This is a genomic window from Prosthecobacter vanneervenii (assembly GCF_014203095.1).
Classification (GTDB): Bacteria; Verrucomicrobiota; Verrucomicrobiia; order Verrucomicrobiales; family Verrucomicrobiaceae; genus Prosthecobacter; species Prosthecobacter vanneervenii.
Window position 1 is genome coordinate 398,079 of the sequence record NZ_JACHIG010000002.1, and the last position, 57,671, is coordinate 455,749.

35 protein-coding genes (2 of these 35 cut by a window edge) are annotated in these 57,671 nt (G+C 61.2%); 14 read left to right on the forward strand and 21 right to left on the reverse strand.

The window, feature by feature from the left end; genetic code table 11:
- On the forward strand, positions 1-2,011 hold the 3' end of the coding sequence (locus tag HNQ65_RS06890) for a beta strand repeat-containing protein (protein WP_184338768.1). 3,131 nt of this gene lie to the left of the window's left edge; only the last 2,011 of its 5,142 coding nucleotides appear in the window; its start codon lies off the left edge, out of view; the stop codon is at positions 2,009-2,011.
- Positions 2,012-2,025: 14 nt separating this feature from the next.
- Here the strand turns inward: HNQ65_RS06890 and HNQ65_RS06895 are convergent, their stop codons facing one another.
- From HNQ65_RS06895 to HNQ65_RS06910, 4 genes are all read right to left on the reverse strand, one after another.
- Complete coding sequence (locus HNQ65_RS06895) at positions 2,026-4,929, reverse strand: transglutaminaseTgpA domain-containing protein (RefSeq protein ID WP_184338769.1); 2,904 nt, start codon at positions 4,927-4,929, stop codon at positions 2,026-2,028.
- A gap of 4 nt (positions 4,930-4,933) precedes the next feature.
- Positions 4,934-5,863 carry an AAA family ATPase gene (locus tag HNQ65_RS06900; RefSeq protein WP_184338991.1) on the reverse strand — a complete coding sequence of 310 codons (930 nt, stop codon included), beginning with the start codon at positions 5,861-5,863 and terminating at the stop codon, positions 4,934-4,936.
- A gap of 219 nt (positions 5,864-6,082) precedes the next feature.
- Positions 6,083-7,864, reverse strand: coding sequence for a glycine--tRNA ligase (locus tag HNQ65_RS06905; RefSeq protein WP_184338770.1), 1,782 nt, complete (start codon positions 7,862-7,864; stop codon positions 6,083-6,085).
- A gap of 132 nt (positions 7,865-7,996) precedes the next feature.
- The gene (locus tag HNQ65_RS06910; RefSeq protein WP_184338771.1) at positions 7,997-8,890 is read right to left on the reverse strand and encodes a LysR family transcriptional regulator; all 894 of its coding nucleotides are present in this window, start codon (positions 8,888-8,890) and stop codon (positions 7,997-7,999) included.
- A 92-nt stretch (positions 8,891-8,982) separates the two neighbouring features.
- Here HNQ65_RS06910 and HNQ65_RS06915 point away from each other — a divergent pair, with 92 nt between their 5' ends.
- Complete coding sequence (locus HNQ65_RS06915) at positions 8,983-10,278, forward strand: cation:proton antiporter (protein WP_184338772.1); 1,296 nt, start codon at positions 8,983-8,985, stop codon at positions 10,276-10,278.
- 12 nt (positions 10,279-10,290) lie between these two features.
- On the opposite strand, the gene HNQ65_RS06920 is transcribed toward HNQ65_RS06915, so the two are convergent.
- From HNQ65_RS06920 to HNQ65_RS06930, 3 genes are all read right to left on the reverse strand, one after another.
- Complete coding sequence (locus tag HNQ65_RS06920; protein WP_184338773.1) at positions 10,291-10,758, reverse strand: hypothetical protein; 468 nt, start codon at positions 10,756-10,758, stop codon at positions 10,291-10,293.
- A 138-nt stretch (positions 10,759-10,896) separates the two neighbouring features.
- Positions 10,897-12,348 carry a cation:proton antiporter domain-containing protein gene (locus tag HNQ65_RS06925; RefSeq protein ID WP_184338774.1) on the reverse strand — a complete coding sequence of 484 codons (1,452 nt, stop codon included), beginning with the start codon at positions 12,346-12,348 and terminating at the stop codon, positions 10,897-10,899.
- 38 nt (positions 12,349-12,386) lie between these two features.
- On the reverse strand, positions 12,387-13,637 hold the full coding sequence (locus HNQ65_RS06930) for an NAD(P)/FAD-dependent oxidoreductase (protein WP_184338775.1): 1,251 nt from the start codon (positions 13,635-13,637) through the stop codon (positions 12,387-12,389).
- Positions 13,638-13,818: 181 nt separating this feature from the next.
- Between HNQ65_RS06930 and HNQ65_RS06935 the strand changes: the two genes are divergently transcribed.
- From HNQ65_RS06935 to HNQ65_RS06945, 3 genes are all read left to right on the forward strand, one after another.
- Entirely contained in the window at positions 13,819-15,114 is a 1,296-nt protein-coding gene (locus tag HNQ65_RS06935; RefSeq protein ID WP_184338776.1) for an alginate export family protein, read from the forward strand.
- A 62-nt stretch (positions 15,115-15,176) separates the two neighbouring features.
- On the forward strand, positions 15,177-17,720 hold the full coding sequence (gene hrpB, locus HNQ65_RS06940; protein WP_184338777.1) for an ATP-dependent helicase HrpB: 2,544 nt from the start codon (positions 15,177-15,179) through the stop codon (positions 17,718-17,720).
- Between the two features lie 304 nt (positions 17,721-18,024).
- Positions 18,025-22,938: a hypothetical protein gene (locus HNQ65_RS06945; protein WP_184338778.1), complete on the forward strand. Its 4,914-nt coding sequence runs from the start codon at positions 18,025-18,027 to the stop codon at positions 22,936-22,938.
- A 12-nt stretch (positions 22,939-22,950) separates the two neighbouring features.
- On the opposite strand, the gene HNQ65_RS06950 is transcribed toward HNQ65_RS06945, so the two are convergent.
- From HNQ65_RS06950 to HNQ65_RS06960, 3 genes are read right to left on the reverse strand one after another with little or no spacing between them, the layout of a single operon-like run.
- Positions 22,951-24,276 carry an outer membrane protein assembly factor BamB family protein gene (locus HNQ65_RS06950; protein WP_184338779.1) on the reverse strand — a complete coding sequence of 442 codons (1,326 nt, stop codon included), beginning with the start codon at positions 24,274-24,276 and terminating at the stop codon, positions 22,951-22,953.
- A gap of 59 nt (positions 24,277-24,335) precedes the next feature.
- Complete coding sequence (locus HNQ65_RS06955; protein ID WP_184338780.1) at positions 24,336-25,298, reverse strand: hypothetical protein; 963 nt, start codon at positions 25,296-25,298, stop codon at positions 24,336-24,338.
- A gap of 9 nt (positions 25,299-25,307) precedes the next feature.
- Complete coding sequence (locus HNQ65_RS06960; protein WP_184338781.1) at positions 25,308-26,582, reverse strand: OmpA family protein; 1,275 nt, start codon at positions 26,580-26,582, stop codon at positions 25,308-25,310.
- A gap of 144 nt (positions 26,583-26,726) precedes the next feature.
- On the opposite strand from HNQ65_RS06960, the gene HNQ65_RS06965 reads away from it, so the two are divergent.
- The 4 genes from HNQ65_RS06965 to accC all read left to right on the forward strand — a co-directional run bounded on the left by HNQ65_RS06965 (position 26,727) and on the right by accC (position 30,726).
- The gene (locus HNQ65_RS06965) at positions 26,727-27,638 is read left to right on the forward strand and encodes a PfkB family carbohydrate kinase (protein ID WP_184338782.1); all 912 of its coding nucleotides are present in this window, start codon (positions 26,727-26,729) and stop codon (positions 27,636-27,638) included.
- A gap of 130 nt (positions 27,639-27,768) precedes the next feature.
- A complete protein-coding gene (gene menB, locus HNQ65_RS06970) occupies positions 27,769-28,581 on the forward strand; it encodes a 1,4-dihydroxy-2-naphthoyl-CoA synthase (RefSeq protein ID WP_184338783.1) in 813 nt (270 codons plus the stop codon).
- A gap of 106 nt (positions 28,582-28,687) precedes the next feature.
- Positions 28,688-29,263 (forward strand): acetyl-CoA carboxylase biotin carboxyl carrier protein, encoded by a 576-nt coding sequence (accB, locus tag HNQ65_RS06975; RefSeq protein ID WP_184338784.1) that lies wholly within the window; start codon positions 28,688-28,690, stop codon positions 29,261-29,263.
- Between the two features lie 107 nt (positions 29,264-29,370).
- On the forward strand, positions 29,371-30,726 hold the full coding sequence (gene accC, locus HNQ65_RS06980; RefSeq protein ID WP_184338785.1) for an acetyl-CoA carboxylase biotin carboxylase subunit: 1,356 nt from the start codon (positions 29,371-29,373) through the stop codon (positions 30,724-30,726).
- A gap of 85 nt (positions 30,727-30,811) precedes the next feature.
- Here the strand turns inward: accC and lepB are convergent, their stop codons facing one another.
- From lepB to lepA, 7 genes are all read right to left on the reverse strand, one after another.
- The gene (gene lepB / locus HNQ65_RS06985) at positions 30,812-32,029 is read right to left on the reverse strand and encodes a signal peptidase I (RefSeq protein WP_184338786.1); all 1,218 of its coding nucleotides are present in this window, start codon (positions 32,027-32,029) and stop codon (positions 30,812-30,814) included.
- Positions 32,030-32,094: 65 nt separating this feature from the next.
- Positions 32,095-32,931, reverse strand: coding sequence for a hypothetical protein (locus HNQ65_RS06990; protein ID WP_184338787.1), 837 nt, complete (start codon positions 32,929-32,931; stop codon positions 32,095-32,097).
- A gap of 12 nt (positions 32,932-32,943) precedes the next feature.
- Positions 32,944-33,357 (reverse strand): ACT domain-containing protein, encoded by a 414-nt coding sequence (locus HNQ65_RS06995; RefSeq protein ID WP_184338788.1) that lies wholly within the window; start codon positions 33,355-33,357, stop codon positions 32,944-32,946.
- A 15-nt stretch (positions 33,358-33,372) separates the two neighbouring features.
- On the reverse strand, positions 33,373-34,086 hold the full coding sequence (locus tag HNQ65_RS26520; protein WP_221306067.1) for a pyridoxal-dependent decarboxylase: 714 nt from the start codon (positions 34,084-34,086) through the stop codon (positions 33,373-33,375).
- A complete protein-coding gene (locus tag HNQ65_RS26525) occupies positions 34,083-34,499 on the reverse strand; it encodes a PLP-dependent aminotransferase family protein (RefSeq protein ID WP_221306068.1) in 417 nt (138 codons plus the stop codon). Before HNQ65_RS26525 ends, HNQ65_RS26520 begins: the two co-directional genes overlap by 4 nt.
- Before the next feature lie 49 nt (positions 34,500-34,548).
- The gene (locus HNQ65_RS07005; protein WP_184338789.1) at positions 34,549-39,705 is read right to left on the reverse strand and encodes a beta strand repeat-containing protein; all 5,157 of its coding nucleotides are present in this window, start codon (positions 39,703-39,705) and stop codon (positions 34,549-34,551) included.
- A gap of 237 nt (positions 39,706-39,942) precedes the next feature.
- Entirely contained in the window at positions 39,943-41,739 is a 1,797-nt protein-coding gene (lepA, locus tag HNQ65_RS07010) for a translation elongation factor 4 (protein ID WP_184338790.1), read from the reverse strand.
- 98 nt (positions 41,740-41,837) lie between these two features.
- Here lepA and HNQ65_RS07015 point away from each other — a divergent pair, with 98 nt between their 5' ends.
- Entirely contained in the window at positions 41,838-42,143 is a 306-nt protein-coding gene (locus HNQ65_RS07015; RefSeq protein ID WP_184338791.1) for a 4a-hydroxytetrahydrobiopterin dehydratase, read from the forward strand.
- A 5-nt stretch (positions 42,144-42,148) separates the two neighbouring features.
- Here the strand turns inward: HNQ65_RS07015 and HNQ65_RS07020 are convergent, their stop codons facing one another.
- Positions 42,149-44,725, reverse strand: coding sequence for an Amuc_1098 family type IV pilus outer membrane protein (locus HNQ65_RS07020; RefSeq protein WP_184338792.1), 2,577 nt, complete (start codon positions 44,723-44,725; stop codon positions 42,149-42,151).
- 130 nt (positions 44,726-44,855) lie between these two features.
- On the opposite strand from HNQ65_RS07020, the gene HNQ65_RS07025 reads away from it, so the two are divergent.
- The 4 genes from HNQ65_RS07025 (at position 44,856) to HNQ65_RS07040 (ending at position 51,903) form a co-directional block, all read left to right on the forward strand.
- On the forward strand, positions 44,856-45,839 hold the full coding sequence (locus HNQ65_RS07025) for a malate dehydrogenase (protein ID WP_184338793.1): 984 nt from the start codon (positions 44,856-44,858) through the stop codon (positions 45,837-45,839).
- Positions 45,840-45,937: 98 nt separating this feature from the next.
- Entirely contained in the window at positions 45,938-47,350 is a 1,413-nt protein-coding gene (locus HNQ65_RS07030) for a DUF1501 domain-containing protein (RefSeq protein ID WP_184338794.1), read from the forward strand.
- Positions 47,351-47,410: 60 nt separating this feature from the next.
- Complete coding sequence (locus HNQ65_RS07035) at positions 47,411-50,497, forward strand: DUF1553 domain-containing protein (RefSeq protein ID WP_184338795.1); 3,087 nt, start codon at positions 47,411-47,413, stop codon at positions 50,495-50,497.
- Complete coding sequence (locus HNQ65_RS07040) at positions 50,494-51,903, forward strand: DUF1501 domain-containing protein (RefSeq protein ID WP_221306069.1); 1,410 nt, start codon at positions 50,494-50,496, stop codon at positions 51,901-51,903. Before HNQ65_RS07035 ends, HNQ65_RS07040 begins: the two co-directional genes overlap by 4 nt.
- Before the next feature lie 147 nt (positions 51,904-52,050).
- Here the strand turns inward: HNQ65_RS07040 and HNQ65_RS26640 are convergent, their stop codons facing one another.
- The 3 genes from HNQ65_RS26640 to HNQ65_RS07060 all read right to left on the reverse strand — a co-directional run.
- Positions 52,051-56,586, reverse strand: a complete 4,536-nt coding sequence (locus HNQ65_RS26640) for a DUF7133 domain-containing protein (RefSeq protein ID WP_246437739.1) — start codon at positions 56,584-56,586, stop codon at positions 52,051-52,053.
- Between the two features lie 100 nt (positions 56,587-56,686).
- Positions 56,687-57,535 carry a phytoene/squalene synthase family protein gene (locus tag HNQ65_RS07055; protein WP_184338796.1) on the reverse strand — a complete coding sequence of 283 codons (849 nt, stop codon included), beginning with the start codon at positions 57,533-57,535 and terminating at the stop codon, positions 56,687-56,689.
- On the reverse strand, positions 57,532-57,671 hold the final stretch of the coding sequence (locus HNQ65_RS07060) for a hypothetical protein (RefSeq protein WP_184338797.1). The gene runs 931 nt beyond the window's last position; the window shows 140 of its 1,071 coding nt (coding positions 932-1,071); its start codon lies beyond the right edge, outside the window — the gene reads right to left on this strand; it ends in the stop codon at positions 57,532-57,534. The genes HNQ65_RS07055 and HNQ65_RS07060 overlap by 4 nt, the downstream gene beginning before the upstream one ends.

Genomic DNA, 57,671 nt, shown 5'->3' on the forward strand with positions numbered 1-57,671 from the left:
GGTGAATGCAGCAGCAGCAAACTTCGAGGCCGGTCTGCAGACCGTGACCTCCCAGGCTGCGGCCAATCTCCTGCCCGGAGCCCCCACCCCCTTTGACAGTGGCATCTATGCCAACACCACGACCACCGACTTCTCCGGCCTGGGCTCCTTCAGCGCCACCGTCAGCGAATTCCGCGTGGGCTACGGCATCAACAACAACAGCACGCTCAATCTCTCGGACACCAGCAACAGCATCACCGCAGGCACCGTGCAGATCGCCAACAGCAATGGATTCAATTCCGGCACCGCCACCCTCGTGCTGGGCGCGGGTACGAACAGCATCGCCACAGACACCATCAACATCGGCGTGTCCAAAGGCGTGGGCACGATCAAGTTTGCCTCACAAACCGCAGGCAGTGCAGGCACCGTGGTCATCGGCGGCAAGACGGGTGGCACCACCAACATCGTCGTGGGCAGCTCACTCACCACCTCCACGGGCGCCAGCCCCACCGGCACGCTGGATCTACGCGGCCACACCGCCACCATCACCGCAGGCACGCTCACCATTGGCAAACGCAGCAGCGACGGTGCAGGCGGCGCGACTGGAATCGTGTACTTTGACGGCGGCACCTTCACGGCCAACAAAGTCGAGATCGGCACCATGAGCGGCAATGCGGGCACCACTTCCCCCGGCCCTACAGCCAGCGGCCAGCTCACCATCAGCGGCGGCACCTTCACGGTGAACAGCGGCGGCAGCTTTGTGCTGGCCACGTATGCCAACACCAACACCTTCGGCATTGCCTCGGCCACGCTCACCATCAGCGGTGGCACGCTTGTCTCCAATGTGGACATCACCGAAGGCGGCGGCACCGGAGCCACCACCAGCAACACGCAAAGCACCATCGCCCTCACCGGCGGCACGCTGGACTTGACCGGCCACAGCATCGGAGACGCCACCAACACCATCAACACCCTCACCCTGGCCTCCGGCACGCTCAGAGACGTGCGTGAGATCAATGGCGGCGGCGCAGTCACCAAGACCACCACCGGCACTCTCGTGCTTCTCGGCACCAATGCCTACTCCGGCACCACCACCATCAGCGCAGGCACGCTGCAGGCGGGCAATGGCGGCACCTCCGGCACACTCGGCACCGGCAGCATCGTGAACAACGCCACGCTGGCCTTCAACCGCAGCGATGTCCTCACCGTGACCAACAGCATCAGCGGCACCGGTGTGGTGAACCAGACCGGCACCGGCACCACCGTGATGAGCGGCCCCAGCACCTACAACGGCCAGACCACCGTCAGCGCAGGCACCCTCATGGTGAACAACGCGTATGCAGGCCCGGACTCCGCCACCGGCAGCGGCGCGGTGCAGGTCAGCGCAGGAGCCACCCTCGGCGGAAACGGAAACATCGGCGGCTCAGTCACCCTCGCCGCCAATGCCACGCTGGCCCCTGGTGGCAATGCCGCCACCATCGCCGCAGGCACCGCCGGAGTGAGCACGCAGATCGGCACCGTGCAGATCGGCGGCAGCCTCACCGCATCGGCATCCTCCGTCATTTCGCTGCAGCTCAACAGCGGAGACACCAGCCTCGTCCCCACCTTTGACACCAACACCAACCGCCTTACCGGCATCAGCGGCACCGCTGCGCCAGGTGGCAATGACCGCCTCATCGTCGGCGGCACCCTCACCCTGGACGCAGCCTCAACGATCAACGTCGCCCTCGGCTCGTCCTTCACCCCAGCCTATCATGCTGTTTTTGATCTCGTGGACTGGAGCGGCTCCACCATCGCCCTCTCCTACTACGACTCCGGCACCGGCATCCGCCTCGGCGGCAGTGCCGACAACGCCTCCTACGCCCTCGATCTGCCCGACCTCACCGCTTTCAACAGCACTTGGTTCTGGGACGTCAGCCAGTTCGGCACCACCGGCGTCATCGCCATCGTGCCCGAGCCCTCCCGCGCCCTGCTGCTGCTCGGCGGTTTGCTCTGCCTGGGCCTGCGGCGGCGGAAGTCACGGCAGTCGTAATCAGCAGCCAGCACTCATTTCGCACTCTTGCCCGGCCTGAAGCGCTTCACCGCTGCTTTGAAGGACTGCAGTCCATCGCGTGAGGCACCGTAGCGGCCGGAGATGTACTGGGTGGCCAGGGGCTCAAACTGCGGGGCCAGATCGGGGCGTGTTTCGGTGACTCTGCGGGCAAAGGTCTGCGGGCCCTCGTGCGGCATCCAGGCGGGCACTCCGGCACGGCTCGCGCGGCGGCAGGCGCGCTGCCAGAGGCGCATCCAGGGGTCGGCATGCCGCGCCGGGCGGCGCAGCCACAGCGTCACCAGTGCGCCCGCCAGCAGCACAAAGGCCGCGCTCGGGATCAGCAGCACCAGCTTGCTCTGCCGCAGGCCCAGCCGCTCCAGCAGGCTGCGCTGGGTTTCCTGGTTGTAGTCGATCACCTGGTTCTGCCAGTCGTAGTTCACGCTGTCCCACCACAGGCGGAGGCGCTGCCAGATGGAGCCCCGCTGCCGCTCCGCCTCCTCCACACCGCCGGCCATCAGGGCGCTGATGTCAATGTTCACACGGTCGGGTGCCAGTGCGGCGGTGGGATCAATGCGAAACCAGCCGTACTTCTCCAGCCACACCTCCACCCATGCATGCACGTCGCTCTGCTTCACGATGAGGTAGCCGCCGTTGTGGTCCGAGTATTCCCCGCCGAGAAAACCCACCACCACACGCGAGGGAACGCCCGCCATGCGCATCAGCGTGGCAAAGCTGGCGCTGAAGTGCTCGCAGAAGCCCACGCGGCGGCGCAGAAAGAAATCTTCCATGGCCTGTGGTCCGGTGTACTCGCCGGGCTCCAGCGTGTAGTTAAAGCCCATGGTTTTGATGTAGCTCAGCGCGATCTGCACGATCTGCTCGTCGTTCTGCGTCACGGACTCCCAGTAGTCCGTGAGCCGCTTGAGCTCGGGTGAAATCTGGCGCGGCAGCTGCAGTGCAGCCTCCCGGTGGACTTCCAGCAAGTCACGCACAGGCTGCTGCTCAAAGCTCGAGAGCACCGAGAAACGCTCCGTGTTCATCACGGCAAAGGGAGAGACGATTGACTGGTCAAACTCCGGCGACAGATCCTCGCCACGCAGCCTGGCTGAGACGGGCAGGTCCAGTGAGGGCAGCCAGCGCTTGCCGTGCGCCTCCAGATCGATGACCTGACGCACGTCGCTGCTGTTCTTCATACGCGGCAGCCGTGGCGCATAGGGCAGGCGGTCGCCACGCAGCCAGTGCAGCCCCTCGCAGTGCCAGAGCGTGAGGCAGCGCCAGTAGCGCAACTCATTGGAGGGCACGTTTCCATCTGGAAACCGTACGCGGAAGGCCACCTTGGAGCTCAGGGCCACCTTGGCGATGTTGCCTGGGCTCAGCTCGTTGTCGATGCCCGTTTCCCCAAAGCGGCTGCGGCCCAGCGCCGAGCCCAGATCCAGCAGACCACGTGGAAAGACAAAGAACAGCAGCACAGCCAGCGGCAGCGCCTGCGCAAAGAGCACACCCGTGAGGCGCAGCGGCTCGCGCGCCCCCGGTGCGCTGCGGCGAAAGCGCACCATGCATGCCGTGATGATGAGCAGCACCATCACCACCCAGATGGAGCGGGAGAGCTGATTCTCCAGCAGCACGGTGCAGAAGGCCATGAACCAGCCGATGAGCGCCAGCACCTGAAACTCCCGCGGAGAGCGGCTTTCCAGCATCTTGGCACCAGCCAGCACCAGCAGCAGCGCGATGCCTGGCTCCATCCCGCCGATCTCTCCATAATCTGCAAACACCGCCAGCACTCCGGCCACGATCACGCCCACGCGCATGATCACATGCGGCACGCCCATGCGCAGCACGCCGCGCCAGATCATGCACAGCGCACACACCAGCAGGCCGCCATTGCCGATGTAACCGCGCAGCGGCAGGATGGCCAGCAGCAGCGCCAGACTCATCAAGAGCAGCGGCCCCTTGGGCAGAAAGGTGGACTGCTCCATGCCCGCCATGCTCACCGTCTTGTCAGCCGCCTGCATTTCATCCACCACAGCAGCGCCACCGTCTGCACCCGGCTGAGTTGCCAGGGCGTCCAGACAGCGCCGCAGGTGTGCAGGCCCATGCCCGGCACGGATCACACGCCCCGGCAGGCGCAGCTCATAGGGGCTGCCTTCCGCTTCACAAATTTCCATCCAGCGCGCCAGCTGGGCGGCACGTGCGGCATCTTCCAGCGTCAGGGCATCCCAGTCCATCACCACCACGCCCTGCACTCCGCTGCTCCAGGCCTTCACCATCAGCGGCCCGCCGCGCGCTGCGGCACGCCAGTCAATGTGGCGCGGAGAGTCCCCGGCACGCCACTCGCGCAGCCCCGCAAAATCATCTCCGCCTGCAGACTGTCCGCGCGCAGACGAGACCGCCACGGCCTCCCCACGCTGAGTGGTATCAGGAGCAGGCACCGGCAGATCTCCCGCCGGCCGCGGATGCACACGCCGCACCCAGGCCGTCTCCACCACCAGCTCCGCCGAAAAAAGCCCCAGCGGATACAGGCTGCGCACCAAAATCCGCAGTCCGCCACCAGACTCGTTCACAGGCGGCGGCAGCTCCACGACCACCACGCCACCCGCAGGCACACGCTCCACAAAAACGGACGTCGCAGCCCCTGCCGCGTGGATCTCCAGTCCGCACGGAGATACGGCCCCCGTGGCACGCAGCTCCACCGGAATGCGCTTCCCCACCTCCTGCACACCGGGCCTGGCACCGGCCAGCCGCAGGCTCAGCCCGCGCAGATTGGCCCGCGCATGCAGCCAGGAGAGCAGGCTGATCGCCCCCGTCAGCAGCGCGATGAGGTGCGCCGCCCCATTGGACTGCGCCTCCGCCGCATACCACATGCCCGCCACGATGGCCAGCAGCGCCAGCGTGTGTCGGTTCCAGCGCACGCGCACTTTCATGACTTCAGGGCACCGGAGTTTCTGCGATGAGCTGACGTGCCAGCGCCGTACCGCTCATGCCTTCTGCTGCGTGTTCAAGTCGATGCCCCATGACATAAACCGCCACCGCCTGGATGTCCTCCGGCAGCACCATGGCCCGGCCGCTGAGCAGCGCCCATGCACGCGCCGCAGCCAGCAGGGAGAGCCCGCCGCGCGGAGAAAGCCCATGCCCCTGCACGCGGCTGGCAGCCAGCAGATCCTGCAGATAGTCCAGCAGCGCCGGAGAGGCATACACCGCACGCGCCCAGGTCTGCAGCTGCTGCAGCTCCGGCACGGACATGGCAGGCTGCAGCGCACGCAGCAGCTCGCGCCGCTCCTGCCCTTCCAGCAGCGCACGCTCGGCGCTGCGGTCCGGCACCCCAAGCTCCAGACGCATCAAAAAGCGGTCCATCTGTGACTCCGGCAGCAAAAAGGTGCCGATCTGCGAAGACGGATTCTGCGTGGCAATGACGAAAAACGGCTCCGGCAGCGGATGCGTGCTGCCATCTGCCGTCACCTTCCCCTCCTCCATCGCCTCCAGCAGCGCGGACTGGGTCTTGGGTGTGGCGCGGTTGATCTCATCCGCCAGCAGCACCTGCGTGAAAACCGGCCCGCGATGAAAGTGAAACGACGCCGTGTCACGGTCATAGATGGACGCACCGAGAATGTCTGCGGGCAACAGATCGCTGGTGAACTGCACACGGCGGAATCCCAGCCCGAGCGCCTGCGCCAGTGCCTGGGAGAGCATCGTCTTGCCCACACCCGGCTGGTCCTCAAACAGCAGATGCCCGCGCGCCAGCAGGCAGGTCACCGCCAGCCGCACCACATGCTCCTTTCCTAGAATGATCTGGGAGACCTGGGTGATGATGCTTTCGATTTGCAGAGCAGCCTGAACGGCGGTGGCGGCGGGCAGCATGGCGTCTGCGGAGGAGTGGGTTGCGCGTGAAGACACAAAAGAAGGGATTTATGCCCGCAAATGTCGCCGATTCCCCATCGCAAAGGCAAGCCCGCATTCATGCTTAAGCATAAATTAAACGCCTAGCCTCGTAGCCAGTCGCTCTGCCGCGAGATGCAAAAAAAAGAGAGGGATCTCAGCGATCCCTCTCCAGATTGAACATTCAGCACAGGTCTATGCTTACGACACCAGCGGCAGCAGCTTGCCGAGGAGATCGCTGATCTTCACACGCTCCTGCTCGCCGCTGTCGCGGTGGCGCAGGGTGACGGTGTCGGCGAGTTCGGGGCCTTTTTCGCCGCAGGTTTCGAAGTCGATCGTCACGCCAAACGGAGTGCCGGCTTCGTCCTGACGGGCGTAACGGCGACCGATGGAGGCGGTCTCGTCGTAGAAGCAGTTCATGTGCTTCTTGAGCAGTGCATAGACTTCACGGGCCTTGGCCACGAGCTCGGGCTTGTTCTTCAGCAGCGGGAAGACACCTACCTTCACCGGAGCCACGCGCGGATGCAGGCGCAGGACGGTGATGACCTCCTTCTTGCCCTTCTCATCAACCTTCTCGGTTTCGGAGAAGGCCTTGGCGATGACAGCCAGCGCCATGCGATCCAGACCGGCGGAAGGCTCGATGACGTGGGGCACGTAGTTGCCTTTGAAGAGGCGCTCGAACCATGTACGCCACTGAGTCACGACGTCTGTGTCGATTTGCATGGCCTGCGGAAGCGACTGAAGCTTCTTCTGGATAAGAGCCTCCTTCTGCTCCGGCGTGAGCTTGGCCGCGGCGGTCTTGAGCTCTTCGTCGAAGACTTCGAGAGACTTGGTGCTGTGCTTCTGGTGCTGGGAGAGATCGAAGTCACCACGGGCGGCGATGCCTTCGAGTTCTTCGGTGCCGAAGGGGAATTCGCACAGAATGTCCACGCAGGCGCGGGCGTAATGGGCCAGGTCTGCGGGCGTCTGCCAGTAGTACTCCAGCACGTCACCGAGGCCGATGCCTTCGTAGAACTTGGTGCGCTGATCCACCCAGTAGCGGTGCCACATCTGCCAGCCCCAGTTGGGCTTGGGCTCGCTGAGGTCCGCGCCTTCGCTCCAGGCCATGACTTCGCCGGAGATGATCTCCACGGCTTCGTCGGGCTTGATGAAGAATTCGAGCTCCATCTGCTCAAACTCGCGGCTGCGGAAGGTGAAGTTCTTCGGCGTCACCTCATTTCGGAAGGCCTTGCCGATCTGGCCGATGCCGAAGGGCACCTTCACACGGCTGGAGTCATACACGTTTTTGAACTGCGCAAAGATGGCCTGCGCAGTTTCAGGGCGCAGGTAGGTCACGTCCGCCTCGGTGGCTGTGGGGCCGAGGTAGGTCTTGAGCATGAGATTGAAGGGACGGGCCTCACCGAGAGCACCGCCGGTTTCGGGGTGGAAGTCCACGCTGCCATTCACGGCGTCGATCTTCTCTTCATTGAGCAGTTCGATCTCCTCGGGCTTGCCTGCGGCTTCACCGGCGTTCTGCGCGATGAGGGCGCGGATGCGCTTGCGGAAGCTCTCGATGTGCTCGCCGTTTTTCAGCAGGGCGGAGACGGTGCGGTCCCAGCGCCAGCCGGTGGGTGAGGTGGCACCGCTGTACTTCATGACCACGCCGTCCTGCGGCTCCACATGGTCGGCACGCACGCGCTTGTTGGTCAGCGAGCACTCGCGCATGAGATCGGCAAAGGTGTCCACATGGCCGCTGGCCTTCCAGATGGCGGGATTCATGAGGATGCTGGCATCCAGGCCCAACACATCCTCGCGCTCGCGGGTCATGGTGTTCCACCAAGCGGTGCGCAGGTTGCGCTTCAGCTCGGCACCCAGGGGGCCGTAGTCCCACACGCCGCCGCAGCCGCCGTAGATCTCGCTGCTTTGATAGATGAAGCCGCGGCGCTTGCAGAGGGAAACGATCTTCTCCATTTGCGCGATAGAGTTCTTGGCGTCGGTGGACATGATAGGTGGTCGATTGAGGGTATGGGATGTGCCGAATGGCTGGACTGCCACCGGCGAGATAGGGGCGCGAAAGGAGCACCAGCAGGCCCTCTGCGCAACGCATTTCGGGTGGGCTTGAGCCCCTGCTCCGCACTACTCCCACAGCTTGCCATCCTTCAGCCACTCGCGCACCAGTCCACGAAAGGCCGCCACGGCGGGGTCCTCGCCTTCCTTGGCCCACACCATCACCAGCGGAATGGTCTGCTGGGGTTTCAGCGGAATGAGCGCCAAGTTTTTGTTGGCCGTGCTCTCCGGCACCACGCCCACACCGGCGCCCGATTCCACGTATTGCAGCACCGTGCCGATGAGGCTGGGCATGTGCTTCACACGCGGCACAAAACCAGACGCCTGGCACGCAGCCTGAATGGCATCGTGAGAGCCCGCGCCCTCACGCCGTGCCAGGATGATGAGCGGCTCTCCGGCCAGCTTCTTCCAGGGGAGCGAGGTCAGCTTGGCCCAGGGATGATCCAGCGGCACGGCGGCGCAAAATTTCTCCTCCCGAAGAAGCAGCGTCTGCAATCCCAGAGCCTCATGCGCCAGCACAGGACGTGTCAGCCCCACGGAGAGACGCCCCTTGGAAACCATCTCCCACACACGCTCCGGAGTGCGCTCTTCCAGGATGACAGTGACGCGCGGATAACGCCTGCCGTATTCTTTGAGCAGACGCGCGAGAAACGGACGGGTGGGCGGGCCGATGTAGCCCAGCCTTAGCTCACCCTCCTCGCCTTTGGCGGTGCGGTGCACACGGCGCAGGGACTCGTCCAGCCGCTCCAGGATAAGCCCGATCTCATGCAGCAGCACATTTCCCGCAGGAGTCAGGCGCGGGGAGCGACGCTCGCGCTCGATGAGCTGTGCGCCCAGCTCACGCTCCAGTTCCTGCACAGCGCGGCTCAGTGCCGGCTGGGCGATGCGCAGACGTCGCGCCGCACGGGAGAAGCTCAGCTCCTCCGCCACGGCCTGGAAATATTTCAAATGTCGCAGTTCCATGATGTGGTCATTCTATACCGAATGGGCATCAAAGGTATATCAAAAGTCTATTTTCGTTACTGATGCGCCTGATCCATCTATAAGCTGCCGAAATGAACAACGTCTCCCTCGCCGTCCAGTTTTTCCTCCAGATCGCCGTCATCCTGCTCGCCTGCCGTGTGGTGGGTGCCATCGCGGCACGCTTTGGCCAGCCTCAGGTCGTGGCGGAGATGATCACCGGCGTGCTGCTGGGGCCCTCTCTCTTTGGCATGCTGGCCCCGGAGTGGCAGCAGTGGCTCTTTCCCTGGGACAAAACGCAGAAGCTCCGCGACACCTCCTGCTACCTCTTCCCCGCTTCGCAGCTCGGGCTGGCGCTGTACATGTTCATCGTCGGCATGGAGTTCCGGATGGACATCGTGAGCAAGCGCCTGAAAAGCAGCGTGGCCGTCTCCATTGCGGGCATGGTCACCCCTTTCCTGCTCGGTGCAGGCCTGGCCTGGGTGCTCTACCACCACACGGAACTCTTCCCCAAGAAGACCTCCCTCACCGAGGCCATGCTCTTCCTCGGGGCCTCCATGTGCATCACCGCCTTCCCCATGCTGGCGCGTATCATCCACTTTAAAGGACTGGCTGGCACCACCATGGGCACCGTGGCCATCGGTGCGGGTGCCATCGATGATGCCACCGCCTGGATCCTCCTGGCCGTGGTGCTCGCCAGCTTTGAGAACAACATCGGCCACGCTCTTTACAATATCGGCGGAGCGGCAGGCTTTGTCACCGTGGCGCTCTTCATCATCCGGCCGCTGCTGGCACGCCTCTCTTCCCTGCTCATTGAAAAAGACAAGCTCAGCGACGCCGGGCTCGTCATCGGTCTGGCCATGATGTCTCTCGGTGCGTGGTTCACGGACATGATCGGCCTGCACGCCGTCTTTGGTGCCTTCATCATGGGCGCAGTCATGCCTCGCGGCATCATGGTAAGGGATCTTTGCGCCCGCATCCAGCCTCTGGCCGTGGCGCTGCTGCTGCCGCTCTTCTTCACCTACTCCGGCCTCAACACCAAGATCGGCCTGCTCAACACCTGGTATCTCTGGGGCATGTGTCTGGCCGTACTGGCTGCTGCGGTACTGGGGAAATGGCTAGCCTGCACCCTGGCCGCACGCGCCACGGGCATCTCTAGCCGCGAGGCCATGGGCATCGGCATCCTGATGAATGCCCGCGGCCTGATGGAGCTGATCATCATCAACATCGGCCTGCAGCGCGGCATCATCTCGGAGGGGCTCTTTGCCACGCTCGTGATCATGGCCGTCGTCACCACTCTGATGGCCTCCCCTATCTTTGAGCGCCTCGTCGGATCCGGCACTTACAAGCCCGAGCCCGAACCGGACGGCGAGCCACAGCTGAGCATGTAGGCAGCGGCGACTTCAATCCTCCTCCAGGACAAAGTCGCCATTTCCGAAAAGCACCGAGCGACCGTGGCGACTGTCAAAGATCACGGCGTAGTCAGATTTCATGATCAAGCAGGCGGAAATGGTGCTGACAGCAAGTTCTGGACTCACCGGCACACCGGATCTCACCCGCAGCACATGAGAAGGCTCCCTGCCGCCATGCAGTGTGAAGTCTGCTTCATCAAGACTGCACTCGCTGAAAGAGCCGGCGTTCAGCAAAGACTCTTGTATCAGGCTGCAAAACCTGGCGAAGTGCTTCTCCTCCTGCTCCTGCGTGAGGGTCTGATCCAGCCGCTCGCAGTGCCGCTCAAACAGGCGCAGGTGATCCCGCAGATCATCGGCTGAAAGCGTGTGCTGGTGCAGATAGTCCTCAAGGCCCGAGGCATTCAGTAAAGCTGTCTCCGACGGAGCAGGAACACGGAGATCAAAGAGAAGGGCTTCCATAAGAATGCATGCGGCTTGTTTGAAGATACCCGCATTCAATCATTTTCCGCCGCGCAGACCAAGCGCCTCACGCCCGCCGTACCGGCCAAATATTCATTCCATGCATGAATGAATTTGCTGACCGCCCGCAGGATGATCTCAGGCAGACGCGGGTGCAGAAGCCCCATCCAGCTCCGCCTGCCGGCGGGTGAAGAGCGTGAGCAGCGGCCCCGTGAGCATGGTGGTGGCCAGCGCCATGATCACCAGCATGGCAAAGATGCGCGGTGAAAGGATGCCGAGATCGTAGCCGATGTTCAGCGCGATCAGCTCCATGAGCCCGCGTGTGTTCATCAGCGCGCCGAGCTGCAGGGACTCGCTCCAGCTCATGCCCGTCCAGCGCGCGGCGATGGCGCTGCCGCCCAGCTTGCCCACCGTGGCCACGGCGATGATGCCCAGGCACAGCGCCCAGCCCTGCACATCATTGAGCAGACCGATCTGCGTGCGCAGCCCGGTGAAGGCAAAGAACAGCGGCAGCAGCAGCACGGAGCTGAAATTTTCCACCCGCACGCTCAGCTTGTGCCGGAAGCCGCCCGCCTCCGGCATGATGGCCCCCGCCAGGAATGCGCCAAACAGCGCGTGGATGCCAATGACCTCCGTGGCCAGCGCCGCGCCCACCACCACACAAATGACCGTGGCCAGCACACCGCGAGAGGGTGCCTCGCTTTCCATTCCATCCCTGCCGATCCAACGCGGCAGCAGCAGCCGCACGCCCTTGATCATGATGGCGATGAAGGCCAGCACGAGCAAAAGGTTCAGCGCAGAGGCTCCCACGCTGGTGGCGCGTGCTATGGCCACCACAAAGGCCAGGATGCTCCATGCCGTGACGTCATCCACCGCCGCGCAGGTGATGGCAGTGCTGCCGAGAAAGGTGCGGCTCAGCCCGCGCTCCTGCAAAATGCGCGCCAGCACCGGAAAGGCCGTGATGCTCATGGAGATGCCCATGAAAAGCGCAAAGGCCATGAAGCTCGTGCCTGGCTGCGCGAGATCCGTATAGAGAAAATACGCCAGCACCACGCCGAGAAAGTAGGGCAGCACAATGCTCGCGTGACTCACGATCACGGCGGCCTCCGCCTTTTTCCGCACGTGCCCCATGTCCACCTCCATGCCCACCACAAACATGAAGAGACAAACGCCGATCTGGCTTAGCAGCTTGAGCACGCCCAGAGAGGTGGCGGGAAACACAAACTGAAACGCGTCCGGCGCCAGCCAGCCAAAAAGAGACGGCCCCAGCAAAATGCCCGCCGCCATCTCCCCCACCACCGCAGGCTGACCGCAGCGCACAAACAGCATGCCCGCCAACCGCGAGGCTATGATGATGACGAGCAACTGCACAAAGAGATGGCTCAACGGATCATTCACATTCGCCCCCAGCCCCGAGAGCACTGCGGCTACCGCTGAACGCGAAGCAGCCATGCCAGCATGTGGCGCAGCAGCCTTGGCCATCACTGCACCTTGAGGCGCAGGCAGCCCTGCTCCGAGGTGCAGCACCAGCAGAATACCGGCACCGATGACAGAAAGCGTGACGAGATAAAACAGAGCGCTGCGTTTCATGGAGGCGATGGCTTGAAGATTAAGTCATGAGAAAACACTCACGCCGCCAGCAGCGGCTCTCCGTAGGGCAGGTCGTCAGGCAGTGGCACAAACTCACGAATCTGGCTCCAGAGCACGCTGAAGTCCTTGTTCACATCGCCGGAGAGGCAGTCGGTGATGGCACCTCCGGCATCCGGGAAGCGCTTGATCACTTCGCGGAAGGAGAAGTCCGGATTGTAGAAGGCATAGACCAGCTTGCGCATGTTTTCCACGCCTTGGCGGATCGTCTCGCCATACGCGGTGAAGCGCGCCGGGGAGAGATCGTCTTCCAGGATGCCCTGGTGCACGGCCTCGCCGGAGAGCACGCCGCACTTCAGCGCCAGCATCACGCCGCTGCTGAAGACGGGATCGAGAAATGCAAAGGAGTCCCCCACCAGCAGCAGCCCCGGACAGGCGCAATGCCGGGCATGGTGCGAGTACTCGCTGGTGATGCGGTATTCACCATTCGAAACGCCCGTGCCCAGGTGGTCTTTGATCCACTGGTTCTCCTCCACCTCGCGGTTGAAGATTTCCTTTGGGTCCTTCACACCACCACGCGTGAGATACTTGCCCTCCGCCACCACGCCCACGCTCACCATGTCATCGTGCTGCGGGATGTGCCAGAACCAGCCTTTGTCAGGAATGTAAGCGACCATCGTCTGGCCTTCGTCGATGCCGGGCTCGCGGGTGGAGCCCTTGTAGTACGTCCACACGGCGACCTTGTTGAGGTAGGGATCGCGCATGCGCCAGCCGTTGCGCGTGGCGGTAAATGCCTCCTTGCCCGTGCAGTCCAGCGTGATCTTGGCGCGGTATTCGGAGACGTTGCCGTCCTTGTCCCTGGCACGTGCGCCAGCCACGCGGCCGTCTTCCTTGATCAGCTCCAGCACCGTCATCTCCTCCAGCACCTCAGCGCCTTTTTCACGCGCATTGTCCAGCAGCATCTGGTCAAACTCCGAGCGCAGCACCTGCCACGTCTGCGCCACGCTTTCGCGGTCATAGCGGTTGAAGAAATAGAAGGGCTGTGAGGCCTTGCCGCTCGGCTGCACAAAGGCCACGCTGTACTTCTTCACAAAGTGGGACTTCTTCATCTTCGGGATCATGCCCAGCCGCTCCAGCGGCCCGTAGGTGAAGGGAATGAGCGACTCGCCGATGTGGTAGCGCGGAAATTTTTCACGTTCGAGGATGAGCACTTTGTGGCCGTATTCAGCCAGGATGGCGGCTGCGCTGGACCCAGCAGGCCCGGCACCGATGATAAGCGCGTCGTAGTTCATGAGAAGAAAGCCCCTCTCCAGGGCTTGCACGGATAAGCCGCCGCCGCGCCTAACGAAAATCTCATCTCGCTATCGCCTTGATGCCACTTCGGCATGATTCCACCATCATAACCATCCAGCATCAAAGCCATGCCGAAAGTCTATTTCCGTTATTGCATTCCATGCGGAAAAAATGGAGCTCATGCGCTCAGCCCTGCTCCTGCCCGCCTTGCTTCTTCTGGCCCCACCGACTCGTGGCGAGGGCATCGCCGACCAGCTCAAGTGGAACTTCCAGGCCCGCACTCGCGCCGAGTCACGCAACAACACTTTCGATTTCAACTCTGCCAAAAATTCCGTCACGGACGACACCTTTGTGCTGGCCCGCGTGCGCCTCGGGGTGGAGTGGCAGCCGGATGAGTGGGTACGCATCGCCCTGCAGGGGCAGGACACGCGTGAGGCCTTCTCCAAGCGGCCGAACGTCCCGCTGCAAAACGGCGCGGAGGGAGACGACAGCTTTGACCTCCGACTGGCCAGCATCGAAATCGGCAAGCCCACCGGGCTGAGTGTGAAGGCTGGCCGCCAGGTGCTGATGTATGGAGACGAGCGCCTCGTCGGCCCGCTGGAGTGGCAGAACTTCAGCCGCACCTTTGACGCCGTGAAGTTGCACTACCAGGCGCAAACGTGGTGGCTGGACGCCTTCACCTCCAGCGTGGTGCGCATCCGCCGCTCGCAGTTCAATGTGTCCGACTGGATCAACAACTCCGCCTCACGGAACCAGTTTTTCAGCGGCCTCTACTTCAGCAGCAAGGCCATCCCGTTCCAGACCACGGACCTGTACGCCTTTCACCTGCACGAGGAAAACACCGCCGGCACGTCCAATTTCGTCACCTTCGGCACCCGCCACAAAGGGGACCCCACCAAGCTGCGCGGCTGGGACTACACCGTGGAACTCGTGGGCCAGGTGGGGCAGCTCAGCGGCAAATCACTCACCGCCTACGCCTACCATCTGGAAGGCGGCTACAACTGGCTTAAAAGCCCGTGGAAGCCACGCCTCGCCATCGAGTACAGCGCAGGCAGCGGCGACAGCAATCCCAACGACGGCCACGCCCACACCTTCCAGAACCTCTTTCCCACCAACCACCCGCCTTACGGCTTCATGGATCTCTTCTCCTGGCAGAACATGCAGAACCTGGCGCTGCGCCTGGCGGCCAATCCCACCCCCAAGACCAAAACCACGCTGGACTTTCACTCCTTCTGGCTGACCACCACCGGAGATGCTTGGTATCGCGCCAACGGCACCACCACTGTGCGCCCGATCAGCCCCAATGCGAACAGCCACGCCGGATGCGAACTGGACCTGACCGTGAGCACCAAGCTGACCCCGCACCTCGATCTCCTCCTCGGCTACTCCCACTTCTTTGCCGGTGCCTACCTCGCCGCCACCGGCCCCAGCGACGACGCCGACTTTGGCTACTGCATGCTGACGCTGAACTATTGAGCGCCAGCAGGATCATTTTTTCGTGTATTTGATGGCAATCATGGGCCAACACATGGCAGTCCATGTCCAGCCCAGCCACGCTTCCCATCTTTGAACTCCGCCAGACCTTCACCGCCGCTCTGCTTGACCCGGCGCTGCCCAATCTGCTGATCAAAGCCCCCACGGGCTCCGGCAAGTCCACTCAGATCCCCCAGTTCGTGCTGGACTCCGGCCTGCTGGCGGAGGGAAAACGCTGCATCGTGCTGCAGCCGCGCCGCATCGCCGCACGCATGCTGGCCCAGCGCGTGGCGCGGGAGCGCAATGCCCGACTCGGCGGCGAGGTGGGCTATCAGGTGCGGTTTGAAAACATCACCAGCAAGGAGACGCGCCTGAGCTATGTGACCGAGGGCGTGATGCTGCGGCAGATGCTGGAGGACCCGCAGCTCGAGCGCGTGGGCTGCATCGTCATCGACGAATTCCACGAGCGGCATCTGGATGGCGATCTCGTGCTCGCCTTTGCACGCCAGCTTCAGCGCACACGCCGACCGGATTTGAAGATCATCGTCATGTCCGCCACGCTGGTGCCAGGGCCGTTGGTGGATTTCATGCAGCCGTCCAAGCTGCTCGAATCCGAAGGCCGCACCTTCCCTGTGGAAGTGCACTATCAGGCCCCGCTCCAGCTCAAGACTGGCTACCCGGAGCCGATCTGGGATCAGGCCGCACGCGCCTGCGAAGACCTCGCAAACTCCCCCGGCTTCAGCGGAGACATGCTCGTCTTCATGCCGGGTGGTCATGAAATTAGGAAGACCATCGCCGCAATCCAGGGGCGCAGCTTTGCCCGGGGCCGCCGCGTGGTGCCGCTGCATGGTGAGCTAACGCCACAGGATCAGGACGCCGCCGTCACACCCGGCGAGCAGCCGAAAATCATCGTCAGCACCAACGTCGCAGAAACCTCCCTCACCATCGAAGGCGTGCGCGCCGTGGTGGATGGTGGGCTGGCCCGCACCGCCTCGTATGATCCGCGCCGTGGCATCAATACGCTGACCGTGCAGAAGATCAGCCGCGCCTCCGCCGAGCAGCGCGCGGGACGTGCTGGCCGTCTCGGCCCCGGCATCGCCATACGCTTGTGGACACAGCGCGAGCACCTGCTCCGGCCTGAAAGCGAACTGCCGGAGGTGCAACGCCTCGATTTGAGCGAGGCATTGCTGGCCCTGCGCGTGCTCTCACGCGAGCCTTTCGACTGGTTCGAGCCGCCCACGCCTGCCTCGCAATCCCGTGCCGAGAACCTGCTGCACGATCTCGGCGCGCTCGATCACGAAGGCCGCATTACTGCTCTTGGAAAGCAGATGAGCCGCTTCCCGCTGCACCCGCGCTTCTCCCGCATGCTGCTCGCCGCCGCGCAGTTTGGCTGTCTGCGCGAAGCCACACTCTGCGCCGCCGCCGCACAGGGGCGTGACATTTTGCTCGTGGGCAAAAACAACGCCTCGCACAAAAACGAAGACCTCTGGGAACATGACGACATCACCGAATTTCAGGCCATCCTGCGCGCCTTCATCCGCGCCGAGGCCATGAACTTCAACCCTGACGACTGTGCCCGCTACGGCATCCACGCCACCGCCTCGCGCGAGGCCGCACGCAGCGCCGATCAGTTCCTGCAGCTCGCCAAACGCTCCGGCCTGCCCATCAATGACGAGGTGGCAGATCCCACTGCACTCGCCCGCACACTGCTCGCCGCCTTCAGCGATCACCTCGGCGTGGAGACCAGCACCGGCAGCCGCATCTACCGTCTGGCCGGAGGCTACAGCGGCCACCTTGGCAAGGACGCACACATCCGCCCGCCGCGCCTCATCGTCGCCTCTGAGATCGTGGAGGTGCAGGGCAAGGCGCTCACCGTGCAGCTCAACAACTGCACCCGCATTGAAGAGGAGTGGCTGCGCGAACTCTTCCCCGAAGACTTCACCACCGGCAACCGCGCGGCTTATGACGCCGTGAACCGCCGTGTGATGAACCTTGAAGAAGTCCGCTTCCGCAGCCTCGTGCTCAGCAGCCGCGAGCGCGGCGAGCCCGATGAATCCACCGCCGCCAGCCTGCTCGCTGCGGAGGTCATCGCGGGCCGACTGCAACTCACCAACTGGAACGAGAAGGTGGAGCAGTGGATCACCCGTGTGAACTGCCTCTCCAAATGGATGCCCGACCTCGAAATCCCGGCCATCGGCGAGGAGGACCGCCATCTTATTATTGAGCAGGTGTGCACCGGCTGCATCGCCTACCGCCAGCTCAAAGACCGCGACATCTTCCCCGCCCTGCACCAGTGGCTCAGCCACAGCCAGCGCGAGCTGCTCGACAAATACGCCCCCGAACGCTACCCGCTCAAGAACGGCAAGACCGCGCGCATCGTCTATGACGAAAAGCAGCCGCCGAGCGTGAGCGCCGTGCTGCAGCACATGTATGATGTGAACGAAAACCCCAAGGTCGCAGCAGGCCGCATCAGCGTCACCGTACATCTGCTGTCACCCGCGCAAAGACCGATTCAGACGACGGGAGATATTGGAAGATTTTGGCGCGAGGGATACCCGGCGGTGAAAGCGCAGTTGAGAGGGCGTTATCCGAAGCATGAGTGGCGTTAGTTTTTAAATTGAATCCTTGGCAGACTTATGCCCATCAGGGTTTAATTCTGAAATGATCGAAAAAATGCGCTCACTCGCCCTAGGCTTTGTCTGGCTGACATGTTGCTGGCTGCGAGGGCAGGATTTGTCCGAGACCCTTTCCAACATTGCCTCAGGTGAAGGCAGGCCGGAGGTGATGTCAAAGGCGCTTACGCCGTGGCTGGATGAGGAAGGCTTTGACCGCCTGAAGGAGGCGCTGGAGGCGCTGGATGCCACTGAGGGGGCGAAGCAGCTCAGTGCGCCCGAATGGATGGCTGTGGCTTGTGTGGAGGAGCATCTGCTGCGCCCGACGCAAGCGCTGGCGGCGTGGAAAAAAGCCTGCGCCAGCCCGCAGAACGTCACGGCGCTAATACAACTGGGACTGGCGCATGCACTGGCTCATCAGCGCCAGTTTGATGAAGCGGTGAAGGTGCTGGAGGAGATGGATGCAGCCAAGGCTGACATGCACTGCGTGCAGGAGGCCGTTTGGCTGCTGCACAGCATGGCCACCGAGAGCGGTCAGCAAGCGCAGGCAGCCCTGCTGACACTGCCACAGCGCATGGTGGAGAAAAGACCCGACGATACGGAACTCAAGCTGCTGCTAGCACGGCTACCACCGGCCAGAGGTTTCTCACCTGAGACGACGCGCAGTGCCAAAGAAGCCCTGAGTCAGGCAAAAGATGCACCATCCAAGCTGGCCTGGCGGCTGGTGGTGCTCGACAGCGAAATACAACAGGAGAAGAACTTAGAGGCCGCAAAGGAAGCGCTGCAAGGCCTGGTGGAAAGCAAGCCAAATTCAGAGGAAGAATGGCAACTGCTGGGCCGACTCACACGTGCGCTGCAACAAGGGCGCCGCAACCCATCCAAGGAAGGCATACCGAAAGAGGAAGAGCTGGCCGGGCAGTTCAAAGACCGGCCTGCTGTGGTGCGCCGCATGGCGATCTGCCTGCGGGCAGCCGGTGCCACCGACACCGCGCAAAAAGTGCTGAGCCTGCTGAATGAAGACGCAGGGGCGAGGAAGCTGATCTCTGACTGGGAGGAGAAAGACTGGCGCGAACCGCAGCTGATCGAACGCCCGAGAATGGCGGCGGTGAGCAAAGTGGAAGACAGCGGAATACAAGCGGCAGCTCCAGCATGGCAGGCGGAAGTGAAGAAACTGGCCCCGGAGGCCCGCTTGAAAAAACTGCTCGAACTATGGAAGGCGAATCCACAGGACCACGCGGCGGCATTGCAACTGATCGAACGCTTCTGCTCATACGACCGCAAGTGGAAGCAGGCGGAGATGCAGCAGGTGATCCTGCGAACGCATTTTGCATGTGCGGACAGCACCGCGCGGCGGGCATGGTGGCGGCAGCTCGCTCTGAAGCAAATACACACTGGCATGAGGATGGCGCCCATTAGTGATGTCGCGGCGGGGTGGTGGCACTCCGTGCGGTGGCGCATGGGTGAAAATATCGAATACTGGGAGGCACTGACGCAGTCTCAAAACAGATACTACCCGCCGTCATTGCTTGAGGCGGCGCGGCTCGCTCCTGAAAACGAAGGAACGAAGTTTGATCTGGCCAAAGCGCTTTGGCGTAATGGAGCGGTCGAAGAGGCACTGCACCTGATGGACGGGTTGACGACTCCCCACTTGCGAAAAGTGGCACACCTGGAGACGGCGGTCATCGATCTGTTCCAAGGGCGGCTGCATGCGGCTACAAAAACGATTTTTACCATGGCGGGCGATGAAGCCCTGGACGCGACCATGGCGGAGACACTGAGCCTCGGGCTGATGGCGTGGCGTGAGTGGGCGGATGCGGTGGATTTTTTGGCGGCGCAACGGCAGCGGTTTCCCGCAGACTACCGGCTGGCAGCGCTGCACGGACTGGCGCTGAGAGGCGCGGGCGAGCCTGATAAGGCAGCTGAGGTGTTCCTGGAGATGGGCGGATTTGAGCAGGAAATCACGTCAACGCAGGGATACGGACGGTTCGAAGAATTGGGCATGATGAGTGCCCCCACTGAAGACTCAGGCAATTATCTCCAGGAGAAATGGGAGCAAATGCAGCGGGCCGTCATCAACGCACAACGGGAAGATCTGGGGCTGCGGCCATGGACCGACCAGCAAGAGCAGGAAAAAAATGGCTACTATGGCACAAGCTATTTCAACCCGGTGACGCCGCCGAGGGTCCAGTATGCGGCAGCATGGGGCATGGCTCATTTGTTTATCCTGATGGCAGAGCTGCCCGAAGCGCAGCGGCAAGCATGGGCGGAGAGGGCTCGAATGGCGAGACTGCCGATGCCGGAACTCCTGGTGGCGGGCAGGATGCTCCAGGAGAAAAGCGACGAGGCAAGGCTGGCGCTGGATCCGGCATGGCTCGAACAGCATCTGGATCTGCCCTGGGTGGGAACGCTATGGGTGCAAATGGCCACCAGACGCGAACCGCTGGGGCCTGTCAGTTCGGAACTGGCCTTGAGAGCTTCACAAGTCAACTTGGAGACCCATGTGCCTACAGCGCTGAAGGCCGCGCTGCTGGCCTGTCGCCTCGCGCCGCAGAACCCTGCCGCGCTGGATGCGGTGGCGGCGGCCCTGGCACGCGGCAAGCCGGACAACGCTGCCTCTTTGATCTCTCAGATGGCAATGGATCTAGGACAGATACCGCTGGAGGTGCGGCGCAAGGTGGCGCAGCAGTTGATCAAGGAGCTGAATGCGCTGTCACAAAAAGTCACGGATATTACACGCCTGGCACGCATGCACCGGGAGATGCTGCAGTGCGCCCTGTGGCTGGGTGAATGGGAAACAGCAGCGCGGGAGGCCGATGCTGCGCTGGCGTCCAGAGCACGTGAACCGTTGTGGGAAGATCCCTTTCCTGCGGAGAAGTGGATCGAGAGCACGCTGGCATCTCCGTTTGTCTTGAAGGAATTTCCGAACCGTCTCAGCGGAGAACTCCAATACTATCTCCGCATGGCCCCAGAAAAGGAGCTTATCAAAGCGGAAGAGACAGCCTCCTTCCTGGCTGCTGGTGCGAAGATTCAGGACTGGCTCTTCAAAATTCAGTGGCAGCTGGCCGGCGGCGATGAATCCGCTGCGAAGAAGATGGTGCCTGTCTGGCTAAAGGCCCAGCCAGAGAATGGTGATGCGTTGCAGGCGGCCGCCGGGCTGGCCACGGCGGAGCAAGACCTGCCACGTGCGCTGGACCTGCTGCATGCACGAATGCAAGTGCAAAAGAAACCTGAGGAACGGCAGCTGGCGCAAATCATATACCTGATGGCCGGCACTTATCGGGGTGAAAGGCGTGAAGGCATGACCGAGAAGCCGCCAGCACCACCTCCTGCGGCCCACGTGAAACGGCTGCAAGCAGTGGCGGCAGAGCTACTCCCCCGGCTGCAAAAAATTCCGAACGGTCAACGCGCGCCTTGGGCAGAAATCCTGCGGGGGCTGGGGCTTCTGGCTGAAGCGGACACCCTGCGTGACAAGCCCAACAAGAAGGCTGAATTCCTGGAGCATATCTGGAATGGAGAGAACAACGCGTATTTTAATCTGCTGCAACAGTCCTTGAACCAAGCCAATGACCTGCCATTCAGCGATGATGTCGTGTGGGTGGTGGAGCACCAGCAAGCCACTCCCACCGCAGCAACGGTGGAGGTCTTGGTACGTCTCCTGCGGAATGAGGCAGACAGGCGGTTCTTCGATAAAGATGGGTACAGGGGTCAGCTTGAGCGATGGCAGCGGATCATCGTACCGAAAGGTCTGGCCAAGAGCGTGCTGGCTGCGGCCGATCCGGGCAAGGCTCCCACGTGGCGGCGGCTCGTACAAGCGGTGCAGGCGGCGGAAGCCTGCGAGGACTGGGAGCAGGCGATTGCCTGGGCGACTGAGGCGCTTGAACTTGAGACAGACAACTCAACGCTGAAGGCGGTCATTGCCGGAGCGCGACTGCGATCCCCCAGCGGCGACCCCGATAATCTGGTGGAAGCTTTAAAAACACAGCCTCCCGCCGAAGCCTATCGCAACCTTTACACGATGCTGAAAACAGCGCAGGCCACGACGGACTGCGACCAACGGCTGAAGCTGGCCGGTGCGGTGGTGCGGCTGGCCAGGCAGCAACCCAGCATCCTGACTCCCAAGGAGGGTTCCAGAGGCTGGACTGTGTCCAGCACCTTTGCGCTGCTGGCGGATGCGGTTAAAAACGAAGCAGGGGGCATCGTGTCCCCCGAGCTGTATCCTGAACTGGAACCTTTTAACCATTCCGATCCCAATCCGAACGCGGCGGCCAATCCTGCCAGCGCCAATGAAATGGCGGCACGGAAAAAACTCTTCGTGGAATTTTGCAAACTGTCCCTAAAACATCCGGAATGGTTAGGCGAGACGCTGCACTATCTGCTGATGGCTTATGTGGCGGACCAGCAGCCGGATGCCGCTGCGCTGGTGGATTCCATCAAACAGGGTCTGGCTGAAAAACCGGAGCTAACTTTTGATTACCTCCACGAGCTAAGTCAATTTGAATCACGGGTCAGCAGTGGCCCGCGGCTGCGTTTGGCAGAGCTGGGGTTGCAGATGCTTGACGCCATCTATGGCAAACCTTCGCCACTTCCCTACAGAAACCTGGATTCGGATGGGCTGACCAAGATCATCGCGGGGGCAATACCGCCAGGGAATGATCGTCACCATCTCTGGGCCTTGTGGGAATGCCCGTTGGACTTGAAGGAGCTGTACACGGCGGAACAACTGACGCTGAATCGTGCGCGCCGTGCGCTGATGGATCAATATTGGCAGGCCTCGAAGCCGCTGCCGCAACTGCGGCGGCTGTTGTTCCCCACCTGGGCGGCCTACCGGCTGCACTTTGTGGACAAGATCGATGAAGTGCTCGCAGTGGCACGCGAGCTGGCCAGCGATGCGCCGAATGACTACTCCCTGCTGCGTGAGTTTGCACACAGGGCGGTGGAGTCCTATGAAAATCCACACCACGTCCTTGCCGCAGAACTGATGGAGGCGCTGCTGCATGACCAGTCGTCCAAGCTCAATCCCGAAAAAGTGAAGGAGCCGGTCAACAGCATCATCCGCGTTTTAACCCTGGGACGCGATCATCAGGCGGCCCCTATGCCTCCGCTCTCCGCCACACCTGAGGAAGCGGAAAAACTGCTCAGTCTGACTTTGCAGGCTAGACGGCGTGCCGTGCTCGCAAGACTGACGGAACTGATGGGAAAAACTGTCGGCAGTTGAACGTCGCTCACCTCACTCCCCGATGCAATACAGCGTCTTCGCCGAGCGCAGAAACAACTGCCCGTTGCTGATCGCCGGAGTGGCGCTGTGGTCGGAGGTGTCGCCTTCGATGGTGTTGCGGGAGATGAGTTCGAATTTGGGACCGAGTTTGACGACGAGGACTTCGCCGCGACGGCTGACGTGGTAGAGGTGGCCGTTGGAAACGACGGGAGAGGCATAGTCGCCTCCTCCGCCACCACCGCGACGTCCGCCGCCGCCGCCAAAGCCCTGATTGCCGCCCTGCTGAGAAGTTCCGCCGGTGGATTCGATGCGTTCATTGTAGATCTCGGAGCCGGTCTTGGCATCACGGCAGGTGGCGATGGAGCCGCTGATCCAGTAGAGGCGACCATCATAGAGCACGGGGGTGGCGATGCGTGAGCCGTTGGGGCCGGTCCAAAGGGTGTTGGTGGCGCTGACGTCTCCTTTGCCGCCGGCCTTGATGGCCACGGAGCCACCGCCGCGCTCGCTCATGGCAAAGACGGCGCTGCCATCAGTCACGACGCTATTGCACACGGAGTCGCTCTGCAGGCCGGTGGCGTACCAGCGCAACTTGCCGGTGTCGGGATTAAAGCCCCAGACTTCGCCAGGGACGGCGATGGCCAGATCCGCTCCGGCGAGAACAGGCGTGCCCCAGGTGCCGGCGAAACCTTCAGAGGGAGCTTTCCAGAGCTGCTTGCCAGTGATTTTATCAAAGCCATACATCGCCTGGCTCTCCACGAGCGCGGGCACGATGAGCACGTCTCCATGCAGCACGGGGCTGGAGGCGCTGCCCCAGCCGCGGCGGTCGTCCCAATCACCCACATCCGCCTGCCAGCGGGCATTGCCTTCGAGGTCAAAGGCGTGCACACCGGATTTGCCGAAGAAGGCGAAGACGCTCTTCCCATCTGAGACGGGCGTGTGGCTGGCGTAGCCGTTCTGCGCAAACATGCCACCGTAGCGCTCCTCCGGTTGCTTCGCAGCCACAGAGCGGTCCCAGAGGATCTTGCCCGTGGCACGCTCCACGCAGATGAGGTGACGCTTCAAAGCCGTGATGTCTCCCGCCGACTGCGGGCCATCGGTGGCGTAGCCGCTCCAGCAGGTGACGAAGATGCGGTCTCCCACGACGATGGGGCTCGATGAACCGGGGCCGGGCAGGTCGGTCTTCCACTTGAGGTTCTTCGTAGCGCTCCATTCCACCGGCACCGGTTTATCATCGGGCGCGATGCCGCTGCCATTGGGCCCGCGAAAGCGCGGCCAGTCCGCGGCGCCGAGGGTGAACGATGTGGAAAGCAGAAGAAGGACAGAAAGGCGCGTGCTCATGCGGAGCTTCAACACTCATCACAGGCATCAGTTGCAGCCGTTCAGCGCTCGGCCGTCTCTCACGCGGCCTTCTTGCCGCCAGCGGCCAGTTTGGCAGCCTGCTCCACCCAGTGCTCGCGTTGGATGCGGTCCTTGAAGGCCAGCTTGCTGGAGAACTCGCGGATATTCTCTTCATTCCAGGCGGCGATCTGCGCGTAGGTATAGACGCCGTATTCATTGAGTCGCTGCTGCAGCACCTGTGCGATGCCTTGGAGCTTGGTGAGATCATCGACTTTTTCAGGCCGGGTTTTGTAAATGAGCCCCAGCATAGGGTCCTCCTCTGGTTTGATTTCCGGCTCGGTTTGGGTCTGCGGCTCCTGCCTGGCGATCTCCGGCTCAGCATGAATTTCGATTTCGGGAAGCGGTGCCACTGAGAGCTCGCTCAGAATGGCGATGGCATTCGTCTCCGCAGGGGCTGTTTGGCCCTGCGCATGTGGGTGAGTGGCAATGATGGCCGCCAGCGGCGAGATGTCCTTCTCTTTCGGCTGGGACACCACCCATGGATTGGCTTTAGCAGGCCCTTCTGATGATGAAGCATCTGCTGCCACAGTCGAGTCCTCCACCGTGGCTGGCGGTTCTGGCTTCAGCGCTGTCTTGGGCCGGATGAGATTGACCTTGGCAGGTGCGGGAGATTCCACCAATGAAGGCGGTGCCAGAGGGGCCGATGGAGCAGCCTGCGGAGCCGAAGCGGCAGCCGCCTCTTTCTTGGGCATATGAATGGTTTCCGTGGCCATGGCGATGACCTGTCCGGATTTCACTGTGTGGTCGGCGATCTTGCGCTTCAGATCGGCGATCTCTCCTTTCATGGCCTCAGCCTCTTTGAGCAGCGCCCTTGTCTGCCGCTTGTAGCGCCCCCATGTGGCATAGCCAAAGAGCAGACCCACGATGAAGAAGATGCCCCCCAGCACGCAAACGAAAATGCCGCTGTGCATGAGCATGTAGATCAGCGGCTCGGCGGTGAGGGATTCGAAATCAAATTTCATGATCTGGGGTTATTTGACGAGGAGTTCCACACTGCGCGGACTGGCAGGTGCGGAGGGGGAGCCTGCAGGCACGGAGTCAAAAACGGTGGCACTGATGTCAGCCGCCGGCACGCCCTGCTGCACCATAAAAGAGAGCACGGCCTCAGCACGCGCCTGCCCCAGGGCTTTCTCAGCAGCCAGCGGAGCTCCCGGGTCCGGATGTGCACCAATCACCAGCCCCAGTGCCGGACCAGCGGCCAGCAGCGCAGGCGCCAGCAGCGCCAGCTTGGTCTGCTCCTGCGGCGGGAGGCTGGCCGATCCTGCATCAAACAAGATGGTGCTGGCATGCAGGCTCTCACGCAATGGCTTCAGCGCCTCCGGAGAGATCTTTGATAGAGGATGATAACCTGGGAAATGATACACCGAGGGCACGAGCGTGAACTGCACGTCCACCTTGGCAGCCCCCGTCACCGGCCGCAGCAGTGCCAGCCACACGCTCTCCAGCTGGCGCGTGGCCGTGCCTCGCAGGTGAGGGATGCCATCGCTCAGGATGTCAAAGGAGCGCGGACCGGGCACTCTAAAGTAGCCGCCCACAAAAGCCGCCAGCTCGTGTGGCTTGGCAAATGAGGCAGGAAGCACGTGGGGACTGGCCTTGAGCCCAGCGGGGTCCACCACACGGCCTGCGGCGGCCTCCGCCAGTGCGGCCACCAGCTCTGCCTTTAGCGTGATGTCCGGCAGCAAGCCGCTGAGGACGATGGCCTCTTCCGTAGCGCGAATGTGCAGCTCTGCAGGCACACGCAGGGTGTCAATGAGCGGTTTCAGCATTGGGCCTGTGGTGGTCAGCGGCAGCTTCACGCCCTCCGGCCAGCTCACTTCGGCGGAGGTGTGCAACTCCTTCGTGTCCAGCTTCAGGTCCGGACGCAGATCCGCCAGCAGACGGCTCAGTTTTTTGATCTCGTCCCCCTGCGGAAACCAGCCGCTGAGGTGCAGCGTGCCGCCCTCCAGCCTGCCACTCAAGCTGGCACGCACCACGATGTGCTCAGCACCAGGCCTCAGCCGCAGGGGCACCAGGGTGCGCATGGAGGCCAGAGCCCGTTGCCTTGCCGCAGGGTCGGGAGCCTCTCCAGACACCGCCAGATCAAAGAAGCGCAGCTCCACCACCGGATCTCGTACCCCGGCGGCTTTCAGCCTCTCCATCGCCACCTGCGTCAGCACCGGCAGATTGTCCCGGCAGAAGAGCCAGGCATGCACTCCTGTGGCCATGGGCAGCAGGATGAGCATGAAAAGCAGCAGTTTCAGACGCATGAAAGAGTGGCGGAGTGGCAATTGACACAGCGGACGCGGAACCGATAATCCGCGGCCCCGCTGACCTGCGGTACCGTTAAAAGTACGCGGACGGCGAGGCAAGGACTAACTGTACCCCAATTACTTAACCCCAAAATCACGCTCATGTCAGTCGTCATCGCAGGAACCGTCGCCCTCGACAATGTCAAAACCCCGCAGGATGCCCAGGAGAACCTGCTCGGAGGTTCCGCCAGCTATGCCGCCCTGGCCGCCAGCATCTTCTGCCAGCCCATCCACCTCGTGGGCGTCATCGGCCATGATTTCCCCAAGCCCCACCTCGACATGCTGGCCTCCCGTGGCATCACGCTGGACGGTCTGGAGCGCAGCGAGGGCGAGTCCTTCACCTGGACCGGCGAGTACCATGAGGATATGAACAACCGCACCACCCACAAGGTGGGCATCAATGTGCTGGAGCAGTGGCAGCCCAAGCTCCCCGACGCCGCCAAAGCCGCCAAGGTGGCCGTGGCCGCCAACATGAGCCCCGACAATCAGATGCAGATGCTGGATCAGATCCAGGCCGACTTTGTCACCGCCGACACCATGGACCTGTGGATCAACATCGCCAACGAGCGCCTGCACGACGTGCTCAAGCGCATCGACCTCCTCGTCATCAATGACGGCGAAGCCAAGGAATTTGCCGGCACCACCAACCTCGTGGAAGCCGGGCGCAAGCTGCAGGCCAAGGGCCCCCGCTTCGTCATCGTCAAGCGTGGTGAGCACGGCAGCTTCCTCTTTGGTGAAAAGCCGGAGGAATTTTTCGCCTGCTCCGCCTACCCGCTGCACAGCGTGTTTGACCCGACCGGCGCTGGTGACTCCTTCCTCGGCGGCCTCTCCGGCTGGCTGGCTGCCAATGGCAAGACCAAGCCCACCTTTGAAGACCTCAAAACGGCCGTCGTCCACGGCAGCGTGACCGCCAGCTACACCTGCGAAGCCTTCAGCACCCACAAGCTGCAAACGGTGACTCTCAAGGACATCGCCGCGCGTATCTCCGAGCTGCGCTCCTTCACTGCGTTCTGATTTTGCGGTTGTTTGCCATTATTTGCAGTGGTTTGCGATTGTTTCCAAACTGCTGCAAACAGCCCTCTCCGGAGGTTCGGCCAACAACTGCAATCCATTGCCAACCACCGCCAACAACTGCAAACCTCCCATGTGGACCTCCATCAAGACCTTCAAGGACATCAAGCTGGAAAAAACCAGCGACGGTATCGCCAAAATCACCATCAACCGGCCCAAGGTGCGCAATGCCTTCCGCCCGCTGACGGTGAAGGAGATGCTGGAGGCCTTTGACATCGTGCATGAGGACAGGGATGTGGGAGTGATCATCCTCTGCGGCGAAGGCCCCCTGGCCTTCTGCTCCGGTGGCGACCAAAAGGTGCGTGGAGACGCTGGCTACATCGGCGATGACGGCGTGCCCCGCCTGAACATCCTCGATGTGCAGCGGAAGATTCGCACCATCCCCAAGCCCGTTGTGGCCATGGTGGCAGGCTACGCCATCGGCGGCGGCCACGTGCTCCATGTGGTGTGCGATCTGACCATCGCCGCCGAAAACGCCCGCTTTGGCCAGACCGGGCCAAAGGTGGGCAGCTTTGACGGCGGCCTGGGCTCCAGCTACCTGGCCCGCATCGTGGGACAGAAAAAAGCCCGCGAGATCTGGTACCTCTGCCGTCAGTATGATGCGAAACAAGCTCTGGAAATGGGCCTGGTGAACACCGTCGTGCCCCTGGAGCAGCTGGAGGAGGAAACCCTGAAATGGTGCCGCGAGATGCTCCAGCACTCCCCGCTGGCCCTGCGCTGCCTCAAGGCCGCCCTGAATGCCGACTGCGACGGCCAGATGGGCCTGCTAGACCTAGCCGGAAACGCCACCCTCCTCTATTACATGAGCGAAGAGGCCAAGGAGGGCAAAAACGCCTATGTGGAGAAACGGAAGCCCGATTTTTCCAAATTTCCGCGTGTTCCTTGAAAGGCTCGGATAAATCCGAACTTAAAAGTCAAGGATGCCTTTATGGTTGCCACCTCCGGCTGAGTTTGTATGATCGGAACCCGTTCGTTGACACACTCTCCCCGACATGGCCAAACGCACCAAATCCAAACCTGCCGCCCCCGCCCCTTCCGCATCGTCCTCCTCGAACGATCTCAGCCACATACGTGAGATCGTCCAGCTGATGGCGGGGAACGATGTTTCCTATTTCTACAGTGAGCGCAATGGAGCCAAGCTCGAGCTTCGCCGTGGTTCCGACCTGGAAGCCGTGAAAGAGCTCCTCAAGAGCCTCCCTGCCTCCTCCGGTGCTCCGGTAACCTACGCCGCCGCCCCTGTAGCTCACGCCCCTGCCCCCGCGGCAGCAGCTGCAGCCCCCGCCGCTGCCGCTCCTGCCCCTGCCGCATCCTCTGCCCCTGAGGCTGTGGGTCCGACCATCAATTCCCCCATGGTGGGTACTTTCTATCGCAGTTCCGCCCCCGGAGAGAAAGCCTTCGCCAATGTGGGCGACCATGTGGATGAAAACACCACGGTCTGCATCATCGAGGCCATGAAGGTGATGAACGAGATCAAGCCCGAAGGCGTGCGCGGCACCATCGCCCGCGTGCTGGTGGAAGACGGCAAGCCCGTCCAGTACGGCCAGCCCCTCTTTGAGTTGAAAGCCTGATCCACCGCCCTCCTCTGCAACTGATCTCCTGATGCCCTGGCACTCCCGGGCCCGGCGCGTGACAGCGGCCGGGCAAGCCAGACCTCCACTACCTCTCTAGCGCTCTCATGTTCAAAAAAGTCCTCGTTGCCAACCGTGGTGAAATCGCTCTCCGCGTCATTCGTGCCTGCAAAGAACTCGACGTCAAAACCGTCGCCGTTTACTCCGAAGCCGATGTCGATTCGATGCACGTTCACCTCGCCGATGAAGCTATCTGCATCGGCCCAGGCCCCAGCACCGAGAGCTACCTGAAGATGAGCCGCATCATCAGTGCGGCGGAGATTGCCAATGTGGACGCCATCCACCCCGGCTACGGCTTCCTCTCTGAGAAGGCCGAGTTCGCCGAGATCTGCGCCCAGTGCAAAATCAAGTTCATCGGCCCGTCCGCCCGCGTCATCAGCATGATGGGGGACAAAAACGTGGCCCGTGAGACCGCCCTCAAGGCGGGCATGCCCATCACCCCTGGCTCCGACGGCATCATCCACACGGAAGAAGAAGCCCTCGAATGGGCACGCAAGATCGGCTACCCGGTCATGATCAAGGCCAGCGCCGGTGGCGGCGGCCGTGGCATGCGCCCCGTTCTGAACGAGGCCACCCTGCGCTCCAGCTTCCAGGCCGCCTCCCTTGAGGCCATGAAGTGCTTTGGAGATGGCTCCATGTACATGGAAAAGCTGGTGGAAAAGCCCCACCATATCGAATTCCAGGTGGTGGCAGACTCCCACGGCAATGTGGTCCACCTCGGCGAGCGCGACTGCTCCATGCAGCGCCGCAACCAGAAGATCATCGAGGAGTGCCCCTCCCCCAAGATCTCCGCCAAGCTGCGCAAGCGCATGGGCGAGGCCACCGTCAAGCTCTGCAAGGAGATCGGCTATGAGAACTGCGGCACCATCGAGTTCCTCGTCGATAACAAGTGCGAGAACTTCTACTTCATGGAGATGAACACCCGTATTCAGGTGGAGCATCCTATCACCGAAGAGGTCTATGGCTGCGACCTGATCAAGGAGCAGATCCGCATCGCTGCCGGCCTGCCGCTGAGCGAGCACGTGCTGGACGCCCAGCCCCGTGGCCACGCCATCGAGTGCCGCATCAATGCCGAAGACCCGGCCCGCAACTTCGCCCCCAGCCCCGGCAAGATCAATCTCTGGTACACCTCCGGTGGCCGTGGCGTCCGCGTGGACACCCACGTGTACTCCGGCTACTCCGTGCCGCCATATTATGATTCGATGATCGCCAAGCTCATTGTCACCGGCGCCACCCGCGACATCGCCATCCGCCGCATGCGCCGCGCCCTCGGGGAGTTCACCATCGAAGGCATCAAGACCACCATCCCACTGCAGAGCAAGATCATGACCACCTCGGACTTCCAGAACGGACAGTACGACATCACCTGGGTGGAAAACTTCCTGCGCCAGGAAAACATGTGAGCGTAGAGCAAGTAGCCCTCTCCTGCTCCCTAATTCCTCTCAATCAATAGCGGCTTGGCTTCCAAGCCGCTATTTTTATGCCCTACTACCAGATTATCCCCCAGTTCCGCCCCAGTGGGAAGTAGCAGAACAGACCGGGGCCTACGAGGTTACGCTCGGGAACGGCGCCCCAATAGCGGCTGTCGGAGCTGTTGTAGCTGTTGTCCCCCATAGCCCAGTATTCGCGCTTGTCTTCACGGTTGGCCAGCTCGCGCGTGCTGCCGCTGGAGAGGTAGCCAAAGTTCCCGTAGCCCTTGTAGTCGCCCTGCATGCCACCCACTCGCTTCATGCCAAATTCCTCGGCGGGCTTGCCATTGATCCACAGCACCGGCGACTTCACTTCCAGTTTGTCTCCAGGCACGCCCACGAGACGCTTGATGTAGTGCTGCGAGCCCTGCTCTGGCGGGATGTTCATGTAGGCGCTGCGGATGTTCTTGGTGGTGAACACAAAAACCTCCCCGCGCTTGGGGCTGCGAAAGTTGTAGGCAAACTTGTTCACCAACACGTGGTCTCCGGTGTCCAGAGTACCACGGGCCAGCAGCTGGCCCTCGGTGATGAAGGTGCCGCCTGATTTGGTGATCTGAAGCTCCACACGCGCATCCGGGGTGATCTTCTCCCCCGCCTCGCTCATGGGCAGGTTCAGGTAGGTGCGTAGGCCGAGATTGAAGCCATCCGGGTCTGTGGCCAACTGGCGCATGGGCGCCCAGATCCACTGCGTGCCACCATCTTCAAAGTGCAGACGGCAGTGGGTGAAAAAGCCCAGAAAGCTGTGCTCCGTGAGGGGTTCGTCCCTTCTCAGCCAGCCGGAGCGCTTGGCCACCACATTATAGTAGCTGCGCCCCGCCACCCAGTCCTTCACCTGGGCAATCGGGTTGGGTGTCACGTCTTTCTCCGTATGGTTGGCCACCAGGCCGTAAAGTGTGGGCTGCATGGAGCCCGTCGGGATCTTGAAAGGCTGCGCCACGTAGCTGCGAATGCCCAGCGCGATGACGATGGCCACGAAGAAGACCTCCACGTTTTCACCGATGTCCGAATGCTCCTCGTGCGGCAGGGCCTTTTCGCAAGTTTTATTGATCTCGTCATTCAGCGCCGCGATCTGCGCTTTGTCGCGGGCGCGCATGGCGTCCTCCAGCCGGGTGCGCAGTGCGCAGATCTCGTCCAGCTTGGCCGGCGGCAGCACGTCGCGCTTATAGTTGATGAAGCGCGTCACCCCTTTGTGCAGGAGCTTGGCGTGCTTGAGATAACGGGGGGTCAGGAAAAACATGGGAGGCCGGGCCAGATACTAGGGGGTGGCGCGCAATGCTCAAGTGCCGGAGTGCACCTTCTTCATCACTCTCGTTCAGTCAGGTTTAATGAAAGCACATATGGAAACGGGTCCTCATTCGATGCTGACCGGGTGACAAAGCAGCGGTGGATCACCAGTTCCGTGCGCTCCTCCAGGCTAAGCCCGCTTGGGGAATACCCTGGTTTGTCCCCCAGCGACACATCCCATGCTCTGTCCACATTAAGGTACATCTGAGAGCCAAACCGGTAATCACGGCGGAACTCGGTCCGCCATTGGGAATTGCTGCCCCACCCGTGAGACAGATCTTCGCACGGACGGTAGCGACGGCAGAACGCCCAGTAAAGTGTTGAGGAGCCGGCCAACACGGGACTCAGCCGCTTCCGGCCAGACCTCACTTTCACTCCAGCGCGGGAGAAGAGCATGCATCCGAGCATCAGACACGGCCAGACGATGGAAACCAGCTCCACAGGCGCTGCGTCTTCATCGCTCTGGGCCACCTCCATGACCTCATGGTAAAACGGAGAATAGGCGGTGACATCGACTACTTCGAAGCCCAGCCCGGTCATGAAGGCCACATATTCGTCCAGAGTGATGGGTAGGTTCGGCCATTCTGAAACCGTGGCAGGCTGGAATCCCCCTAGCAGGAGGTCGTTCACGCGATTCACAGCATAAAGCGCATGAATCTCCCACTCTTGTGCCGGAGGTATCGGTTCTCCCCTCCTTTGAGCAAAGCTAAGCAGCCACTCTCTAGCGGCTCCATTCTTTTCCAGCCAGGGCGCTAGCAGGCCAAAATACAGATCCTTCCCTTCGTAGGCCAACACGTCGTGGTAAAGGACTCGAAGCTCCCACATGGGATCGTATTCATCAGCGGGCTCGCTCATCGAGTTTCAGTTCTAATCCCTTTCAGCAGGCCGCTCAACCACCAGCACATCCCGCAGCACCTCGGCAGCCCGCGCATTGTCCGAGCACACGAGGCTGGCGGTGGTGGTGGTGGCGTCCCGCCGCAGGATGTGCATGGAGCGCAGGTCCAACCCGGCGTCCCGCAGCCGTAGCGCCACGGCGGCTAGTGCGCCAGGGCGGTCCTCCAGCCGCACCAGCAGCGTGTCTTGGGTGATGGCACGGAAGCCATGATCGCTCAGCGCGCGCAGCGCCTCGTCATAGCGGTCCACGCTCATCACGACAATGCCATGGTCCGCCACGCTCTCGACATCGATTTCCTCAATGTTTATGCCTCGCTCGGCCAGCGCGGCGGTGAGCCTGGCGGCGATGCCATGCTCGTTCGGCACAAGAACGGTGAGCTGTTTCATAAGTCGGCGGCGGGTTCAAGTGTTCAAGGCGGCGGCAAAGTCGGCCACGAAGGCGTCGATCACTGCCCGCGTCACATGTGGCATCACAATGAGATGACCAATGTTTTTGCGCGGGGCGATGATCCATTTTTCCATCATCACCGGTGGAGGCTTGGGGAAAACCACCGTGACAGAATTCGGGTGGCACCAGGCATCGATGCTCTGTGCACGAAGCTGCTCCACCGCATACAGCGCATTGCCCAGACAGGCCTGCACCATGCTGCGCAGTCCCACCTCCCCCAGCGTGCGCAGCCGGTGCCATAGCAGCAGGGGCGAGAAAGCACTGCGCGAGCCCGCGATGGTGGTGTCAAGCGCACCGATGTACTCGATGGACCGCGCAATGCGGTCCACATGCGCCTTCCGCGCCAGCACCACGCCGCAGGGCACGGGAGAGCCGAGCATCTTGTGCCCGCTGATGGAGATGCTGTCCGCCCCGTCCGCAAAATTCCACGGCTGCGGCTCATCCACAAAGGGCAGAATCATTCCGCTGAGCGCCGCATCCGCATGGATGTAGGCATTCGGAATGGCCAGGTCCTTCAGGATAGCGCGGATCTTCCCCAGATCATCCACAGCGCCTTTCATCGTGGTGCCGATGTTGGCGAAGAGGATGGGCGGCACATCGCGGTGGATGCGCAGCGTCTCTCGCAGGTCCGTATAGTCCATCTGACCGTCCAGCTGGCTCTTGATCATGATGTTGCGGTGTGCTGCAGCCTCAGCACCTTGGCCACGCTGTAGTGCGTATCCTCGCTGAAGTAGCAGATGCCGTCCGGAAACAGCTCCCGCGCCACATAAAGGCCGTACATGTTTCCCTCCGTGCCGCCGCTCGTCACATACCCCCACCACTCTCCCTCTGGCGCACGCGTATAGCGTGCAAAATCCGCCAGCACCTCGCGCTCAAACTCCATTGTGTTGAGCCGGTAGTTTGTGCTGTGGAATGGATCTCCCACATTGTTGATGCTGAACTCCAGAAACCGAAACAGTTCGCTGTAATCAAACGCCTGGTTCGTCGGATACCCCACATTTCGCGCACTGCACGCCCCAAGCCGCTTGTATAGCTCGTCGAGCCGCCGCCGGTCCGCAGGACTGAGGTTGGAAGGAGTCACGGCTGAGAGAATATTCCTTCAGTTTTCAGCCAAAAGCAAGCCTGCGCACTCAAGGTGGCGCCGTCACTTTCAGGTGCACAAAGCGGCGCCCTGAGCTGCCGATTGGCAGAGTGGCCTTCACAACTTGGACGGTGCCGTCATTGGATAAGACTGTCTCGCCCACCCCGGCACCCTGCCAGTCATTGGCCAGTGTGTCGCTCCACTCCACGGAAAAGACCGTTCCTGCATTGACAGCGCTCAGGCTGCGTGTGTAGGTAAATTCGAGGTTCATACCATTGAGAACCGTATTGGCCGGCAGCTTGCTTGACGTGGTCGGATTAAGGTTGCACGCCCATTCGACCAGATTGGGCAGTCCATCATGATCATAATCAAAAGCGTCGGCGGCATTGCCTGCATTGCCAGTGACACCAAAGTACTGCTGCCGCCAGCTATCGACAGCTGTCAGCCCTGTCCCCTGCAAATTGACATCAAATGGGTTTCTGGATCCGCTCACGTTGCTGCTAAGGTGAATGACGCTGGTGCTTGTCCCACTTGAGCCAGGGGTGAAAGTCACGCTAAAATTCGCACTGCCGCCGGTGGAGACAGTTGTGCCGCTCAATGCGCTTACGGCAAAACTTCCGGAGCCTCCGCTGAGGGCCAGGCTCGTGAGATCCGCCGAGCCGGCATTGGTGATGACAAAGGTTCTGGAACTGCTGCCACCGAGAGTCACATTGCCAAAATCAGTTACTCCCGCACCATCGGTTAGGATGGTTGTCTGCGTGACGATGATGTCTGGCTGAGGAAATTCATCCGCGCCGATGCTGGGTGTGGCAGAGTTTCTCCGGTCGCCGTCATAGTCATCAGCCAACCCAGAGATGGGAATGCCCGTGGCATTGACCAGAGAGCTGCCTCCAGAAACGAGATGCAGGTCTCCATTCGGAGCATCAGCAAACACGGCTGCGGTAAAGCCGCCTGTGCCGGCAATGCCAGCCTGAGAGTTCTGATCTTTAGTTGAGGACTGCCAGGCCGCAAAGCTCACAGGCACGTTGTTGAAGCTCATAAAATTCGCCGCCGTGGCCCCAGTGCCGGCATAGACGTTATTATTGAGAGATGTGTAAAGATTGGGAATCAGTGTGAGGCAGCCAGCAGTCCCTGACCTGAAGTTCATCAGCAGCGTGTTTTGAAAAATGCCTGAGTAAAGCCCCAGACATGCTGCCGCCCATGAACTGCGTGTACCGCTCTCCACTCCTCCGATGACGACGCTATTGTTGTAGCTGATGGCAAGAGACATAGCGCCTGGACTGGTCGCGTTAAAGTAAAGTCCGTAGAGGGTCGCGCTCGTCGGCGCCGAAGGATAGAGAGTGATCTGATTGTTCTGCATTTGCAGCGCAGCTATGGTAGTGGAATTGGCGAAAATGCCATAGACCGTGGTCGTAGCGGAGTTGAGACTGAGTGCGGTAATGCGGTTCCCCTTGATTATCGCTGAGCCGCCGCCGGTGCAACTGATGCCAATGCTCTGCGCACCTGTGGTGAGCAGGTCGTGAATATAGTTGCCAGAGATGGTGTGTAAGCCGCCGCCCAGAATGGAAATACCCACATTGCTTGAGGCAGCCGGAGTCAATTCGTAAATATTGTTGCCTGAGATCGACCATTTTCCGCTGCCACTCGCCGGGAGAAGGATGCCCTGAAGGTTAAAATTGAACAGCTCGCTGTTAGAGACGGTATTGCCCGAACTGCTAACGCTGCTGGTGGCAACTCCAATCAGCCTGTTGGGCACACCGCTGGTGGTGCTCAGATCGCGCACCTGGCAGCCCGTGATGAGGTTGTTGTTATTTCCCCTGGTCGCGGCAGCGCTGAAGCCAATGACTCCAAGTGTGGTGCTTTTCGTCGCCCCCTCTACCACGCAGTTGCTCACGGTATTGCTGCTGGCATCGTTGGCCAGACGTATGGTGCAGGCCGAGGTGCCTGTGCTCAGGTTACGGAAAGTCAGATAGCGTCCGGTGCCGCTGATGCTGCCGTCGATGCCGACACGGTCGGCACCATTGAGGGTGATGAGGCTGCCGTTGATATTGCCTGAAATAGTGCGCATGGTGGCGCTGTCAGGCTTGAGTGTGAGTGTGTAGCCGCCTGGACCTTCCTCAAGCCACGAGTTCAAGGACACGGTGCCGTCTTCCACCACATCGCTTGTAATGTTGATGACAAGATTGCCTGTAAGCACACCGGTATTGATGGCGGCAAAGAGTCCCCCCGTGCCACTAAGGCTGGCATAGTCGCCGCCGCTGCCCACGGTCTTTGTACCGCCGATGACCGAAACGATACTAAAGCTGTTTACACCCGCGCCGGGTTTGGCGCTGATACTTGTCACAGCAGGACTGCCCGAGGCCGCCGCTGCTGCGGGGCTGGAGCCCAGGTTGTTTGCACCATCCTGCGCCACGATGAAGTACTGGATGGAGTCCCCCACTGCAGCGCCGCCACCTGTCAGAAGCGTGTAGTCCATGGTAAAGCTGTAGGGACTGGAGGTGTTGGTGGCGGCCACGTATTTCCAGCCGTTGCCGCTGGCATCATTAGCGGTGCCAAAGGCATCGGCATCTGTGCTCTTTTTGAAGTAAAGGCGTGGTGCGCCGGCACTGCCGGCCACACTGCCGCTGTTGTCCGCGATAGTGGCCCAGCTGGTGAGCACTCGATTGGCCGTGGAACCGTTGAGGAGCAGTGGAACGGTGATGACGGGCGCATAGATGTCGCCGCTGGAAGAAGTGAAGTTTCCGGCGTCTGCCCCAATATCTGCAGGAGTCAGCGTGCTGCGCGTCTGTCCGTCAAAGTCATCCGTCACAGCCGCAGGCGCTTTGGTCAGGGCATCCATGAGCGGGGTGCCTCCACTTTCGGCCGGATTGGAAGCCTGCAGGTGGAGATCCAGCGTGGTGGCGCTGCCAGAGGCATTGACAAAGAGCGGGTCCACCACAGCGCTGGAGACATCCTGCCCTGTTACGGTCTGCCAGGCGGCGAGAGTGACGGCGTCGGAACCGTTGAACTGACCGAGAACGCCCCCCGTACTGCCAGCCTGCAAAATATTTCCTCCCGCTGTGAGTCCCTGCGGGCTGGCGCTCGTGCCCCCGTAGCGAACGACATAGTTCCTTCCAGCACCGCCGCTGTAGCTGCGCGTATTGACAAAGATGTTGTTCTGATAGCTGCGGGCATTGGTCACGCCTGCTATTCCGTCAAAAGCAAAGGTGCTGGCTGTCCCGGCGGTCTGAGCACCACCGACATAAACGGAATTGTGGAAAAAGTTCCGGCCAGCCGTCGTGCCGTTGTCATAGATGCCTCGCACAATGCATGCGGCCGCCGTTCCAGCTCCGCTCGAGTCCAGACCGACGCGCACCATGTTGTTCTGCGCCGTGAAGGCACCATCATAGAAAGACATCCCGTTCACCTGCGCCGATGCACTGCTGGAAGAAACCGCCAGGCTGTGCACCAGATTCCGCGAGATGACGCTGCTGTTCGCATTGCCGTCGTAGTAAATCCCGGTCACGCACACTGGTGCCGAAGAAGCGGTGTTAGCCAGCGAGTGCACGACATTCTGAGACACTGTCTGCGCAGAGGTGGCGGTGTCGATCAGGATGCCACACAGCGACTGCAGGGTGGTGGTGTTGGAACTCTGACTCGTCGTGGTGAAGTTGCGCACCACATTTCCCGTGACCGTGTTCGCACCATCATAGGTGTTGATGCCGATGATATATCCGAATCCAATATCATTGTTGTTGAGATTGGCCACCGTATTGTCTGCGATCACGGCACCATTTGTAGAACATAGAATGCCTGTGATATGCTGGCCGTAGGTGGAAGAGGTGGCGGCATTGAGACTTCCGGATGTGCTGGTGCTGCCGATGATATTGCCGCGAATGGCCGGCGTCCCCTGAAGAGTGTAGATGCCAACGATCGAGGTGCCCACTGTAGTGGCTGTGCTGTTCACCGTGATGGCACCAATGGCATTGTTGCAGATGCTGATGGCAGCCGTGCTATCGGAGGCGATGCCGAAAACGGTGCCACCACTCCCTGAGTTTGTCACAGACACAGATCCCGCACCTGTGCCACTGCCGATGTTGTTTCCTGTCACCGTGCCAACATTCACCGCCCCTCCCATCACATAAATCCCGCTCCACACGCCCGGATGCGAAATCGAAGGATAATTACTCGTCCATGCAAAATTCTGGACAGTATTTCCCTGCACGCTGCTGCTCGGTGCTACGGACCCCGCAGACAGCCAGATACCCTGAAACTGATACGCGACTGTGGTTCCTGTCGTGGTCCAGGCTGGGCCGCCTGCGTTTGGTGCACTGCCGCCGATCGAGTTGCCCGATACTACAAAGCTGCTTCCGGAAGAGCTGTTGACATAGATGGCGCGGACATTGGCCGCCACTGCCGCACGGCTGGCAGTCTGGTAGAAACTGCTGCCGCTGAGCGTCCACGCGGTGTTACCAGCATCCAGCCGCACGCCTGCGGCATCCACGGCCGTGGCGGCGTAGAAATTGAAGATGTTACAGTTGGAAACGGTGTTGCTGCTGTTGTTTTGTGCGGTCGTTCCTGTGGAACCGAGAGCGTAGAGTCCGTTGGCGGGGGTGCTGGCGCCATCACACAAGTCACAGTGGTCCAGAGTGTTGTTGTCATTGCCATTGGCCCCTGTGGTGGTGCTGAAGACGACGGTACCGCTGGTGGCGCTGGTGTTCACACCACGCAGCGTGGTGTAGCTGACGGTGTTGCCAGCAGCCTCATTGATGAAGCGCAGCGCCACACCAGCGGTGCTGGTATTGGCAATCGTGAGCTGAGAAGCCGTGCCGCCGCCACTGCCGGCGTTGCCGCCCACACCAGCAGGTCGGCCGTCAATGATCACGTACTGCGCGCCATTCAAGTCTATTGTGGCCGCCGTGGCATCTGCGCTAGAGATGGACAACGCCGTGGCTCCAGCTTGCGGGCGTAAAGTCAGCGTATTGGCCGCGGAGGTACCGAGATTGGTGAAAACCAGCGGGAAAGTCTCGACATTGCTCACGTAGCCAGCTTGCAGCTCTAGAACAAGTGCCCCACCTAGCGTCTGGGCCTGTATGTCTGCTACGGCCGCACCAATGCTGGCATAGTCCCCGGTAGGTCCAATGGACCGGGTACCGGACAACGGTGCCGCTACTGCGGACATCATCAGCATAAGCGAAGCGGCCACCCGCACAAAAAGCACTCTCATGGGTTCAAGAAAAAGTTTGGGGAAAGCCCTTCAGCCTTCATCAAGACGATCAATGCAACCACCGAGATTCAGAAAAGATACGAGGCAACCATAAGCTCAAATTGACTCACCCCTAAGTTTGTGTCGAGCCGTAAAATAGCACAAAAATGCAACGACAAGAGACAGCCCTGCTCCAGACTCGGGTAAAAGCCGTCATTGGAGCCCCTAGGACGAAAAGACCTGGGTCAAGGGTGCAGGTCAATTCGTCTTCAACACCTCGATGAACGCCTCTTGCGGGATGTTCACCTTGCCGATGGCCTTCATCTTTTTCTTACCTTCCTTCTGCTTGTCGAGGAGCTTGCGCTTACGGGAGATGTCACCGCCGTAGCACTTGGCGGTCACGTCTTTGCGCAGGGCGCTGATGCTTTCACGGGCAATGATCTTGCCCCCGATGGCGGCCTGAATAGCGACGACGAAGAGCTGCTGCGGGATGACCTCCTTGAGCTTGGCGCAGAGCTGGCGTCCGCGGCTTTCGGCCTTGCTGCGGTGCACGATGCAGGAGAAAGCATCCACGGGATCTCCGGCAATGAGGATGTCCATCTTCACGAGTTCGGCGGCTTCGTAGCCAGCGTGCTCGTAGTCCATGCTGCCGTAGCCGCGGGTGATGGACTTGAGCTTATCGTTGAAATCGACGAGGATTTCATTGAGCGGCAGCACGGTGTGCAGCAGCACGCGGCGGTCATCCAGCGTCTCGGTGTTGTTGACCACACCACGCTTGTCCATCACAAGCTGCATCATGTCGCCAATGTGCTCATTCGGGATCATGATATTTACCTTCACCATCGGCTCGCGAATCTCATCAATCTCCTGCGCGGAGGGCAGGAAGCATGGATTGTCCACCTCCATCTCGGTGCCGTCGGTCTTGCGCACCTCATAGATCACAGACGGGTAAGTGGAAATGACGTCCATGTCGAACTCACGGCGCAGGCGCTCCTGCACGATCTCCATGTGCAGCAGGCCCAGGAAGCCGCAGCGGAAGCCAAATCCCAGCGCGGCGGAACTCTCTGCCATGAAGGTGAAGGCGGCGTCATTGATCTGCAGCTTGCCGACGGCGAGCTTCAGCGCCTCAAAGTCGTCCGTGCTGACGGGATAAATGCCGCTGAAGACGAGAGGATGGATTTCCTTGAAGCCAGGCAGCGGCTCTGGAGAGGGACGCTTGGTTTCGGTGATCGTGTCCCCGATCTTCACATCTGCAGTCGATTTCACGTTGGCGATGAGGTAGCCCACATCTCCTGCCTCCAGTTTCTCGCAGGTCGTCATCTTCGGGCGGAAGATGCCCACGTCCTTGATTTCGTAGTCCAGCCCGGTGGACATCATGCGGATCTTCTGCCCGCGCACGATGGTGCCGCTCATGACACGCACATAGCTCACCACACCACGATAGGCATCAAACACGGAGTCAAACACGGAGGCACGCAGGTAGCCGTCTCCGGGATCCTTGGGCGGTGGGACGTAGGCCACGATGGCTTCGAGTATGTCCTGGATTCCAATGCCCATCTTGGCGCTGGCGGGCACAGCCTCGTCAGAGGGAAGCTGCAGAATGTCCTCAAGCTGCCGTTTGCATTTTTCGATGTCCGCGCTGGGAAGATCGACTTTGTTGATGACAGGGATGACGTGCAGGTCCTGCTGCAGCGCCAGATTCAGATTGGCCACGGTCTGGGCCTCCACGCCCTGGCTGGCGTCGATGAGCAGCAGAGCCCCCTCACAGGCGGCCAGGGAGCGGCTCACCTCGTAGCTGAAATCCACATGCCCGGGCGTGTCCAAGAGGTTAAGCTTGTAGATCTGCCCATCTTTGGCCTTGTACTGCATGCACACCGGGTGCGCCTTGATGGTGATGCCACGCTCACGTTCGAGATCCATCGCATCCAGAAGCTGATCCTGCTGCTGCCGCACGGTGATGGTCTGGGTGAACTCCAGCAGACGGTCGGAAAGCGTGGTCTTCCCATGGTCAATATGGGCGATGATGGAGAAATTGCGGGTGCGGGAAATGGACATTCAGCTGGGGTGTCGAGGGGGGTAGGTATCTAATCCAGAGCCGGGAGGAATGCAATTCCGATACTTGCAGGCCGCATTTACCCGCAGCAGGCTCTCTCATGAAACGGGAACTTTTAAACGCTGAGGCCATTCAGCACCACCTGGCCACCCTGCCCGGCTGGCAGGTTGAGGGACAGGAACTGATGCGGGAGTTCCGCTTTTCCAGGTATTTGGACGGCATTGAATTCGTGCGTCGGGTGGCTCTGCTGGCGGAGGCCATGAATCACCATCCTGATCTCATAGCCAGATGGCGTAGGGTGACAGTCCGGCTGAGCACCCACAGCGCAGGTGGCATCACTGAGCTGGATTTTGAGCTGGCGCGGCAAATTCAGACAGTCCCGTCCGCCTCTGAGAGGCAGACCTGACAGCCTCATTGAGTCACCGCGGCGGTGTCACGATTGACTTTCCGCCCTGAAGGATCAACCACATCCACCGTGACAAAAATGATCACGTTTTTGCTCTCCTTCTGTTTGGTGTTGCTCCTGAAGAATCGCCCCACAAAGGGAAGATCTCCAAGCACAGGGACTTTGTCTTCCACCAGATTGTGTTTGTCGATTATGACTCCGCCGAGTACCACTGTCGCTCCATCATAAACTTTGACGCCTGTAACCACTTTTTGTGTTTTGAAAATGGGCTGCAGGATTTTGTTTGGAGTGATCAGCTCATCAGGAGAACTGAGAGGAACATACCCCGAGACTGTTCCCGCCTGAACGGGCAGCACGTCCAGACTTGCCGGCGAAAAAATGGGTGAACCATAGTTCACAAAGCCTTCAAATTCAGTGAGCTCTGGCGCTATGGTCAGCTCCACAGTGCGGCCATCTTCTGAGATGACAGGCTCAACCTCCACCTGAACGCCCGTCTTGCGCATTTCAAAAGCTGTCGGCGTCGTAGGAGTGGCAATCATCTGACCGCCACTAGAACGACGCGAAAGCTGAGGCAGACGAGGAGGATCAAATTCCGTTGGATAAATGAACTCTTGAGTAACTTCGACTGTGGCCTTGAGGCCAGTTTTGGTGGTCACGCTGGGAGAAGAATTGACATCCACTCCCTTTTTCTGTGACAGCCCACGTAGAACCGACTGAAACTGGGGATTTGTAAACACCCCCGCGAGGGATAGAACTCCAGGTGCCACAGTCGGCGTGGCGGTAGCCGAGCCTGTCTTGAGCAGATTATCAATCGAATCTCCTGCCACAGCATAGCTTCCGGTCCGTAGCCCAGAAGTAACAGGTCCGCCTGCATAAGGGAATGCAGTGTTGGTGCCGAGGGGCAGCGGGCCAGCTAGAGCAGCGGCGACGGGTGTTGCAGGGAAGACCTGCTGGCCATTAACAGTGTATCCAGGATTAACAGCTGGCGAGGTGAAAGGGTAGTTGGCTGCATTAAACGCGGTGCCATTACCTGCGGTGCCGCCACCTGAGTACACCTTGCCATTCAAGCTCGCAGCCCCCATAAGCCAGTCATAGCCCAGTTCCTCCAGATTGGTCTGGTTTACCTCCAGCATTCGAACATGAATCACAGCCATTTTGGGAGCGGCCTTGGTCGCCTGCTCCACGACCATCTCAATAATCTCCATATTCGGGAGCGTATTGCGCACGACCAGCGTGTTGCTGGCCGCGTTGTAGCTGGCGCTGGCCCCTTCCGGGAAGGTGACACCACGTCCCTCAAGAAACTCGCGCGCACCCATTCTGCGCACGACCAGCCCGCCTCCAGCAGCTGGCTTGTCAGCCGCAAACGGGTCGGCAGCGCCTCCGGCAGCCGGTCCGGCATCTGTCGCAGGGGCGTTTTGAATAAAATCTGGCGGCACTCGGAATGAGCGGGAGATCAGCGCTCCATTGCGCTCGGACAGGGACACAAAAATGACCGCATGATCATCCACCTTGTATGTAACACCGCACATCTCTCCAACATACCGAAGCACTTCTTCGAGGGGCACACTGCTAAGATTCAGGCTGATCGTCTTGCCACGCGACTCTGGCGGTGCGCTGATGATGAAACTAATACCCCTACCTTCATCGTCCAAATCACGGCTGCGGACCCTGAGCAATTCCACCACTTCATCCAGAGTCACTCCGGAGAAATCTACCTTGGGAAGAATGATTTTCCGCAGTTTATCGCGAATGATCTCACTACCGCTTTTCTTGTTTCGGAGTGATTCAGCGCTAGCACCAAACAGAGCACTGCGGTCCATGTCTGTCAGCGGTACGGGGTCCTCCCAACTCTGCGCAAGATCACTCAGCATCTTGGAGCGCTGGTGGTCAAAGGCTGACTTGTAGTAGCTCTGCTTCCCCCTTTCGGCATTTTCCATGCCTCGACGGGCGGCGCTGTTATAGGGATCGATTCTCAGGACGTCCTGAAAAGTGGTGATCGCCTTGTCGTAATCTCCCAGTTCGAGAAAGGAGTTGGCCTTGAGGAGCAGAGTCTGCACTGCCCCCACCCTGTCCACGTGCTCGGCGGTCAGAGCGGGCGGGAAGCGGTCCGGGTCTTCGAGGCGCTGCTTCAGCACGGTCACCCGGGCATCCTTAGGAGCCACCTCTGGAGCGAGAAGTTCGTCGAGCAGCTTGATAGCGCCAGCGGTGTTCCCTTTGGAGGCCAGCACCTGGGCCTGCAGACAACCGGCCACCACATAGCCATTGCGGGCAGCGGCTCGTGATTCCTGAGCCATCGGGATATTGGGAATGTCCTTGTAGGTCTGGGAGAAGAGAGCCAGCGCTTCGGCGGCTTTTCCCTGGTCGATCAGCTGGTAGCCGCGCTCAATGTCGTCGTTGAGCTTGTTGACCTGAATGGCACGGCGGCGGGCCTCGGCCTGGGCCATGGCGGAAACTGACTGCGCCTGGACTGGCAGGACTGCATGGCCACCAAGAACGGTCATCAAGCAGGCAGCCGTACTGCGGGTCAGCAGACGGCGGAGTGACGTGGGTTCAGGGCGTTTCGGGAAGGGCTGCAGAAGCATCTATATGGGTAAATTTCAATTTTATAACAGGACTCCGCCCCACGCCCAAGCATTTTCTGCCATGAATCTCAGACCGGGGTTGCCCTCCCGCCGCATCTTGCTCTGGTGGCGGCTCCATCCTCAGAAATCCATGGCCAAAGCCCCCATCAAAGTCGCAGTCACCGGCGCCGCCGGTCAAATCGGTTACGCTCTCCTCTTTCGTATCGCCTCCGGCGCCATGTTTGGACCGGACCAGCCGGTGATCCTCCAACTCATCGAGGCCCCTTTTGAAAAGCCGATGGCAGCCCTCGCCGGTGTGGCCATGGAGCTGGACGACTGCGCCTTCCCCCTGCTCAAGGGCATCGTGCAGACCTCCGACGCCAGCGTGGGCTTCAAGGACGCCAACTGGTGCCTGCTCGTGGGTGCCAAGCCCCGCGGCCCCGGCATGGAGCGCGCCGACCTGCTCAAGGACAACGGCAAAATTTTCATCGAGCAGGGCAAGATCATCGACGCCGTGGCTGCCGATGACGCTCGCGTGGCCGTGGTGGGCAACCCCGCCAACACCAACTGCATGATCGCCGCCTCCCAGGCCAAGCGCCTGACTCCGGACCGTTTCACCGCCATGGTGCGCCTGGACCAGAACCGCGCCCAGACCCAGCTGGCCCAGAAGGCAGGCGTGGACCTCACGGAAGTGAAGGACATCTTCATATATGGCAACCACAGCCCCACGATGTTCCCCTCCTTTGCCCATGCCACCATCGGTGGCAAGCCTGCCGCTGGCGTCATCAACGACCAGGCCTGGCTGGAAGGCCCCTTCCTGGAAACCGTCGGCAAGCGTGGCGCAGCGATCATCGCCGCCCGTGGCGCTTCTTCCGCCGCCTCTGCCGCCAACGCCCTTGTGGACCATGTCCGCTCCCTCGTTACTCCGGGTGCCATCCACTCCGTGGCCGTGAAGAGCAACGGACTCTACGGTTTTGATCCTGAAGTCTGGGCCGGCATGCCGGTGAAGACCACCACCCCGGGCAGCTACGAAGTCATCACCAGCTATGAGATGGACGACTTCGCCAAGTCCAAGATCGCCGCCACCAACAAGGAGCTCGTCGATGAGCGCTCCTTTGTGGCCTCGATGCTGTAATAGGCTGGCACCAGAGCTATCACGAAGCGGCACCTACACGGGTGCCGCTTTTTTGTGCCCGCGTGAAGAATCTCCGTCCCTGCCCACGTTTAGGCAGCATGTTCTCTTCCCGGCGCGCTTTCCTCCAGACGACAGGCTGTGGCTTTGGCTACCTGGCCTGGCAGGCCATGGCTCAGAGCCAGGCGGCGCTGGCCAATCCGCTCGCGATCAAAAAGCCTCACCATCAGCCCAAGGCCAAACGCGTCATTTTCCTCTTCATGCAGGGCGGCGTGAGCCATGTGGACTCGTATGACTACAAGCCGCGCCTCTTTAAAGACGACGGCAAGATCATCGAGGTGGCGGATTCCCGTTCCATCGCCAAGACCGGCAAGGGCGCGCTGCAGCGAGTGATGAAGCCGCTGTGGAACTTCAAGCAGCATGGCGAATCCGGACGCTGGGCCTCCAATCTCTTCCCCCACATCAACCAGCATGTGGACGACCTCTGCTTCCTGCACGGCATGCACACCGAGGGCGTGGCGCACGGCCCGGCCACCCTTTTCATGCACACCGGCACCACCAGCAACATCCGCCCCAGCATGGGCTCCTGGGTGATGTACGGTCTCGGCGCGGAGAATGAAAACCTGCCCGGCTTCATGACCATCAGCCCCAGCCTGGGGAATGGCGGCCCGCGCAATTATGGCAACGCCTTCCTGCCTGCCGTTTTCCAAGGCACCCCAGTGGGCCGAAGCGGCATGCCTGCCAAAGAATCCACGATCAAGAACATCACCAACGCCATCTGGACGCCCGAGCAGCAGCGCAAGCAGTTCGGACTGCTCAGCGCACTCAATGCCGAGCAGGCCGCTCATGCCATGCCCGGAGACACAGACATCGACGCCGTGATCCGCAGCTACGAACTGGCGTGGCGCATGCAGAACAACGCCCCCGGTGCCATGGACATCAGCGGCGAATCCGAGGCCACTCTGAAGCTCTACGGAATCAACGAGAAGCCCACCGACAACTTCGGCCGCCAGTGCCTCATGGCCCGCCGCATGGCCGAACAGGGTGTGCGCTACATCCAGGTGAACTACGGGGACAACTCTAACAACCCCGCCTGGGACCAGCACTCCAACCTGCCCAAGCACGGCGACCACGCCGCCGCAGTCGATAAACCCATCGCCGGACTTCTCTACGATCTCAAACAACGCGGCCTTCTCGAAGACACCATCGTCTGGTGGGGCGGTGAATTTGGCCGTACTCCCTATGCCGAGAAAAACGGCACCGGCCGCGACCACAATCCGCTGGGCTTCACCGTCTGGGTGGCCGGCGGCGGCTTCAAGCCCGGCTTTGCCCATGGCGTGACCGACGACATCGGCCACATGGCCGTGGACGACAAAGTCCACATGCACGACCTGCACGCCACCATCCTGCACCAGCTCGGCCTCGACCACGAAAAGCTCACCTTCCGCCACGCCGGCCGCGACTTCCGACTGACGGATGTGCACGGCCACGTGGTGAAGGAAGTGATCGCGTAGGCAACGGCCGCTGATAAAACGGCAGCCGAGGGGCGTGTTTCTCTCATGGGCCACTGTCGCATGCTTTTCATCCCCTTCACGATCTTGATGCTCGTGAGCGGAGAGGGCATCTCCCCGGCGGCAGAAGCAAAACTGCGCTTCAACCGAGACATCCGCCCCATCCTCTCCAACAAATGCTTCCGCTGCCACGGCTTTGATGAAAAGGGACGCAAGGGAGATCTCCACCTGGATCAACGTGAAGCCGCCACCGCCAAGCGCAAGGACACACAGGCCATCGTGCCCGGCAAGCCGGAGGCGAGTGTGCTAATGCAGCGCATCCTCACGTCGGATGAGGATGACCTCATGCCGCCGCCGGATTCCAAGCTCTCGCTTTCGGAGGAGGAAAAGCACACGCTGCAAAGGTGGATTGCGCAAGGTGCGGAATACGAAGCGCATTGGTCTTTGATCCCTCCCCAAAGCACCGCACCGCCGGAGGTGCATGACGAAGCATGGCCGCGTAATGAGATCGACCTTTTTATCCTCGCCCGTCTTGAGAAGGAACCCCTCTCCCCCAGCCCCGAGGCTACGTCCGAGACTCTGCTACGTCGCGTGAGCCTGGACCTCACCGGCCTGCCACCCACGCTGGAGGAAATGGATGCCTTTTTAGCCGACAAGAGTCCGCAGGCCTATGAGCATGCCGTGGACCGCCTGCTGGCCTCGAAACACTATGGCGAACGCATGGCCGTGGAGTGGCTCGACGCTGCACGCTACGCGGATACGAACGGCTACTTTGGCGACAAAACGCGCAGCCTCTGGCCCTGGCGAGACTGGGTCATCAATGCCTACAACCGCAACCTGCCCTTTGACCAGTTCACCATCGAGCAGCTTGCTGGCGATCTGCTGCCGAATGCCACCACGGCACAGCGCATCGCCACTGGTTTCAACCGCAACCACATGGCCAACAACGAGAGCGGTATCATCGATGAAGAGTACCGCGTGGAGTATGTGGCCGACCGCCTGGAAACCACGGGCACCACCTGGCTGGGCCTCACCATCGGCTGCGCGCGCTGCCATGATCACAAGTATGATCCCATCACGCAGCGGGAATTTTACCAGCTCTTCTCCTTCTTCAACAACGTGCCCGAATCCGGCCTCATCAAAAGCGACAACCCACCACCGCTGCTCAGCGTCCCCTCGCAAGCTCAGGAGCAGGAACTGAAGCAACTGACCGCAGCGGCACAGCAGGCAGAAGCAGCCTTCAAGCCCTTAAACGCCGCGCTCCACACGCAGATCACCGAGTGGGAAAAAACTGCCACCTCCACGCAACCGCCCTCGCCTGCGGACAAGCTCGTCGCGCATTTCTCCTTCGATGGAGACATCCCCACCAGACACTTTGGCACCAGCTTGGTGTTTCAGAGCGGCATCCTCGGCCAGTCGGCCAAGTTTGACGCCACGCAGCACGCGGAGTGGGAGGGCTCTTTTGACACAGACGCCGCCTGGACTGTGGGCATCTGGCTCATGGCGGACACATCTCTCAGCGGCGTGCTCTCCAAGATCGAGCCCGAAGGTCGCCGCCGTGGGCTTGAGATCGTCTGGCAAAAAGGGCGCTTTCAGATCAACCTCGTCAGCCAGTGGGGCACGGATGCCATCGAGCTTGTGACGCAGGAACCCGCCACCGGCAAGAAATGGCATCATCTGGTAGTCACTCATGATGGCAGCCGACGTGCTGATGGCATGCGCGTCTTCATCGACGGCCAGCCAGCCGCGACCAAAATCATGAACGATACGCTGAAGGGCTCCACGCAGTGCGGCGAGCCCCTGCGCATCGGCAGGAGGGACACAGGACTCGGCTTCTACGGTCAGCTCGATGAGCTGCGCCTGCTGCAGCAGAGCGTGGCACCGGAGACGGTGCAGTCATGGTTCTGGAGCGAGCGCTCGCGCGGCATCGCCGCCACTCCGTCTGCCAAACGCAGCGCCGCCGACACCGCGCTGCTGCAGGATTGGTTTGTGGAGCATCATGCCGATGCGCCTACACGCGCCGCGCACCAGCGTCTGAATGCCGCGAAGGCAGCGGAAGTCAAACTGCGCGAGAGCATCCCCACCACACTGGTGATGGAAGAGCTGCCCAAGCCGCGCACGGCACACCTGCTCACACGCGGGCAGTACGATCACCCTGCCGAGGAGGTGCAGCCCGGAGTGCCGGCATCGCTTTCCAAATGGCCGCAGGACGCCCCGCCCAACCGTCTTGGCTTTGCACGCTGGCTCGTCGCAAAAGACAATCCTCTCACCGCACGCGTGGCCGTGAACCGGCTGTGGATGCAGTGTTTTGGCGAGGGCATCGTGCGCAGCGTGAATGACTTCGGCTCGCAGGGAGAGGCCCCCAGCCATCCCGAGCTGCTCGACTGGCTGGCCGTGCGCTTCATGCAGAGCGGCTGGAATGTGAAGGCGATGCTCAAGCTCATGGTGATGAGCGCGACGTATCGGCAAAGTTCTCAGTTCTCCGCACACGATCCCACCAACCGCCTGCTGGCACGCGGCCCCTCCTTCCGCCTCAGCGCCGAGATGGTGCGGGATCAGGCGCTCGCCGTGTCCGGCCTGCTGGCACCCAAGATCGGTGGCCAAAGTGTGAAGCCCTACCAGCCGCCAGGTCTGTGGGAAGCCGTGTCCTACAACGGCGAGGAAACCTACACTCCCGATACCGATGACGGCTTGTGGCGGCGCAGTCTCTACACCTTCTGGAAACGCCAGTCGCCTCCCCCTGCCCTGCTCACCTTTGACGGACCCACGCGTGAAAAATGCACCGTGCGCCGTGCACGCACCAACACACCGCTGCAATCCCTCGTGCTGCTCAATGACGAAACCTACATCGAGGCCGCACGCGCCCTGGCCGCTTGGACGCTGACGCAGCGCGGGGCCGAGAATGACAGGCTGGCCCTCGCCTTCCGCCGCGTGCTGTGCCGCATGCCGGATGCGGAGGAGATCAAGCTCCTGAGCGGCCTGCTGAGCCGACAGCGCACCCGCTTTGCAGCCGAGCCGGATGCCGCTACGAAATTGCTCGCCGTAGGTGCTTCCACACAAGGCCACAACCTCGCCCCCGCCGAGCTGGCCGCGTGGACGGTGACGCTGCACACGCTCTTCAACCTCGACGAAACCATCTCCCGCCGATGAACGCCGCCCAGATGACCCGCCGCCAGCTTTTTGGCCGTGCCTCCGCAGGCATCGGCACCGCCGCGCTGGCCTCACTGCTCGGTGAGGGACGGGCGCTGACCGCGCCGCATTTCGCGCCGAAGGCCAAGCGTGTGATCTACCTCTTCATGCACGGCGGGCCGTCACAGCTGGATCTGTTTGATCACAAGCCCGGGCTGCAAAAACTGCACGGCCAGGAGTTCCCGGCCTCCGTGCTGGGAGATCAGCGCCTCACCGGCATGACCAGCGGGCAGAAGAGCAAACCCGTCACCGCATCCATGTTCCGCTTTCAGCAGCACGGCCAGTCCGGCGCGTGGATGAGCGAGCTGCTGCCGCACATGGGCCGCGTGGCCGATGAGATGTGCATCATCCGCTCCATGCATACGGAGGCCATCAATCATGATCCGGGCGTGACGCTGCTACAGACCGGCCACCAGCAGCCCGGGCGGCCCAGCTTTGGCGCGTGGGCCAGCTACGGCCTCGGCAGCGAGAATGCCAGCCTGCCCGCCTTTGTGGTGCTCATCTCCCGTGGCAGCGCTGCGCGTCCTGCGGACCCGCTCTATGCGCGTCTCTGGGGCTCGGGCTTTCTGCCTTCCAATCATCAGGGCGTGAGCTTCCGCAGCAGCGGCGATCCCGTGCTCTATCTCTCCAATCCTCCCGGCCTCAGCGCCGCCACACGGCGGGACGAGCTGGACGTCATCCAGGCGCTCAATCGCAAACAGCTCGCCCAGCAGCTTGATCCCGAAATCGAGACGCGCATCTCACAGTATGAAATGGCCTACCGCATGCAGAGCAGCGTGCCGGACCTGAGCAGCCTCAAAGACGAGAGCGCCGCCACCTTCGAGGCCTACGGCCCGCAGTCTCGCGTGCCCGGCAGCTTTGCGGCGAATTGCCTCCTCGCGCGCCGCATGGCGGAGAGCGGTGTGCGCTTCATCCAGCTCTACCATCGCGGCTGGGACCAGCACTACAATCTGCCCAGCGACCTCCGCCTGCAGTGCGGCGACATCGACCAGCCCTGCGCCGCCCTCATCACCGACCTCAAGCAGCGCGGCCTGCTGGACGACACGCTCATCATCTGGGGCGGTGAGTTTGGCCGCACCACCTTCTCCCAGGGCAAGCTGGAGCCCACCAACTACGGCCGCGACCACCACGGCCGCTGCTTCACGATGTGGCTGGCCGGTGGCGGTGTGAAGCCCGGCCTGCAATACGGCGAGACGGACGACTTCTGCTTCAACGTGGCCCGCGATCCTGTGCATGTGCACGATCTCAACGCCACCCTCCTGCACCAGCTCGGCATCGATCACGAACGCCTCACCTACCGCGCCGAAGGCCGTGACTTCCGCCTCACGGATGTGCATGGGCGCGTGCTGAAGGGACTGCTGGCGTAAAACGAATTTCCAAATTCGTCTCAAAGTAGCCCTGTTCCTGCGGAACAGGGGAGGGCGATGCAAGCACCAACGTATGGAACCACCGTAAGCCATGTGCGCAGCGGAGCCCAACCTTGTTGCACAGCAACAAGGCTACTTTGCTGCCGCCTACTTCTTCGCCAATGACTCCAGGTAATCCAGCAGGCTGGCGAACTCATAAACACTGAAGTTCGTCATCAGGCCGGGCGGCATGATGGAGATGGGCAGGCGCTGGCGGCTCTTGATGTCCTTCACAGCAAAGGTGAACTCCTGGGAGGCAACATTCCGCATCTTTACGTTGTCGGCGGACTCCAGGGTGATGAAGCCCATCTGCTGCGTGCCGTCTTTGAGCGTGATCACTTCGCTGGCAAATCCCTGCGCGATCGTCTTGTTCGGATCGAGGATGTTTTGGGCCAGCTCAGGGCGTTTGTAGGTCTGCGCGATGTTGCCGAGATACGGCCCCTTCTGCGCCTCTGTCTCCTTGGTGGTGTGGCAGGCCACGCAGGTGGCCTTGGTGAAGATCTGCTCGCCGATGGCGATGTCTCCCTTGGTCTTGAGCACGGCGGTGAGCGCGTCTTCGGGTTTGAGTGCGCCGACCTTCGGAGTCTTGTCCTGGCCTTTGGCCACAAGCTTGAGGTTCTTCACGGCGTTCTGTGCGGCATTGACTACGCGAGGGTCACTGTCGGAGATGGCGGCGAGGATTTTGTCATCCATGACGTGGCTCTTGATCTTCACGGCGGTGTTGATGATCTGGAAGCGGCGCTTCGCATCCGCCCATCCGGCATCGAGCGCCTTCTGCGACATCTCGCGCGCTTCAGGGCTGCCGGTCTTGCGTGCGGCGAGGCTCAGCAGTGCGGCCTCCGCCCAGGCGGCGGTGGGCGTGCCCACCTTGGCGGCTTCGGCTTCAAAGGCCTGATGCACGTTCTCCAGCTTCGCGGCATTGAGGAAGGCCGTCCTGCCCGCCTCCTGCTCCTTGCCGGAGCCCTGCTGGGCATCCAGCGTGATCAGTGCATTCAGCGCAGCCATCCAGGCGTCCGCGTTGTCGGTCTTGGCGATGGCCGTCAGCGTATTCGCCAGCGTGGCTGCGGCGCTCTGCGGGTCGAGATCCTTGCTGTTGGCCGCAGTGATCAGCAGCGGGATGGCATCGGCAGGAATCGTCTCCGCCGTGGCGAGCTGCGCCACCGCATCCGGGATCACCTTCGCATCCTGTTTCGCCAGCACGAGAATGCGCTCCAGCGCATCATTCGACTGGATGCGGTTGCGGTTCATCTCCTTCACCAAAAACGCTGCCTCTTCCGGCGAAGCCTTCGCTAGCGCGTCCTTCAGCGCCGCTGCGATCTTCGGCGTCTCGCTCCATGGCTCGGGCTGGTAATACGGCCCGCGTGTGTCCGGGCGCGTGCCCCAAGAATCGCCCTTCCATTCGCCCTCATGGAAATGCAGGCGGCAAAGTGCGGAGAGGATGCCATGGCGCAATGCGGGATCGGTGGCTTTGCCCAGGCGCTCAATGAGGCCGGTGACGACTTCGGGGGTGTGGATACGCATCAAAGCACGCAAGCAGTTAGCGGCGTGATCTGGCCTCGAAGACAATGCATCAAATGCTTCCAGGGCATTAAGGGCCAAAGCATTTTTCCCTCCGTTGTAGGTCGTATCTGAGCAATTAACAGTCACACTCTTACCGTCAAAGTTAAGAGAGGCACAAGCCGTAGCGTTTGCGACAGTGTGCTGAACGATGAGATCAGAATCACTAAACGCTCCGATCAAAACTTTTGTAGCGTATTCTGGCAAAACCAGCCCAGCGCCGAGTTTCCTTGCCGCCGCCAAGCGCAATTGAATTCCATCAGAAGGCCACTCCCTGGGACCTGCAAATTCAGGGCAATAATGAATCTCTTTATGCCTCGGCATCACCCTCTCAACAGGCACTCGATGCGGAGGTTGGACAGCCAATGCTTTTGCAAGAAGCGGAACGAGATCTTTGATGCTCTGAGCCTGGGCATTTTGATGATGAACATGAAGAGCCAAATCGTTTTCGTCGAATCCAAGGCACTCCAGCCCATACAAAGCCGCCGCCCTATTGGGTAGGGTTAATGACTCATTCAGCTCATGCTTGATGAGTTTAGTAAATGATGATTCCTGAAATTCTCGACCTCCACGCAGCCTTCTTTTTGAAGAAAGCCTCCGCACCAACTCCCTCTGCGCATCCAGCCTGCGGCGATGGCTTGGTGACTCCAGCGCTTTCACCAACTCCGCATCACTCGCCTTCGCAAAATCCGGCAGCGGCTCAGGCTTAAATCCTTTCGGACGCACCTGCACGATGTAGCCGACATCGGGGCCTTCCCAGTTGAACGTCGCGCCTTTCCAGCTCGCGCAATAGACGCGGCTGTTGCCATCGACATCGGCGTCGGTGGGGCGGGTCATTTTGATGAAAGGCTCAGGAGGGCGGGTTTCCTCAAAGGTCGCGCCTTTGGGCTTCACCTGATGATGCCAGAGGGCACCGGTGCCCCAGTCGCAGGTGAAGGGGGCATTGTTCCACTGGCCGAAGCCGGGTTCGTCGATGTACACGGCACCGCAGCCGCTGCCGCCGCCGTAGTCGGCGAGGGGCTGGATGCACTCGTCATTGAAGTTTTTGTAGAGGCGCGGGTAGCCGTGGTCATCGAGGCCGGTGAAGTGGTGGAAGCGCACGTTCCAGCCGCCGCCGTCGTTGGTGTTGTCACGGGCAAAGATGTCCATCAGCGGGCTGATGGCGACTTCGAGAATGTTGCGCGTGCCGGTGCTGTAGATTTCCAAACCGGTGCCGTCTGGGCGCACGCGGATGACGCCGCCGCCGCGATGCTGCAAATGCCTGCCGTCGGTGCCTTCGGCGTCCATGAAACCGAAGTCGCCACCGGCGATGTAGAGCCAGCCGTCGATGCCGAGGCTGAGGCCGTTGGTGGTGTGGTCGGCGGGGCGGTCTTTGTAACCAAACGCGATGTTTTTCACCAGCACCTTTTCCTCATCGGCCACGCCGTCGCCATCCTTGTCGATGTAGGCGCTGAGGTGCGGCGGATGCACGAGGTAGAGGCGGTCCTTGTCCCACACGAGGCCACGCGGAGCATCCACGTCTTTGACGAATTCCTTCACCTCATCGGCGCGGCCGTCGCCATCGTGATCCTTCAGGCGCAGAATGCGGCCACGGTGCGGATTGCGGCCCAGCGAGCCGTTGCCATCGCTGCTCACATACAGCGTGCCATCCGGGGCGGCGGCGATGAAGACGGGGTAGTTCGCCGACTGTGGCGGTGCAAAGAGGGAGACCTCAAAGCCGTCAGCCACCTTCACATCCTTCAGGATGGCGGCCTCCTGCTCCGGCGTGAGCTTCACGATCTTCGGCGTCACATTGCCCGCGTCCTTCAGCGGATCGCTGGCTTTGTCGTATTCCTTCTTCTGCTCGGCGCTGAGTTTCGGAGCCACGGCCTTGATGCCAGGGCCTTGCAGACGCACCTCGCGGATGCTCGCCCAGCCGCCGCTGGTCTTGCCCAGCGCGTGGATCTTCACAAAGCGGATGCCTTCCACCTTGGCGAACTCGTTGGTGTAGGGAGCCTTGTTGGCGTTGCTGCTGCCATCCACCAGCGTGCTCCAGGTTTTGCCATCGCTGCTGCCTTCGACTTTAAACTGATACACACCGGCGTTTTCCCACACGGTCTGGATGCCGGTGAGCGCTTGCGGTTTTTCCAGCTCAAGCTGGAGCCACTGCGGGTAGTTGGGGTTGTTGGCGCACCAGCGGGTGTTATCGTCGCCGTCCACAGCTTTCCAGGCATAGTTGCCCTTGCCTTTTTCCTCGCTGCTGGCGCTGGCCTTCACGGGCAGTCCATCCTTGGGCAGCACGGGCGGCTTGGGAGCTTCCACGGGCTTGGCAGGCACAAAGGTGATCTTGTTTTGTCCCTTGAAGGGCGTGAGGTATTCCGGCGTGAGCTTGTCCATGGCCCAGAGCAGGCCGCGTGTCACGAGGTCGAGGTAGCGGTCATCCGCCACGGTGTCGTTGTTGTGGCCGATGGTGGTACTGAAGCTGCGCGCGCCCACCTTCTCATTCGTCCAGGCCACCACGTAGTCCACGTCCTTGCCTTTGACGACCTGCTTGCCCATGGCCAGCGGATGGCCGTCGAAGATGTTCACGTTGTTGTAGAGCTCCTCCTTGATCGTGGTCCAGTCGGCGAGCGGCTTGGTGATGGGGTGCTCCTTGTCCACGAAGGTGATGGCGATGGGCTCCTGCGGACCGTGCGAGGCGGACTGGATGCCGAGGTGCTTGAACCACACGTCCGTGCCGGTGCGGAAGCTGTGCATGGCGCAGTGCAGGTGCACGGCGGGAATGGTCTGGTGCACATCCAGGATGCGCTTCACCAGCGCCATGTCCTTCACGCCGGCGGCGCACTCATCGTGAATGATGATGTCGTAGCCCTTGGCCCAGTCGGGGTTGTCGTAAAGCGGCAGCGGCGGTGTCACCGATTTGTCGTCCGTCCACACCACATCCACCTGAACATTTGCCCGCGCCTGGATGCCCTGGCTGAGGATGACATGCTGCTTGGCGTAATCATGGCAGCAGCCACCGGCCACAAGCAGGGCCTTGAGAGGCTTGGTTTCAGCATGGCCGAGAATGGCCGTCGAGAGGAGGAGCAGGAGTGCTAGGGGACGCATGGAGAAGAGGGGGAAAGCAGTAGCCGCACAAAAGGCGGGGTTTCTATCAGAAAAGTACTATGTGAACCAAGTTGCCTAGTTGCGGTGAGACTGGACTACTTCACTTCCCAAATCGCGCCTTGATCAAGTGGCTGGCGAGGATCCACACCTTGTGCAGCTTGCTCAGCCGGGCGCGTTTGGTGAAGACGGGGTAGCGCTCGCGTTTGAGCTTCTCCAGGATGCGCGAGTAGATAGCCCCCATGATCTCGGAGGCCACCATGCTTTTGCGGTCCTCCGGCGGCAGGCACTTTTGCGCGGCCTCATAGTAGCCGCGTGCGCGCTTGTACTGGAAGTCCATCATCTTAATGAAGCGCTCGCTGGGGCGGGCGTCCATGATCTCGCTCTCCAGCACGCCAAACTTCCGCAGCTCCGCACGCGGCAGGTAAATGCGCCCGGTCTCGCGGGCGTCCTGCCCCACGTCGCGGATGATGTTGGTAAACTGCAGGGCGTAGCCCAGATTGATGGCGTAGTCCTTGGTGGCCGGGTTTTGATGGCCAAAGATCTCAATGCTCACGAGGCCGACCACGCTGGCCACTTTGTAGCAGTAGCCCAGCAGCTCCTCAAAGGTCTCGTAGCGCGTCTTGGTGATGTCGCTGGCCACGCCGTCAATGATCTCTCCCAGCCAGGCACGGGGAAAGTCATACTTCTTTGGCAGCAGCACCGCCTCGTCCAGCACAGGGTGCCCGGGCGGCTGTCCCGCCTCCACACAGCGCTTCCAGTGCGCCAGCTCGCGCTCCTTGTCCGCAGGCGAGGCCTCCGGATCATCCGCGATGTCATCCACCACTCGGCAGAAGGCATAAAAGGAGATCATGTCCCGGCGGCGTTCCTTGGGCAGGCAGGCGAGCGCAAAAGCCAGGTTCGACTTCGCCCGCCGCACGATCTGGTCTGTAGAGAGCGTGCCGCTGGTCATGCGGAAGTAGAACGTGAAAAGCCGAGGCGCAGCATGATGAGTAGAGCCGCTAGCAATAGCCAGCAATCCAGCATGGCAAGCACCAATGCACCCAGCGGCAGGCCGAGGATACGCCAGATTTGCGAATCTCCGCACA

Excerpts from the sequence above, each read along its gene's own strand:
- HNQ65_RS06955 (WP_184338780.1), bottom strand. The coding sequence starts at position 25,298 with ATGAAATTTGATTTCGAATCCCTCACCGCCGAGCCGCTGATCTACATG.
- accC (WP_184338785.1), top strand. The coding sequence starts at position 29,371 with ATGTTCAAAAAAGTCCTCGTTGCCAACCGTGGTGAAATCGCTCTCCGC.
- HNQ65_RS06990 (WP_184338787.1), bottom strand. The coding sequence starts at position 32,931 with ATGAGCGAGCCCGCTGATGAATACGATCCCATGTGGGAGCTTCGAGTC.
- HNQ65_RS07030 (WP_184338794.1), top strand. The coding sequence starts at position 45,938 with ATGTTCTCTTCCCGGCGCGCTTTCCTCCAGACGACAGGCTGTGGCTTT.
- HNQ65_RS26520 (WP_221306067.1), bottom strand. The coding sequence starts at position 34,086 with ATGATCAAGAGCCAGCTGGACGGTCAGATGGACTATACGGACCTGCGA.
- HNQ65_RS07020 (WP_184338792.1), bottom strand. The coding sequence starts at position 44,725 with ATGCTTCTGCAGCCCTTCCCGAAACGCCCTGAACCCACGTCACTCCGC.
- hrpB (WP_184338777.1), top strand. The coding sequence starts at position 15,177 with ATGTCCAGCCCAGCCACGCTTCCCATCTTTGAACTCCGCCAGACCTTC.
- HNQ65_RS06905 (WP_184338770.1), bottom strand. The coding sequence starts at position 7,864 with ATGTCCACCGACGCCAAGAACTCTATCGCGCAAATGGAGAAGATCGTT.
- HNQ65_RS06925 (WP_184338774.1), bottom strand. The coding sequence starts at position 12,348 with ATGAAACGCAGCGCTCTGTTTTATCTCGTCACGCTTTCTGTCATCGGT.
- accB (WP_184338784.1), top strand. The coding sequence starts at position 28,688 with ATGGCCAAACGCACCAAATCCAAACCTGCCGCCCCCGCCCCTTCCGCA.
- lepB (WP_184338786.1), bottom strand. The coding sequence starts at position 32,029 with ATGTTTTTCCTGACCCCCCGTTATCTCAAGCACGCCAAGCTCCTGCAC.
- HNQ65_RS06895 (WP_184338769.1), bottom strand. The coding sequence starts at position 4,929 with ATGAAAGTGCGCGTGCGCTGGAACCGACACACGCTGGCGCTGCTGGCC.
- HNQ65_RS06900 (WP_184338991.1), bottom strand. The coding sequence starts at position 5,863 with ATGCTGCCCGCCGCCACCGCCGTTCAGGCTGCTCTGCAAATCGAAAGC.
- lepA (WP_184338790.1), bottom strand. The coding sequence starts at position 41,739 with ATGTCCATTTCCCGCACCCGCAATTTCTCCATCATCGCCCATATTGAC.
- HNQ65_RS06910 (WP_184338771.1), bottom strand. The coding sequence starts at position 8,890 with ATGGAACTGCGACATTTGAAATATTTCCAGGCCGTGGCGGAGGAGCTG.
- menB (WP_184338783.1), top strand. The coding sequence starts at position 27,769 with ATGTGGACCTCCATCAAGACCTTCAAGGACATCAAGCTGGAAAAAACC.
- HNQ65_RS06930 (WP_184338775.1), bottom strand. The coding sequence starts at position 13,637 with ATGAACTACGACGCGCTTATCATCGGTGCCGGGCCTGCTGGGTCCAGC.
- HNQ65_RS07055 (WP_184338796.1), bottom strand. The coding sequence starts at position 57,535 with ATGACCAGCGGCACGCTCTCTACAGACCAGATCGTGCGGCGGGCGAAG.
- HNQ65_RS06960 (WP_184338781.1), bottom strand. The coding sequence starts at position 26,582 with ATGCGTCTGAAACTGCTGCTTTTCATGCTCATCCTGCTGCCCATGGCC.
- HNQ65_RS07015 (WP_184338791.1), top strand. The coding sequence starts at position 41,838 with ATGAAACGGGAACTTTTAAACGCTGAGGCCATTCAGCACCACCTGGCC.
- HNQ65_RS06920 (WP_184338773.1), bottom strand. The coding sequence starts at position 10,758 with ATGGAAGCCCTTCTCTTTGATCTCCGTGTTCCTGCTCCGTCGGAGACA.
- HNQ65_RS06995 (WP_184338788.1), bottom strand. The coding sequence starts at position 33,357 with ATGAAACAGCTCACCGTTCTTGTGCCGAACGAGCATGGCATCGCCGCC.
- HNQ65_RS06935 (WP_184338776.1), top strand. The coding sequence starts at position 13,819 with ATGCGCTCAGCCCTGCTCCTGCCCGCCTTGCTTCTTCTGGCCCCACCG.
- HNQ65_RS26640 (WP_246437739.1), bottom strand. The coding sequence starts at position 56,586 with ATGCGTCCCCTAGCACTCCTGCTCCTCCTCTCGACGGCCATTCTCGGC.
- HNQ65_RS07005 (WP_184338789.1), bottom strand. The coding sequence starts at position 39,705 with ATGAGAGTGCTTTTTGTGCGGGTGGCCGCTTCGCTTATGCTGATGATG.
- HNQ65_RS07025 (WP_184338793.1), top strand. The coding sequence starts at position 44,856 with ATGGCCAAAGCCCCCATCAAAGTCGCAGTCACCGGCGCCGCCGGTCAA.
- HNQ65_RS06950 (WP_184338779.1), bottom strand. The coding sequence starts at position 24,276 with ATGAGCACGCGCCTTTCTGTCCTTCTTCTGCTTTCCACATCGTTCACC.
- HNQ65_RS07035 (WP_184338795.1), top strand. The coding sequence starts at position 47,411 with ATGCTTTTCATCCCCTTCACGATCTTGATGCTCGTGAGCGGAGAGGGC.
- HNQ65_RS06965 (WP_184338782.1), top strand. The coding sequence starts at position 26,727 with ATGTCAGTCGTCATCGCAGGAACCGTCGCCCTCGACAATGTCAAAACC.
- HNQ65_RS07040 (WP_221306069.1), top strand. The coding sequence starts at position 50,494 with ATGAACGCCGCCCAGATGACCCGCCGCCAGCTTTTTGGCCGTGCCTCC.
- HNQ65_RS06915 (WP_184338772.1), top strand. The coding sequence starts at position 8,983 with ATGAACAACGTCTCCCTCGCCGTCCAGTTTTTCCTCCAGATCGCCGTC.